Source organism: Frateuria sp. GZRe14, assembly GCF_051900395.1.
In the GTDB taxonomy this organism is placed as follows: domain Bacteria; phylum Pseudomonadota; class Gammaproteobacteria; order Xanthomonadales; family Rhodanobacteraceae; genus Frateuria_A; species Frateuria_A edaphi.
The window spans coordinates 2,921,222-2,976,375 of sequence record NZ_JBHZGJ010000001.1 but is presented as its reverse complement, the minus strand read 5'-3'; the positions used below and the strand labels follow the sequence as shown (position 1 = coordinate 2,976,375).

Sequence of the window (55,154 nt, the reverse complement as noted above, 5' to 3'; positions counted from 1 at the left end):
ATTCCGGGTGTGACATCGGTGGCGCTGGTCAACCAGGTGCCGTTCACCAACAGCTCCTGGAACACCAGCGTCAAGCTCGATCCCAAGCAGAAGCAGGCCACCCTCAACGCGACCCAGTACTTCGGCGAGAACCTGCTTAAGACCTTCGGCGCGCAGCTCGTGGCCGGGCGCGATTTCGAGCCGGGCGAGTACCTGGAAATGCGCCTGGTCGCCCGCGACGAAAAGCTCGCCAAGAAGATCACCACCGTGATCATCACCCGCGGTCTCGGCGAGAAGCTCTGGCCCGGCCAGTCCGCGCTCGGCAAGACGATCTACCTCGGTGGCGATCCGGTGCGGGTGGTCGGCGTGGTGGCCGGGCTGATCCGTCCGGCGCTGTTCGGCGGCGACGATACGGCGCAGTGGTCGATGGTGTTCCCGCTGCGGATGGACTCGGACAACGCCAGCCGCTACGTGATCCGCACCGCGCCGCAGGAGCGCGACCGCGTGCTGGCCGCGGCCGTGGCCACGCTGCGCAAGACCGACCCGCACCGCATCATCCTGGAGAAGAAGACGCTGGACGACATCCGCGCCGAATTCTTCCAGGACGACCGCGCCATGGCGGGCCTGCTCGCCGGCGTCTGCATTGCGCTGCTGGTGGTGACCGCGCTGGGCATCGTCGGCCTGGGCAGCTTCTGGGTCGCGCAGCGGCGGCGGACCATCGGCGTGCGTCGCGCGCTGGGCGCCACCCGCCGCAACATCCTCACCTACTTCCAGACCGAGAACTTCCTGCTGGCGACCATCGGCATCGCGCTGGGCATGGTGCTGGCCTACGGCATCAACCTGTTCCTGATGCTGCATTACGAGCTGCCACGGCTGCCCGCCTATTACTTCCCCGTGGGCGCGATCGCGCTGTGGCTGATCGGGCAGATGGCGGTGCTCGGCCCGGCCATCCGCGCCGCCGCGGTGCCACCGGTGGTCGCCACCCGCTCGGTCTGACCTCGAGGAGACACGACCATGAACATGCAGCACATCGCCCGATCGGGTACGCCAGCTTCCGTGTTGCCTCGCCGGAGCGTCCGGCGCCTGCCTCTTTCGATGGCATGCGCACTGGCCGCGGCCTGCGTCGGCGCGTGCGCTTTGCCGGCAACGGCGTCCGCGGCCGTGTCGCCGCCGGGCACCCGAGCCGGCCATGCCGGGGAAGCGGCGGCGCTGGTCGAAGCGGTCCGGCACGGCCGCACCGACCTCGTGCGGCAGCAGGTCCACGCGGGCGTGAGCGTGGATGCCTGCGCGCCGGGCGACGGCAGCCCGCTGATCGTGGCCGCGCAGGGCGCCGACCGGACGATGGTCGATGCGCTGCTTCACCTGGGCGCGGACGTCAACGGCGCCTGCCAGGGTGACGGCAATCCGCTGATCGCGGCGGCCGCGGCGGGCGACGTCGGCACCCTGGCGCAACTGCTGGACGCCGGCGCGCGGCTGGACGCCGTCGTCCCCGGCGACGAGACCGCGCTGATCACGGCCGTCCGCGGCAATCACCTGGCGGCCGTGCAGTACCTGGCCTCGCACGGTGCCGACGTCAACCTTGGCGCCATGGCGGACAACGGCCAGTGGCGCACGCCCCTCAACCAGGCCCGCGGCGATGCCGTCGCGGGCTTCCTGCGCGGCAAGGGCGCGACGGCAAGCGGTACGCCACGCCGATGAGGCCGATGGCGGGCCCCGACAAACCATGGAGTGAGTGAATGTTCGGCTACTACTTCGATCTCGCCCTGCGCAGCCTCAAGCGCAACAAGACGCTCACCGCGCTGATGGTGCTCGCCATCGCCGTGGGCATCGGCGCGAGCATGACCACGCTTACCGTGATGCGGCTGCTTTCCGGCGATCCCCTGCCGGGCCGCAGCCAGCACATCTTCTATCCGCAGGTGGACCCGGATCCGGCCAACAAGGATTCGGACGAGCCCTACGACGAGCTCGACTACCACTCGGCCGTGGACCTGTGGAGCGCGAAGCGTGCCGACCGCCAGGCGCTGGTCGTGTCCAGTCCCATCAAGGTCGCGGCGCCCGGTTCGGACGTGCCCGCTTCCAAGCTCGACATGCTCTCGGCCACTGCCGATTTCTTCCCGATGTTCGGCGTTCCTTTCCAGTACGGCGGCAGCTGGTCGGCCGAGGACGACGCCCGGCACAGCCGTGTGGCGGTGATCTCGGCGGACCTCAACAACAAGCTGTTCGGCGGCAGGGACAGCGTCGGTCGCACGCTGCGGCTGCGCGACAAGGACGTGCGCATCGTCGGCGTGCTGGCGCCCTGGCGCCCGTCGCCGCTGTTCTACGAAGTGGCCGGCGGCCGTTTCGCGCACGGCCATACGGATGGCTTCTATGGCAAGCCCGAGGACGTGATGACGCCGTTCTTCACCGGCATGGATCTGAACGACGGCAATTTCTACCAGTTCACCTGCTGGCAGGTGCCCGAACGGCCCGGTTACCTCAAGGACTCGCCTTGCGTGTGGGTGCGGCTGTGGGTGGAACTGGCCGACGCGGGCAAGGCGGACGACTACCGCCGCTTCGTCGCTTCCTATGCGGCCCAGCAGATGGCGCTGGGCCGCTTCAGCCATGCCGGCAACACGCGCATGCGCAACCTCACCGAATGGCTGGACTACAACGGCGTGGTGCCGAGCGACGTGCGGCTGCAGACCTGGCTGGCGTTCGCCTTCCTGGCGATCTGCCTGTTCAACACGGTGGGCCTGCTGCTGGCCAAGTTCCTGCGCCGCAGCGGCGAGATCGGCGTGCGTCGCGCGCTCGGAGCCACGCGTGGCGCCGTGTTCGCACAATGCCTGGTGGAGGCCGGCATGATCGGGTTGCTGGGCGGCATCGCCGGATGGCTGCTGTCGCTGGTGGGGCTGTGGCTGGTCAGGCACCAGCCGGTGGCGTATGCGGACATGGCGCACCTGGACGTTTCGATGTTCGCGGTGACCTTCGTGCTGGCCGTGGCCACCAGCGTGGCGGCCGGCCTGTTGCCTGCCGCGCGTGCGAGCCGCGTGGCGCCGGCGCTGCAGCTGAAGACCTTGTAAGGAAGCATCATGGATATCCGACCGATACTCGCCGCGCTGCGCCGCCACCGGCTTGCCACCTTGCTGATCGCGCTCGAAATCGCGCTTGCCTGCGCGGTGCTGTGCAATGCCTGCTTCCTGATCGTCTCGCGGCTGGACCTGATGAAGGTGCCCAGCGGCGTGGACGAGTCCTCGCTCGCGCAGTTGCGGCTCGATTGCGACGGCTGCAACGAATCGGACCTCAATGCGCGCGCCTTGTCCGCGTTGCGCACGGTGCCGGGCACGCAGGCGGCCGCGGTCGTCAGTTCGCTGCCGTTCGGCGCGCCCAGCGGGTATGCAGGCATCACGCTGGACCCGCCCGGGCAGGCCGAGCGCCACTACGGCACCGTGCCGCACTTCTACGCCGGCGGTCCCGCGGCCGCCGAAGCGATCGGGATACGTCCGGTGCAGGGGCGGCGCTTCTCGAGCGCCGACTTCCAGCCCTCCGATGGCGCCTGGCTGCCGCTGGATGCGCCGGTGTGGATCACTCGCCCGCTGGCCGAGCACCTGTGGCCGGGCAAGAACCCGCTCGGCAAGGACTTCTGGAGCGACAAGTACCATTTCCGCGTCGCCGGCATCCTCGACCACCTGGCGCAGCCGGAGCCTGGCGCGCGCGGCGTGGCCACGGCGCAATGGTCGATATTCCTGCCGATGGCGCCGGGCAGGCAGCTGGCCGGCAACTACGTCATCAAGGCCGCGCCCGCCGACCTGCCGCGCGTGCTGCGCGACGCACGCGCCGCGCTGATCCGCGCCGTTCCGGAGGGCGTGCTCGACCTGGACCAGAGCCAGACCCTGGGCGACCTGCGCCACCGCTACTTCCGCAACGACCGCGCCATGGCCGGCATGCTGGTCGGCGTGATCGCCGCGCTGCTGCTGGTCACCGCGCTGGGCATCGTCGGCCTGGCCAGCTTCTGGGTCGCGCAGCGGCGCAAGCAGATCGGCGTGCGCCGCGCACTGGGCGCGACGCGCAGCGACATCCTGCGCTACTTCCAGACTGAGAACTTCCTGATCGTCAGCTTCGGCATCGGACTGGGCATGGTGCTGGCCTTCGGCCTGAACCTCGCGCTGATGAGCCACTACGAACTGCCGCGCCTGCCGCTGTACTACCTGCCGATCGGTGCGCTCTCGCTGTGGGTGCTGGGCCAGCTGGCCGTGCTCGCCCCGGCGCTGCGCGCTGCCGCGGTCCCGCCGGTGGTGGCGACACGGAGCGTCTGATCGCCACCGCAAAGGCCCCCGGGCAGGGGAGCGCACGCTTGAGCGACCGGCCCGCGGAGCCGGCCGGCACTTCGGCCGCTTCCCCTTTGGCGGACCTGTGGCAACCTTTTGGCGTGGAGATGCATCCATGCCGGCATGTGCAGGAAAAAAATGCGAACCGTCCTGATCATTGATGACAACCCCGCGGTGGGCGAGGCGCTGTCGCTGCTGCTCTCGCTGCACGACATCCGCCCGCTGATCGCGGTCACGCCGCAGGAGGGCCTGGCGGCGCTGGACCGCGAGCTCGTCGACGTGGTGATCCAGGACATGAACTTCACCGCCGACACCACCTCGGGCGAGGAAGGCGTGGCGCTGTTCCGCGCGATCCGCCAGCGCCACACCGACCTGCCGGTAATCCTGCTGACCGCCTGGACCCACCTGGAAACCGCGGTGGAGCTGGTCAAGGCCGGCGCCGCCGACTACGTGGCCAAGCCCTGGGACGACACCAAGCTGCTGGCCACGGTGGAGAACCTGCTGGAGCTCTCCGAGTCCACCCGCGAGGTCAACCGCACCCGTCGCGAGCGCCGCCGTCGTCGCGACGTGTTGCGCCAGACCTACGAGCTGGACGGGCTGGTGTTCGCTTCCGACGCGATGGCGCAGACGCTGGAGCTCGCCTGCCAGGTGGCCCGCTCGCACGTGCCGGTGCTGATCACCGGCCCCAACGGCGCGGGCAAGGAGCGCATCGCCTGCATCGTGCATGCGAACTCGCCGGTCCGGAACGGGCCGTTCGTGGCGGTCAACTGCGGCGCGCTTCCGGGCGAGCTGATCGAGGCGGAACTGTTCGGCGCCGATGCCGGCGCCTACACCGGCGCCAACAAGGCGCGCGAGGGCCGCTTCGAGCTGGCCGACGGCGGCACGCTGTTCCTGGACGAGATCGGCAATCTGCCGCTGCCGGGCCAGGTGAAGCTGCTGCGCGTGCTGGAAACCGGGCAGTTCGAACGGCTGGGCTCGGGCCGCACGCGGCAGGTCAAGGTGCGCGTGCTCTCGGCGACCAATGCCGACCTCAAGGCGATGGTGCGCGCCGGCACCTTCCGCGAAGACCTTTATTACCGACTCAACGTCATCGAGGTGAACCTGCCGCCGCTGGCGGAGCGCACCGACGACATCGTCCCGCTGGCCGAATACTTCCTCGACGGGCGCGCCGAGCTCGGCGACGCCGCGCGCGAGGCGCTGGCGACCTATCCCTGGCCTGGCAACGTGCGCGAACTGAAGAACGCGATCGAACGCGCCGCGCTGCTGGCGACCGACGGGGTGGTGACGCCGCAACTGCTCAACCTGCCGCAGCACACGCCTGCGGTTGCGCGCAACCTGGACGAACCCAGCCGCGAGGCGGTAGAGACCGCGCTGCACCGCGCCGACGGCGTGGTCAGCCGGGCCGCCCAATCGCTGGGGCTGTCGCGCCAGGCGCTGTACCGGCGCATGGAGCGCTACGGGCTGGCGACGAGCTGACGGCGCCTGGCGCAGGGTGGGCTGGGGCCCTGCGCAAGGCTGGTGGGCTGAAGCCCACCCTGCAGTCCACAACGGCGGTTGCCGGTACGACGGGGGCGCGGGATGATCGACGCCAGTCCCCAAGGAGCAGGAACCATGCGTATCCGGATCATCGTGCTTGCCTCGCTGCTGGCGGCTGCCGGGGCCCACGCCCAGGCGGTGCCACCCTCCACCCAGCCCAGCGACAGCTGGAGCACCCCGGCGCCGGCTTCCACGGCGAGCTATCGGGCCGATGCCATTCCCGGAGTGAAGGAGAAGAAGTCCGCATCGCACTTCAAGTTCAAGGAGCGCGACAGCTATACCCAACCCCCGGGCAACGCGGCGCAGCAGCATTCGGGTCATGCCGCGGTCGGCACCATGGGCACCATGGATCGCAATGGCCGTCCGGCAGTCAACTGCCCGCAGACTCCGATGGATCCTGCGTGCCACTGACGCAACCGTCCCGGGGCCGGAGCGTCGCATGCAACTGAGATCGCTGCAGGTCCGACTGACCGGGCTGCTCTTGCTGGCGAGCCTCAGCGGCGCGCTGGTCTATGCCGGCCTCACCCAGTGGCCCATGCCCCAGGTGCTGGCGTGGCTGCGCCACGACCCGCGCCTGGGCGTCCATCTGCCGACCTGGCCGGGCATCTCCGGGAGCCTGCTCGCCACCATGCTGGTGTTGCTGCCGCTGGCGTTCTGGCTGGGTGGGCAGGTGATGTCGCCGATCCGCCGCCTGCTGCGTGCGCTGGAAGGCGCGGTGGCGAGTTTCCGCGACGGCGACTTCAGCTTCTCGATCGCGGCCGACCGGCGCGACGAACTCGGCGCGCTGATCCGCATGCACAACACGCTGGGCCAGACCCTGCGCGAGCAGCGCCAGCACCTGGTACAGCGCGAGTTGTTGCTGGACACGGTGGTGCAGCACACGCCCGTGTCGCTGGTGCTGGCCAACGCCCAGGGACGCATCGCCTACGCCAACATCGCCGCGCGGCACCTGTTCAATGAGGGGCGCAGCCTCAACGGCCTCGATTTCGGCGAGTTGCTGCTCAACGTGCCCGAGGCGCTGCGCCGCGCAGTGGAGAGCGGCGAGGATGCGCTGCTCAGCGTACCCATGGACGGCGCCGAGGAAACGTTCCACCTGTCCCAGCGGCTGTTCCGGCTGCAGGGACGGCCGCATAAGCTGTATTCGCTGCGCCGCATGACGCGCGAGCTGTCGCGCCAGGAAGTGGCGACGTGGAAGCGGGTGATCCGCGTGATCAGCCACGAGCTCAACAACTCATTGGCGCCGATTTCCTCGCTGGCGCATTCGGGCGCGGAACTGGCTCGCCGCGGCGACCTGGCGCGGCTGCCCGGCGTGTTCGCCACTATCGGCGAGCGCGCGCGCCACCTGCACGGCTTCATCGCCGGCTATGCCAGCTTCGCCAAGCTGCCGGCGCCGCAGCCTCAGGCGATCGACTGGCAGGCGTTCCTTGACAGCCTTGCGCTGCACTGCCGGTTCCAGTTGGCCGGGCCGGTGCCGACCGAGCCGGGCTGGTTCGACAAGGCGCAGATCGAGCAGGTGCTGATCAACCTGATCAAGAACGCGCACGAAGCCGGCGGCGCCGAGGACGGCGTGACGATCGCGCTGGCACAGGTCGGCCACGACTGGCGCATCGAGGTGGCCGATCGCGGTCCGGGCATGAGCGAGACTGTGCTGGCGCAGGCGCTGCTGCCGTTCTATTCGACCAAGCGCGCGGGCACCGGCCTCGGGCTGGCGCTTGCGCGCGAGATCACCGAGGCGCACGGCGGGCGCATCACGCTGGCCAACCGCGAGGATGGCGGCCTGCGGGTCAGCCTGCTGCTGCCGGCAAGAAACCAGTAGGAGCGCGCCGGTGCTGGACCGGCCCGTGGGCGCGCACAGGCGCGCCTTGCAGGCATCGCGCGCCTATACTGGTCGCTCAACCACAGGAGGGGGCCATGGGCAGCTGGATAATCGGCGTGGTGCTGGTGTTGCTGGTGATCATCGTGATCGCCAAGCTGGTGCGGATCGTGCCGCAGGGCTACGAATGGACCGTGGAGACCTTCGGTCGCTACACCCGCACGCTGAGCCCGGGCCTGCATTTCCTGGTGCCGTTCTACCAGGCCGTCGGCGCCAGGATGAACATGATGGAGCAGGTGCTGGACGTCCCCTCGCAGGACGTCATCACCAAGGACAACGCAGTCGTGCGCGTGGACGGCGTGGTGTTCTACCAGGTGCTGGACGCGGCCAAGGCCGCCTACGAGGTGGCCAATCTGGAGCAGGCGTCGCTGGCGCTGGTGATGACCAACATCCGCACGGTGCTGGGCTCGATGGACCTGGACGAGTCCCTGAGCAAGCGCGATGCGATCAATGCGCAGTTGCTGCGCGTGGTGGACGAGGCCACCCACCCGTGGGGCGTCAAGGTCAACCGCATCGAGATCAAGGACATCGCGCCACCGCGCGACCTGATCGATTCGATGGCGCGGCAGATGAAAGCCGAGCGAGAGAAGCGTGCCAACATCCTGGAGGCCGAGGGCTTCAAGCAGGCGGCGATCCTCAAGGCCGACGGCGAGAAGCAAAGCGCGATCCTGGCCGCCGAAGGCAAGAAGGAAGCGGCCTTCCGCGAAGCCGAGGCGCGCATCCGGCTGGCCGAGGCCGAGGCCGAGGCGACCCGGATGGTGTCCGACGCGATCGCCAGCGGCAACATCAACGCGCTCAACTACTTCGTTGCCAACAAGTACGTCGAGGCGCTGAAGGAAATCGCGCACTCGCCCAACCAGAAGATGCTGCTGCTGCCGATGGAAGCGACCGGCGTGATCGGTTCGCTGGCGGGCATCGCCGAGCTGGCCAAGGAGGCGATGTCGCAGCAGGGCTCGGCCAAGATCGTCCCGCCGCCGCGGTAGATTCCCGGTCGTTCCATTCCGGCGTAACGCTGCGGAGTCGACGGCCCGCGCGACGGCTCATCCCGAGGACCTGGCAGGAGCTCCATCGATGTCACTACTTTCCGCGCATCACCTGTGGTGGTTGCTGGCCTTGCTGCTGATCGGGCTGGAGGTCGCCCTGCCGGGCTACTTCCTGCTGTGGATCGGCATCGGCGCCGCGGCCACCGGCGTGCTGGCCTGGCTGGTGCCGGATCTTTCGCTGCTGGGGCAGGCGATCGCCTTCGCGGTGCTGGCCTTCCTCGCCTGCGCGGTCTACGCGTGGATGCTGCGACCGAAGCTCCGGCGCACCGAGTCCACCGGCGAGCGGCTCAACCGCCGCGGTGCGCAGATGGTCGGCCGGCGCTACGTGCTGATCGAGCCGATCGTCAACGGCCGCGGCAAGGCGCGCGTGGGCGATGGCGAATGGCTGGTCAACGGTCCGGACCTGCCGCTTGGCGCCACCGTCGAGGTAGTCGGCGTCGATGGCAATACGCTACAGGTGCGGCCCGCCGCATGAGTGGTTTGATCGCAGGCGCGGCGCAGGCGCCAGTCGATACGCGGATCGCCTTCCTGGTCGAGCTGGCGCGCCGGCTGCATCAATACGGCACCTCCGCGGCGCGCCTGGAGATAGCCATCGCCGCCGCCGCGCAGCGGCTGGCGCTCGTCGCGGACGTATGGTCCAGTCCGACCGCGATCATCATTTCCTTTGCCGACCCCAGCCAGAGCGAGGAAGGGCTGGCCCAGGTCACCCAGGTGATGCGGCTGCCACCGGGCGACGTGCACCTGGCGCGCCTTTGCGAGGCCGACGCGATCGCCGACCGCGCCATCGCCGGCGAGCTCGGCCTCCGCGAAGGCTTCCGCCTGTTGCGCGACCTGGGCCGGCCGGAGACGCGGCGTGCCCAGGCCGCCGTGGTCGGCAGCTACGGGCTGTCGGCCGCCAGTGTCGCGGCGCTGTTCCTGCACAGTTCCTGGGCCGACCTGGTGGTGGCCGGTGCGATCGGCCTGGTGATCGGCCTGATCACGGTGCTCTCGGGCACGCGGCCGCGGCTGGCCGCCGCCAGCGAGGCGATCAGCGCCCTGGTGGCGACCGCCGGCGCGATCCTGGTCAGCGCCTTCATCGTGCCGCTGGCGATCAAGTCGGTGGTGCTCGCGGCGTTGATCGTGCTGATCCCGGGCATGTCGCTGACCACGGCGGTGCGGGAGATTTCCAGCCAGCATCTGACTTCGGGCACGGCGCGCATGGGCGGGGCCATCGCCACCCTGCTCAAACTCACCTTCGGCACCGTGGCGGCCAGTCAGGTGTGCGCCGCGTTCGGCATCTACCCCGGCACCTTCGTGTTGTCGCCTCTGCCGCGATGGATGGATTGGCCGTCGTTGCTGATCGGTGCGCTGGGCTTTGCGATCCTGTTCCGCGCGGCGCGGCGCGACTGGCTGATCGTGATGGCGGCGGTGGTCGTGGGCTATCTGGCCACCCGCTGGGGCGGGTTGCTGTCGGGGGCGATTCCGGGGGCGCCGTTTGGCGTGTTCCTCGGCGGGTTGTTGCTGGGGGCGCTGGCGAATCTCTATGCGCGGTACATGCATCGGCCGGGGGCGGTGATACGCGAGCCGGGGATCATCCTGCTGGTGCCGGGCAGTGTGGGATTTCGCAGCGTGTCCTATCTGTTCGAGCGGGATACGACGCTCGGGATGGACAGTTTCATCCTGTTGATCACTTTGCTGATTTCGCTGGTGGCGGGGTTGTTGTTCGGTGACTTGCTGGTTTCACCCCGGCGGTCGCTCTAGAGCGAAGAGTTTTTCGCCCAGCGAATAGCTTTCGGACGCCCGTCGGCGCCCGAGTCACTTTCTCTTGCTTGCCCAAGAGAAAGTAACCAAAGAGAAGGGCACCCCGATGGCGCGCCTTAGGGCCTTCGGCCCCCCGGGTGCACGTGCGGGTGGCGGGGTTTTTCGACGGGGCTTCCTGCCCCGGCGAAAAACTGGCCGGCGTCCTGCCGGCCACCCTTCGGGCTGATCCACCACCCGCCCGCCGCGCCATAGGGGACCCGGGAAGCAAAGGCGCGGAGCTAGAGCGCCGAGCTGGCCTGCGCGCGCGCGGCGAAAGCAGATGGCTGGAAAGTTGGCGCTTGCCAAAGAGATGCGCCCTCTCCCTCCGGGGAGAGGGTTGGGGTGAGGGGTCGGGCTCGCCTTGGCGATCAGCGAAGGCGACGGGTCTTTCAGTCCTCGGCGTCCTCACCCCCATCGCCGCCATCTTCCTGCTGCAGATCCTTCAGCAACTGGAATATCTCCCGGTACGCCCGCGGCGGCTTGTTCGCCGCGCGCTCGCTGCGCGCCTGGCGGATCAGCGAGCGCAGGTGCTGGCGGTCGACGGAAGGGTGCTCGGCGATCAGCGTGGCAGCGGCTTCGTCGTCATCGAGAAGCCGTTCGCGCAGCGCTTCCAGGCGATGCATGGCGGCGGTTTCCTGGCGCTGGCGCTCGCGGTTCTCGCCGAGCTCGGCGCGCACGCTGTCGAACACCGCGTCCTCGTGCCGGCGCATCTTCTTGGCCAGGAACGCCAGCTGGCGCTTGCGCGCGATGTGCGAGCTGATCCGCCGCACGTTGGCGATCTCGTCGCGCACGTCTTCGGGCAGGTCGAGCTTGGCCAGGCGGCTGGGCTGCAGCTCGACCAGCTGGTTGGCGAGCGCCAGCACGGCGAGTGCCTCGCGGCGCTGCTGGGTGCGGCTAGGACCATAGTCCTGCTCGTCGAGTTCGGTCTGGTTGCGGCTGCGGCTCGGGCTCACTGGCTTTCCATGGAATCGAGTTGGCTGGGCGTTTCCAGCGCGAAGCGGGGCACGGGTTCGCCGTCGATCGTGACGGTTTCACTGAACATGGCCATCGGGCGCACCCACAGGCCGTGTTCGCCATACAGTGCGCGATACACGACCAGTTCCTCCAGCGTTTCGCTGTGGCGGGCGATGCCGAGCACTTCGTAGCGCTGGCCCTTGTAGTGTCGGTAGATGCCGGGGACCGGTGCCATGCGCGCTCCTTTTGATCGGGCAGGGGCGACCCCATCTCCGGAAGTCGTGCGTTTGTCGCCGCCCATTCTACCTGCCTGAAGGAACGCCCCGTGAGTGCAGCCGCCTTGACCGACGACACCAGCCATCAGGAACTCGACCGCCTGGCCGAGCTCGCCGAGGACGTGATCCGCCGCTCGCGCGCGGCGGGCGCCAGTGCGGCCGAGGTGGCGGCAAGCATCGACAGCGGTCTCAGCGTGAACGTCCGCCTGGGCGAGGTGGAGACGGTGGAGCATACGCGCGACCGCGGGTTCGGCCTGACCGTGTACTTCGGCCAGCGCAAGGGCACGGCCAGCACCGCCGACCTCAACCCGGCTTCGATCCAGGCCACGATCGACCAGGCCTGCGCGATCGCGCGCTACACCGAAGCCGACCCCGCCGCGGGCCTTGCCGATCCGGCGCGCATGGCGACGAGCTTCCCGGACCTGGACCTGTGGCATCCCTGGCAGGTCGACACGGCCGAGGCGATCGCGCTGGGCCAGCAGATCGAGGCGGCCGGCCGTGCGCACGCGGGCATCACCAATTCCGACGGGGCGGCGGTACAGGCGGGCCAGACCGTGTCGGTATATGCCAACTCGCACGGTTTCGTCGGGCGCGAGCGCGCCACGCGGCATGCGCTCTCGCTTTCGCTGATCGCCGGCGAGGGCGACGGCATGCAGCGCGATTACTGGTACGACTCGGTGCGCGACGCGAGCGACTTCATGAGCGCGCAGGCGCTCGGCGACAAGGCGGCCGAACGCACGCTGGCGCGGCTGAACTCGCGCAGCCTGGGCACGCGCCAGTGCCCGGTGTTGTTCGTGCCTGAACTCGCGCGCGGGCTGATCGGTCACCTGGTCAGCGCGGTGAGCGGCGGCGCGCTCTACCGGCAGGCCAGCTTCCTGCTCGACCACGCCGGCAAGCGGGTGATGCCCGAATGGATGAACATCGTCGAACGGCCATTCCTGCCGCGCGGCATGGGTTCGGGCGCGTTCGACGCCGAGGGCGTGGCCACCGCCGACAGCGCGCTCGTGGAGAATGGCGTGCTGGCGCGCTACATCCTCGGCAGCTACTCGGCGCGCAAGCTGGGACTGGAGTCGACCGGCAACGCCGGTGGCATCCACAACCTGCTGGTCGAGTCCGGCCCGGACGACTTCACCGCGCTGCTCCGGCGCATGGGCACCGGCCTGGTGGTGACCGAAGTGATGGGACAGGGCGTGAGCACGCTGACCGGCGATTACTCTCGCGGCGCGGCGGGCTTCTGGGTCGAGAACGGGCAGGTCGCTTTCCCGGTGGAAGAGATCACCATCGCCGCCAACCTGCGCGACATGTTCGCGGGCATCGTGGCGGTGGGCAGCGACGTGGACCGGCGGGCGCAGATCCTGACCGGCTCGATCCTGCTCGACCGGATGACGGTCGGCGGCCAATAGCCTTTGGCCTATGGCGTCGCCGCGTGGCTTTGCTAGCATCGCGGCACCGGCGACAGGCCGGCGTCATCGAAGGAAAGAGGAGCCTGGCATGAGCGTTCCACCCGATTCCGTCGTCCCGCCCCCGCCGCCTTCGGGCGAGCCGGTCCCGCCGCCCGAGCCGATCGATTCGGTCGGCATGCCCAGCCACGAGGAGCGCCAGTGGGCGCTGTTCGCGCATCTGTCCGCGCTGGTGGGCGGGTTGCTCACCGGCGCGTTCGCCGGCCTGGGCTGCTTCATCGGCCCGCTGGTGATCTGGCTGATCAAGAAGGACACCATGCCCTTCGTCGATGACCAGGCGAAGGAAGCGCTGAACTTCAACATCACCCTGGCCATCGTCGGCGTGGCGCTGTTGCTGCTGACCCTGGTCACCTTCGGCTTCGGCGCGCTGCTGACGGTGCCGGTCGGCATCCTGGTCGGCATCGCCTGGCTGGTGTTCACGATCATCGCCGCGATCAAGGCGAACGAGGGCGAGCGTTACCGTTATCCGTTCACGCTGCGACTGATCAAGTAAGTAACCCCACGCGCGGGCTCCGGCCCGCCGGATTGCCTGAGGGAGCGCAGCGATGCGCTCCCTTAGTCTTTCTAGTGGGAGCGATTGGCTGCGTAGTGCGCCAGTTCCCGGAGCAGCACGGCCTGATCGCCGAACGGGGCGATGGCCTGCAGCGCGGTGGTGGTGAGTTCGGCCAGGCGCGCGCGCGAAGCCTCCAGGCCGATGATCGAAGAGAAGGTCGGCTTGTCGGCCGCCGCGTCCTTGCCGGCCGTCTTGCCGATCACCGCCGATTCGCCTTCCACGTCGAGGATGTCGTCGCGTACCTGGAACGCAAGGCCGACAGCGCCCGCGTAGCGGTCCAGCGCATCGAGCGCGTTCGCGTCCGCGCCGGCGGCGAGGGCGCCCAGCCGCACGGCCGTACGGATCAGCGCGCCGGTCTTGCAGGCGTGCATGTGTTCGAGTTCGTCCAGCGTGAGCTTGCGGCCCACGGCCGCCAGATCCAGCGCCTGGCCACCCGCCATGCCTTCCGCGCCGCAGGCGCGGCCGAGCACGCGCAGCATCTCCAGCGTGCGCGCGGCGTCGGCGCCGGTGTGCGGATCGTGGGCAAGGATTTCGAAGGCCAGCGCCTGCAGCGCGTCGCCGGCCAGGATCGCCATCGCCTCGCCGTAGACGATATGGCAGGTTGGCCGCCCGCGGCGCAGGGCGTCATCGTCCATCGCCGGGAGATCGTCATGTACCAGCGAGTAGGCGTGGATGAGCTCCACCGCACAGGCGGGTGCGTCCAGTTCGATCCCGTCCATGCGCAGCGCATGGCCGGCGGCGTAGACCAGCAGCGGGCGCAGCCGCTTGCCGCCACCCAGCACGGCGTAGCGCATGGCCCGGTGCAATTCCAGTGGCGGCTGTTGCTCGGAGGGCAGCACGCGCGCCAGCGCGGCGTCGGCGCGCGCGGTCAGCGCGAGCAGCCGGGGGCCGAGTTGGAGCGGCGCGTCAGAGGTCGGATTCGAAGGGTTCGGCGTCGTCGGGCGCATCGGGATCGAGCAGCAGGCGTACGCGCAGTTCGGCCTTGTCCAGGGCCTGCTGGCAGTGACGGTAGAGGCCGATGCCGCGCTCGAACGAGGCCAGCGATTCGTCCAGGCTCAACTCGCCGCCTTCCATGCGCGCCACCAGCTGCTCGAGTTCGTCCAGCGAATGCTCGAAGTCGGCGACGGATGGGGTTTCCGCGGAGGCGGGAGCGGGTTTGGCCATGGGCCGCAACGCTAGCGCAGCAGGGGGTTGGAATCAATGTCCGGCGCGGAGCCGAAGCTTGGAACTCCCTTGCGGAAGCCCACTTGTGGGCGTGGCGGCTCGATATGAAAAGCATCGCCCAGGCGCGGGCTTCCGCGCGGGCGGGCGGCGCTCAGTCGGCCCGGATCCAGCGCGGCCAGGCGCCCAGCGCCTCGAACAACTCCGCGCCCGGAGCCGTACGCCACAGGTCGGCCACCGCAACCAGCTCGTCTCCGTCATAGAGCAGCGGACAGGCTTCGCGCTGCCATGGCGGAAGCGCCACCTGCTGGAACAGGTCGCGCAGCTCGCGCGTGTGGCGGTCGCCGACGGGCTTGATCCGTTCGCCACCCTGGCGCAGCCGCACGGTGAGAGGCGTAGGCAGGCGGCGGGCCGGAGCAAGCGAGAGATGGCCGCCGTCGGGCAGGGTCAACGCCTCGCCGTGCCAGCGGGCCTCCCAGCGCGGATCGAATGATGGCCGCGGCGCATGCGCCCATAGCCTCTCTTTCCAGATATGCAGCGCGGCCCCTGGCCAGCGCACGCACGGCTGTTGGCCTGCGCGGGCGTGGCACTGGCGCTCGATCTGCCGACGCTGCGCAGCGGTCGGTGCGGGCAGGCCCCGAGCGTGCAGCCAATGGTCGAGCAGCGGCTCGCGCAGTGCAGCGTCGAGGGCGAGCCAGCCTTGGGCATCGAGGCTGCCGCTGGCGGGGTCGTGCAGCGCGGCGAAAGCGTCCCGCCAACGCGCTCGCAAACTTTCATCCGCGGCGCGGCAGAGCGCGGCGCTGTGCAGGATGGAATCGGCGGCGTGCGGCCAGTGCCGGCGCAGGCGCGGCAGGATCTCGTGGCGCAGGTGGTTGCGCGCCAGGGTGGTGTCGCGATTGGACGGGTCATCGACGCAGGCCAGCGCGTGGGCTTCGACGTAGGCACGCAACACCTCGCGAGGCAGGTCCAGCAGCGGGCGCCAGAGGCAGCCACGACCCAGCGGGCGGATCACGCGCATGCCGCCGAGCCCCTGCGGACCGGCACCGCGAAGCAGCTTGAGCAGCACCGTCTCGACCTGGTCGTCGCGGTGATGTCCCAGCAACAGCCATTCGCCCGAACGCAGTGCGCCGGCAAAGGCGGCGTAGCGCGCGTGCCGTGCGGCCGCTTCCAGGCCTTCGCCACCGGCGCGTGCGACTTCGACCCTGCGCACCTCGCAGTCGATACCCAGCGTTGCGCAGAACGCCGCCGCCTGCGTGGCCCAGTCGCCGCTTTGCGGATGCAATCCGTGGTCCACGTGCAACGCGCGCAGGCCGCGCGCGCGCGCCTGAGGCAGCGCGGCCAGCGCATGCAACAGGGCGGTCGAGTCAGGCCCGCCGCTGAAGGCAACGCACAGCGGCCCGTCCGGGTGGCGGTCGAGGGCGTGGCCGAGCGTGTCGGCCAGCGTGCGCGGACTACTCACGGCCGGACGGTTTCTTCTTCTTGTTGCGCACGTAGATGTGCTTGCCGTTGCCGAGCTGGCGGTCTTCGGTCTCGAACAGCCCGATCGCGCCGATGAGGCCGCTCAACTTGCCGTAGCCCCAGTTGCGCGAGTCGAACTCCGGCGCGCGCTTGCTGACCATGCTGCCGACGGCGCCGAGACCCGCCCAGCCCGTATCGTCGGCGGCGTCCTCGATCGCATTGCGCAGCAGATTGACCAGCCGCGCGTCCTGGCGCAGCTCCTGCGTGTTCATGCGCTGCGCGGGCTCGGCGGGCTTCTCGTTGTCGCTGTCGGGTTCGCCGAGCACGTCGGTGTAGATGAACTTGTCGCAGGCGGCGACGAACGGCCCGGGTGTCTTGCGTTCGCCGAAGCCGTAGACGGTCAGGCCCGATTCCCGGATGCGGCGCGCGAGCGTCGTGAAGTCGCTGTCGCTGGAGACGATGCAGAAGCCGTCGAAGCGGCCGGTGTAGAGCAGATCCATCGCATCGATGATCATCGCCGAGTCGGTGGCGTTCTTGCCCTTGGTGTAGCCGAACTGCTGGATCGGCTGGATCGACAGGTCCAGCAGCCGGTCCTTCCAGCCACGCAGGTGGTTGTCCGTCCAGTCGCCGTAGGCGCGCTTGACGTGGGCGGTGCCGTAGCGGGCCACTTCGGCGAGGAGGCCCTCGGCCAGGCCGGGCTGGGCGTTGTCGGCGTCGATCAATACGGCGAGCTTGGCGTGGTCGGCCATGGCGATGCCCTTCGGGACGGACCCCGATAGTAACCGTGGGCGGGCGTGGCTCGTGTAGGAGCAACCGCGCGACCGCAGGCATCCCGGTCGCGCAGACGTACGCTCCCTGGGATCAGCGGCTGAAGTTGAGTTCGATGTTCAGGCCGCTGGGATCGGTGAGGAAAAGTTGCACCTGGCCGAGTTCGTCCACCCCGTCGACCTCGTATGCCAGCCCGCTCGCGTCCAGGCGCGCGCGGGTGACGTCGAGGTCGGTACAGGCGAAGGCAAGATGGTTGAGGTGGCCGGTTCGCGTGGGAACTGCATCACCCGGCCCTGCGACGGTCAGGTGCAGCACGTCGGTCTCGCCGGCGTAGAGCCAATGGCCGCGCGAGCCGGAGCGGAACGCCGGCCGCGGGCCTTCGCGCAGGCCCACCACGTCGATGTAGAAGCGGCGCAGGCGCTCGATCATCGCCTCGGGTGCGCGGATGTTGGCATGGGCGAGGCCGCGCACGCCGGTCATGGACTTATTCCGCGTAGGCGCCGTAGCTGCGCAGGCGCTGGTAACGCTGCTCCAGCAGGTCCGGCGCGGCGATCGCTTCGAGTTCGTCGAGCTGGTTCATCAGCACGGCCTTGAGGCGCACCGCCATCGAGCGCGCGTTGCGGTGGGCGCCGCCCAGCGGCTCGCGGATCACCTTGTCGACCAGGCCGAGCTCGTGCAGGCGCGGCGCGGTCATGCCCAGCGCCTCGGCGGCGTCGCGCGCCTTGTCCTGGCTCTTCCACAGGATCGAGGCGCAGCCTTCGGGCGAGATCACCGAATAGGTCGAGTACTGGAGCATGTTGACGCGGTCGCCCACGCCGATCGCCAGCGCGCCGCCGGAGCCGCCTTCGCCGATCACCGTGCACACGATCGGGGTCTTCAGGTCGGCCATTTCCAGCAGGTTGCGGGCGATCGCCTCGCTCTGGCCACGCTCCTCGGCGCCCACGCCGGGGTAGGCGCCGGGGGTGTCGATGAAGGTCAGCAGCGGCAGGCCGAAGCGCTCGGCCATCTTCATCAGGCGCAGCGCCTTGCGGTAACCCTCAGGGCGGGGCATGCCGAAGTTGCGGCGCACCTTGGTCTTGGTGTCGCGGCCCTTCTGGTGGCCGATGATCATCACCGGCCGGCCGTTGATGCGACCCAGGCCGCCGACGATGGCGGCGTCATCGGAAAACGCGCGGTCACCGGCCAGTTCCTGGAACTCTTCGCAGATCACGCCGATGTAGTCGAGCGTGTAGGGCCGCGCCGGATGGCGCGAAAGCTGGGTGATCTGCCAGGAGTTGAGGTTGCGGAAGATCTCGGCGGTCTTGACCTTGAGCTTCTCGCGCAGGCGCGCGACTTCCTCGTCGATGTTGAACGCCTGGCCATGGCTGGCATGGCGCAGTTCTTCGATCTTCGCTTCCAGTTCGGCGAGCGGTTGTTCGAAATCGAGGAAGTTGGGGTTCATTCGCAGGCGATTCGTGACGCTGAGCGGGCCAGTATAGCCGGGGTGGGTGCAAAGGCGGGAACGGGCGCGTATGGGGCGGCTCGCCCTGGGCGTGGCGGCGCGCACCCCGGCGCCGCGTCCGCACAGAGGCCGCCTTCGATTTCGGCACCGCGGCCTGCGCTTAGGGTGGACGGCGTTTTCTGGGGTAGGGGAGGGTTTGGGATCAGGCTTCGGACTTGACGATCCGGAGCTTCGCCGCTTCCACCCACGACAGCCCGCGCAGCGCACGGAGCAGGTCGGGGATGGCGTCCACGCGCCACTGCTCGCCCAGCTCCAGATCGGCCTGGGCGCTGCGGTTGTGGTAGCCGTGCAGGATCACCGTGGCGCGACCGCCACGGTAGCCGGCCAGCGTCTGCTTGAGTTCCTGCTCGAAACCGGGGCCGATGCCGTTGAGCTTGACCCTGAGCGCCCGGGCGTGGCGGCGGCAGGCGTCGGCCAGGGTCATGGCGCCGCGGGCGCGCAGCTGGAAGCCGCCGCCGGAGAAGTCATCGATGCGCAGGCCGCCCTCGACGATGAGCATCTCGTCGCGGGTGAGCAATGGCGCGACCTGTTGGTAGACCTCGCCGAAGAAGCTCACCTCGATGATGCCGGTGCCGTCTTCGAGCCGCACGAAGGCGTCGCTGTCGCCGCGCTTGCGTACCGCGGTGACCATGCCCGCGACGGTCCAGGGCGTGTCCGGCCCGCGGCGGAAGCGGTTTTCCTCGCCGTCGTTCTTGCGCGGCCGCGGCGGCTGGTAGCGGTCGGCGATCTCGCCCAGCGGGCAGGTGGACAGCTGGGCCAGCTCCTCGCGCCACGGGTCGGTCGGGTGGCCGGAAAGGTAGTGGCCAAGCGTCTCGCGCTCGCCCTGCAGCTTCTGCTCAAGCGGCCATTCGGGTGCGGTCGGCAGCTCGATCTGCACTGCCGGCGTGCTGGTGCCCATCAGCGCGCCGAACATGTCGTTCTGGCCGGACTGCTTGTCGCGCAGGTGCTGCTCGGCGGCCTTGATCGCGTCGGGCAGCTGCAGCATCAGGCTGGCGCGGTTGGGTGCGAGCGCATCCAGGCTGCCGGACAGGATCAGCGCTTCGAGCACGCGGCGGTTGAGCTTGGCCGAATCGACGCGCCGGCAGAAGTCGGCAAGATCCGTGTAGGGGCCGCCGCGCCGCCGCTCCTCGACGATGGACTCGCAGGCGCCCTGGCCGACGCCCTTGATGGCACCCAGGCCGTAGCGGATCACCTTCGGCTCGACGGCGACGAACATGAAGTCCGAGGCATTCACGTCCGGCGGCAGGATGGTCAGGCCGATCGCGCGCGACTCGTCCAGGAACGTCACCGCCTTGTCGGTGTTGTCCATGTCCGAGGAGATGGTCGCGGCCATGAACTCGGCCGGGTAGTGCGCCTTCAACCACGCGGTCTGATAGGAGACCAGCGCGTAAGCGGCCGCGTGCGACTTGTTGAAGCCGTAGCCGGCGAACTTCTCCATCAGGTCGAAGATGGCGTCGGCCTTGTCGCCCGGCAGCCCGTCCTTCGCGGCACCCTCGCGGAAGGTCGCGCGGTGCTTGACCATCTCCTCGACTTTCTTCTTGCCCATCGCGCGGCGCAGCAGGTCGGCGCCGCCGAGCGTATAGCCGCCGACGATCTGCGCCATCTGCATCACCTGCTCCTGGTAGACCATGATGCCGTAGGTCTCTTTCAGGATCGGTTCGACGCGCGGATCGGGATATTCCACGTCCTCGCGGCCATGCTTGCGCGCCACGAAGCTGGGAATCAGGTCCATCGGGCCGGGGCGGTACAGCGCCACCAGCGCCACGATGTCGCCGAAGCGGTCGGGCTTGGCGTCCTTGAGCATGCGCTGCATGCCGGAGGATTCAAGCTGGAATACCGCGACCGTTTGCGCCTTCTTGAGCAGCTCGTACGGCGCCGGGTCGTCCAGCGGCAATGCGCTGATGTCCAGTGGCGGCTCGCCGGCTTGGGCGCGGCGCACGTTGATCGCCTTGACTGCCCAGTCGATGATGGTGAGCGTGCGCAGACCCAGGAAGTCGAACTTGACCAGGCCGACGGCTTCCACGTCGTCCTTGTCGTACTGGGTCACCATGCCGCCGCCGCCCGGCTCGCAGTACATCGGCGCGAATTCGGTGAGCGGCCGGGGACCGATCACCACGCCGCCGGCATGCTTGCCGACGTTGCGGGTGAGGTTCTCCAGCTTGAGCGCAAGGTCGACCAGCGTGCGCGCTTCTTCGTCCTGCTCGTACAGCTCGCAGAATTCCCTGACGACGCGGTCGGGTTCCTTCCTGGACTTCTCCGAGCGGCCGAGCGCATCGGACAGCGTCAGGTCCAGCGGGCGCGGCGGGATCAGCTTGGCGATCTTGTCGACCGCGTTGTAGCCCATGCCCAGCACGCGGCCCGAATCGCGCAGCACCGCCTTGGCCGCCATCGAGCCGTAGGTGATGATTTGGCTGACGTGCTCGCGGCCGTACTTGCGCGCGACGTAGTCGATCACCTCGTCGCGCCGGTCCATGCAGAAGTCGATGTCGAAGTCGGGCATCGACACGCGTTCGGGGTTCAAGAAGCGCTCGAACAGCAGGTCGAACTGCAACGGGTCGAGGTCGGTGATCTTGAGCACCCAGGCGACCAGCGAACCGGCGCCCGAGCCGCGGCCCGGGCCGACCGGAATCCCGTTCTGCTTACCCCAGTTGATGAAGTCGGCCACGATCAGGAAGTAGCCGGGGAAGCCCATCTCGATGATGACGTCGAGCTCGCGCTCCAATCGCGCTTCGTAATCGGCCAGCGTGTAGCCGGCGGCGAGCGGATTGGCGGCGAGGCGCTCCTTCAGGCCGGCGCGCGCGGTCTCGCGGATGTAGCTGTCGAGATCGTAGCCCTGCGGCACCGGGAAGTCGGGCAGGTAATACGTGCCGAACTTCAGTTCCAGGTTGCAGCGCCTGGCGAGCTCGACCGTGTTCTCAAGCGCCTCGGGCAGATCGGCGAAGAGTTCCGCCATCTGCGTCGGGGACTTCAGGTATTGCTGGTCGGAGTAGTCGCGCGGACGCTTCGGGTCGGCCAGCACGCGCCCCTGGTTGATGCATACGCGCGCCTCGTGCGCCTCGAAGTCGTCCTGCTTGAGGAAGCGCACGTCGTTGCTGGCCAGCAGCGGCAGCTCGAGCGCATCGCCCAGCGCCAGCGCGGCGGTATTCCAGGCTTCCTCGCCTTCGCGGCCGCAGCGGGTCAGCTCCAGGTACAGGCGGTCGGGGAACAGTCGCGCCAGGGGTTGCAGCCGCGCGACGCCCGGATCCACGCCATGGCTCACCGCAATGCGGCCGACTTCGCTCTCGCGCCCGAGCAGGGCGATCAGCCCGGCAGTGGCGTCCGGGGTCAGCCAGCTCGCCTCGATCAGCGCTTTGCCGCCGTGCTGGCCGTCGCGCCAGGCCCGCGACACCAGGCGCGACAGGTTGAGATAGCCCTCGCGGTTCTGGCAGACCAGGGTCAGTCGCCACGGGCGCGGATCGTCTGGCGAGCCGACCCACAGGTCGCAACCGCCGATCGGCTTGATGCCCGCACCGCTGCACGCCTTGTAGAACTTCACCAGCGCGAACATGTTGCTGTCGTCGGTGAGCGCCACCGCCGGCATGCCTTCGCGCACGCATGCATCGACCAGCGCCTTGATGCGGATGGTCGAGTCGACCAGCGAGTACTCGCTGTGCAGGTGGAAGTGGACGAAGCGTGCGGACATCAAGGACTCGGGAGCATTCCCCGGCTTAGTCCGTGAAGGCTACGCTGCGGTGCCCGCTTCCCACAAGCTTGACAGCGGAGACGGCCTCGCGGCCGTGCTCAATGGACGAAAAACCGCTCGTCGTCCTCGTTCCACTCGACATAGTGGTCGAAGCCGCTGGTCTCCAGCGAATGCCGGTCGTAGTCGACGTGGTGGTAGTAGGGATCGCTGGCGGGACGAGCCTTGTCGGCTTCGACGGTGGGACTGGCCGATGGCGCGGCGAAGGGCTTGAGTGCAGAGCGCACGTGGAAGAAGCGCGACAACATGGCACGACTCCTGCGGAGGGGTTCCGCGGTGGAGGACACGGCGTCCGTGCGAACGCTGGAAGAGGCCGCTTGGCCGTCTTCCCACGTGGATAGGATGCTCCACTTTCGCGAAAAGTTGCATAGACCTATGGCCTATTTTCCCCCGGGTGCAGCGCGTTGTCGCGCCCGGTCGCGAGGACGATCGGCCCGCCGGGCAGCGCGGTCAGGAGCCCTTTGCCGCGGCCTGCGGTTCCTGCAGCAACGCGTTGATCTCGGCGAGCAGGCTGTCGAGCATGTCCTCTCCGTAGCCGACGTGCACGTGCGCTACCGTGCCATCCCGCCGCAGCATTACCATCACGGGAATGCTGCGGTCGGCGCCGTAGGGCTTGCCGATCTCGCCGTGGCGGTCCCAGGTGGCGAGCACGCCCGGCGCCTGCCTGCGCAGCACGCCGCTGGTGTGGCGGAAGACGTCGCGGTCTTCCTGGGAGTTGATCAGCACGACCTGCAGCGGGAGGTGCTTTTCGTCCGCGACGTTCTGAAGGCTGGCCAGTACCGGCATCTCCTTCATGCAGTAGCCACACCAGGTGGCCCAGAAGCTGAGCACCACGACCTTGCCGTGCAGTGCCGGCACGTCGAGCGCGTGCCCGTGCAGGTCCGAGCCGAGCGCGGAAGGCGCGGGTTCGCCCGGTTTGACGTCCGCGCGGGCGCCAAAGCCCAACGCCAGACCCAGCAGGGCCAATGCGATCTTGCGAAGCATGCGTTTCTCCCCCGACGAACAGGTGGCCACCGAAGGTGGCGGCGTCACGCCTCCCGGCGTGGCGCGTCATCGTATGTCAGAACAGGGTGCCCTGGTCGAACAGCAGCTTCACGGGCGCAAAGCTGCGCCGGTGCAGCGCACAGGGCCCGAGCTGCCGGAGCGCGGCCAGGTGTTCGGGGGTGGAATAACCCTTGTGGCTGGCGAAACCGTAGCCGGGATGGTGCGCGTCCAGCGTGCACATCAGCCGATCGCGGGTGACCTTGGCGATGATCGAGGCGGCACTGATCGCAGGCTTCAACGCGTCGCCGCCGACGATGGCCTTGCCGGGACAGGGCAAGGCCTTGGGAAGCTGGTTGCCGTCGACCCAGGCCTCGTGCGCGGCAACCTTCAGGCCGGCGACGGCGCGACACATCCCGGCCATGGTCGCCTGGAAGATGTTGATGCGATCGATCTCATCCACCTCGACCAGCACCACGTGCCAGGCCAGCGCGCGCTGGACGATCTGCGCGTAGAGCGCTTCGCGGCGGGCCTCGGTGAGTTTCTTGGAGTCGTCCAGGCCTTCGATCTTGTGCCGCGGGTTGAGGATCACGGCCGCGACCGCCAGCGGGCCGGCCAGTGGGCCGCGACCGGCTTCATCCACGCCGGCGATGAGACGCCTGGTTCTTGGCGCGGCCTTGGCTGGAGGTACCGGTGAACCGGTTTCTTCTCCACTCGGGGCGCGCTCCGCGGCCAATGCGTCGCGAAGGCCGCTCCCCACCGTGCTCTCCACCGGGGATCGAGGAAGCAGAGCGGTGGCTTCGTCGAGATCGTCAGGACGCACGCGGAGTCTCCAGCAACTCGGCCACGGCAGCGGCCGCGCGTTCGCCCGCGCCCCCTTCCTCGGAGCCGCGCAGCGCCCGGTGCAAGTGCTCGAACGCGGCGACTACCTGGCCGCGCCGTTCGCTGTCGGCAAACAGCGCCAGCGTCGCCCGGGCGAGGTTCTCCGCCGTGCACTCGTCCTGCATCAGCTCGGGAACCACTTTGTCCTGGCCCAGGCCGCAGGCGCGCGCCAGGATGTTCGGCAGCGCGTAGACGTCGGTCTTGAGCATGTTGAAAGCGCGGGCGATGCGATAGCTCCACGGCGACACGCGGTAGCCGACCACCATCGGCCGCTTGGCCAGCATCGCTTCGAGCGTGGCCGTGCCGGAGGCGAGCAACACCACGTCGGCGGCCTGCATGGCTTCGTGCGCATGCCCTTCGATCAGCAGCGGTGCGCTCTCGTCGCGCGGGCCACTGGCCAGCGAAGCCTTCAGGCGCGCGTGCACTTGTGGGTTGGCCGCGGGGACCACGATGCGAAGGCCGGGCAGGGCCGCGCCGACGCGACGGGCCGCGTCGATGAAGATCGCGCCCAGCCTGTCGATTTCGGAAGGCCGGCTACCTGGGAGTACGGCGAGCACCGGCGCGTCCTGCGGCAGTTGCAGCACGTCGCGCGCGCCCACGCGGTCGGAAACCAGCGCGAAGCGGTCGGCCAGCGGGTGGCCGACGAAGCGGGCATCGACGCCGTGGCGTTGGTAGATCGGTGGCTCCATCGGGAACAGGCACAGCACTTGATCGGCGCTCAGGCCGATCTTCTCCGCACGTTTTTCGCGCCAGGCCCATACCGAGGGGCTGACGTAGTGAACGGTGCGCAGTCCCGCCTCGCGCAGGCGACGTTCCACGCCGAGGTTGAAGTCCGGCGCGTCGATACCGACCACCACGTCCGGGCGCGCCTCGCGCAGGCGACCGAGCAGCGCCTTGCGCAGCCGCAGCAGCCGCGGCAGGTGCCGGACCACTTCGGCGAAACCCATCACCGACAGCTCGCGGATGTCGTACCAGGACTCGAAACCCTCGCGCTGCATGCGCGCGCCGCCGATACCGACGAAGCGGGCCTGCGGATAGCGCTTGCGCAGCGCGGCGATCAGCTCGGCGCCGAGCTGGTCGCCGGAGTCTTCGCCGGCGATGAGGGCGATGAGGGGGGAGGAACTCATGGAGCGGCAGTGTAGCGGCGAAGGCGGCGGGGGTCACCGCAACAGCGGCCCGGGCCGCCCGGCACCGTAGCGAGGAGAGGCGGACGCGATCGCGCTTGATTACCGCGCCAGCGAGCGCTCGCTGCGCTCCAGGAATGCGAGCATCTCGCGCACGTCGTCGCTGTCCTGCGCCTGGGTGGCGAGCTGCACGCGCGCCTCCGGCAGCGACAGCCCGGCCATGTACAGCGTGCGGTAGGCGCGCTTGATCGCCGAAATGCGCGGCGCATCGAAGCCGCGGCGCTTGAGGCCCTCGCTGTTGATGCCGCGCGGGCGGCCGTGCTGCTCGTTGGCCATCATCACGAACGGCGGCACGTCGGAGCCGACCAGGCAGCCCATGCCAATGAAGGCGTGCGCGCCGACCTTGCAGAACTGATGCACGCCGGCGTAACCGGAAACGATCACCCAGTCGCCGATTTCCACGTGCCCGGCCAGGGCCGAGTAGTTGGAGAACACCACGCGGTTGCCGACCTGGCAGTCGTGCGCGATATGCACGTAGGCGAGCAGCCAGTTGTCGTCGCCGATGCGGGTGATGCCGCCGCCCTCGCCGGTACCGCGGTTGATGGTGACGAACTCGCGGATCAGGTTGCGGTCGCCGATCACCAGTTCGGTGCGCTCGCCGGAAAACTTCTTGTCCTGCGCCGCGCCGCCGATCGAGGCAAACTGGCTGATCCGGTTTTCGCGCCCGATCCGCGTCGGGCCCTCGATCACCACGTGCGGGCCGATCACCGTCCCCTCGCCGATCTCCACCTCCGCACCGATCACGCTGTAGGCGCCAATGGCGACATTCCTGCCGATGACGGCACTGGGATCGATCTGCGCGGTGGGATGGATCATTTGTCGGCCCTCGCGGCGCACATCAGCTCGCAGCTGGCCACTTCCTTGCCTTCGACCAGCGAGCGTGCGACGAACAGGCCCATGCCGCGCATCAGGCGCTTGAGCGAGACTTCCAGGCGCAACTGGTCGCCGGGCACGACCGGGGCGTTGAAGCGGGCGTTGTCGACCTTGGCCAGGTAGAACAGCGGGCTGCCCTGATCGCCCTTCATGCGGCTGGAGATCTGCGTCAGCAGGCCGGCGGCCTGGGCCATCGCCTCGACGATCAGCACGCCGGGCATGACCGGATGGCCGGGGAAATGGCCGAGGAAGAAGTGTTCGTTGATGGTCACGTTCTTCAGTGCCACCACGCTCTTGTCCGGCACCAGTTCGATCACGCGGTCGACCAGCAGGAACGGATAGCGGTGCGGCAGCAGTTGCTGGATCTGCTCCACGTTGACCGGCAGGGCCAAGGTCGCGGGGTTGTCACTCATCGTTACTGTCCTTCTCCAGCGCCGACAGGCGGCGCGCGTACTGATCCAGGTGCTTGAAGCGGGCAGCGTTCTTGCGCCACTGGCGGTTGTCCTGCAGCGGCACGCCCGAGGAATATTCGCCCGGCTCGCGAATCGAATGCGTGACCAGGCTCTTGGCGGTAATGGTAACCCGGTCGGCCAGCTCCAGATGGCCAAGCACGCCGGCGTTGCCACCGATCTGGCAGTAGCGGCCGATCCGGGCGCTGCCCGCGACTGCGGCGCAGCCGGCCATGGCCGTGTGCGCGCCGATGTGGACGTTGTGGGCGATCTGGATCTGGTTGTCCAGCCGCACATCCTCTTCCAGCACGGTGTCTTCCAGCGCGCCGCGGTCGATCGTGGTGTTGGCGCCGACCTCGCAATCGTCGCCGATGCGCACGCCGCCCAGCTGCGGGATCTTCACCCAGTGGTCGCGCTCGAAGGCCAGGCCGAAGCCGTCCGAACCGATCACCGCGCCCGGGTGCACCAGCACCCGCCTGCCCAGCGTCACCCGCGTCACAAGTGTCACGCGCGCGACCAGCCGCGATTGCGCGCCTACCGTGCAGTCCGGACCGATGATGCAGTGCGGGCCGAGCACCGCACCATCCTCGACCACCGCGCCATCCTCGATCACGCAGTGTGGCCCGATGCTTGCGCTGGCGCTCACTTTCGCGCTGGTGGCGACGACCGCGCTGGGGTGGATGCCGCGGGGGGCGGCTGGCAGACGCTCGAACAGCGCGGCGATCTTCGCGTAGGCGACATACGGGTCGGCGGCGATGAGCGCGGCAGTGGGGCAATCGCCCACGTTCTCTTCGCGCAGTACCACCACGCCCGCCCGGGTAGCCCTCAGCTGGGCGGTGTATTTGCTGTTGGAGAGGAAGCTGAGCTGGTCCGGCTGCGCCGCGGCGAGCGTGCCCACGCCACCGATCCGTCGCTTGCCGTCGCCGTGGAAGGCGAAGCCGAACCGCTCGGCGAGTTCGGCCACGGTGTAGATGTGCTCGCTCATGCGCGCTCCTTTGGGGCAGGGCATTGTAGGCGAGGGCGAGGCTGGGAACGACTCCCGCAGTCCTGCAGGGATCATCCGGTCCAAAACAAAACGCGGCCGTCGGGCCGCGTTTTGGTCGGATCATGTCCTGCGGTCAGAACTGGCTGCCGAAGGTGAACTGGATGCGCTCCTCGTAGTGGCGATCCTCCGGCTTGGACCGGATCGGCACCGCGAAATTGATGATCAGCGGGCCGATCGGCGCCTGCCACTGCAGCGCGATACCGGCCGAGGCGCGCAGCTCGCTGGCATCGAAGGCCTGGTAGTTGCGGAACGCGTTGCCGACGTCGACGAAGGCGGACACACGCGCCGTGTTGATGTCCTTGAGGAACGGCAGGGGGATGAACACCTGCGCCGTGCCCAGCACCTTGAAGGCGCCGCCGATCGGCTGCGCATACTGGTAGTAGCCGCCAGTGCAGGTGCCGTTGGCATTGGGCGTACTGGAGGTGCCGGATGCACCAATGCACACCTTCGGGCCCAGCGTGTTGTCCTGGAAACCGCGCACGTCGCGCACGCCACCGGAGTAGAAGTTTTCCCAGAACGGGAAATCGTAGGGTTGGCCGGCCACGAAGTCGCCGAAGGTGCGGCTGTAGGTCTGGTTGCCATAGCTGTCGCCGTAGCCGACCTGGCCGTCCAGGTACAGCACGAAACCGCCGCCGACCGGCCAGTAGTGGTTGGCCTCGCCCATGAACTTCCAGTACTGCACGGTGGAACCGGGTAGCGCCACCTCGGTGCTGGCCGAGAGCAGGCCGCCGCGGGTGGGAGCCCAGTAGCCATTGCGGGTGTCATGGGTCCAGCCCAGCGTCCCGGTCCAGGAGTGCACGGTCCGGTTGCCGATGGCGTTCTGGTAGTCCACCAGCACCTGCGGGGTGATGTTCTGGTAGGTGTTGATCTTGTTGCTGGACAGCCCCATGCCGACGCGCAAGCCGTCGGTCTCGCTGATCGGGATGCCGAGGTAGGTCGAAAACGCCTTGGTGCTGTTTTCGTAGTTCGCGAAGTCGGTGTTGCCGTAATCGGTCTTGGAGTAGCTCGCGCTGTAGCCGATGCCGATGTTGTTGTCGGTCAGGTACGGGTTGTAGTAGCTGGCGGTGACGCGCGAGTAGTACGAACTGTGTTCGGCGCCCACGCTGAAGCTGTCGCCGGTGCCCAGGAAGTTGTTCTGCGATACCGAGGCGTTGAGGATCACGCCCGAGTACTGCGAGTAACCCACGCCGAACATCAGGCTGCCGGCGGACTGCTCTTCCACCTTCACGGTGACGTCGACCGCATCCTGCGAGCCCGGCACGCGTTGCTTGTCGATGTCGACCTTCTTGAAGTAGCCCAGGCGCTGCAGGCGAATCTTGGAGCGGTCGACCGCCGCCTGCGAGTACACCGTGCCTTCGAGCTGGCGCATCTCGCGGCGCAGCACGTCATCCTCGGTGCGGGTATTGCCCTGGAAAACGACCCGGCGCACGTACACGCGCTGGCCCGGCTCGATGAAGAAGGTCATGTCGACCGTGCGCTTGTCCTTGTCCAGCTTGGGCACCGGCGTGACCTTGGCATAGGCGTAGCCGATGTTGGCCAGGATGCCCTTGATCGCGTCCGAGGTGCCTTCGACCGCGGCGCGGTTGAAGGTGTCGCCCTTCTTGACGAACACCAGCTTGCGCAGCGTGTCCTCGGGCAGGATCAGCTCGCCGAGCAGGTGCACGTCCGAGACGGTGTAGATCTCGCCTTCCTTGATGCTGGCGGCGATGTACATCGCGCGCTTGTCCGGCGCGATGGTGACCTGGGTGGAGTCCACGCCGAAGTCGGCGTAGCCGCGGTTCATGTAGAACGACTGCAGCTTCTCCAGGTCGCCGGAGAGTTTTTCGCGCGAGTACTGGTCGTCCTTGGAATACCAGGACATCCAGTTGGTGGTGTCGGACTCGAAGTCCTCGCGGATGTCCTTGTCCAGGAACGCGGTGTTGCCGACGATGTTCAGCTGCTTGATGCGCGCGGCCTTGCCCTCGCGGATCTCGATGTCGATCGCCACGCGGTTGCGGTCCAGCCGGGTCACGTGCGGCTCGACCGAGACGTTGTACTTGCCGCGGTTGTAGTACTGGCGGATCAGTTCCTGCTGCACGCGGTCCAGCGACAGCCGGTCGAAGGTCTCGCCCTCGGACAGGCCGATCTCCTTCAGGCCCTTGCGCAGGTCCTCTTCCTTGATGTCCTTGTTGCCGCGCAGGGTGAGCTTGGCGATGGACGGGCGCTCGACCACCTTGATCACCAGGATGTTGCCCTCGCGCGAAAGCTCCACGTCGCTGAAGAACTTGGTGTCGTACAGGGCGCGGATCGCGCGGGCCGCCTCCTCGTCGGTCAGGCGGTCGCCCTTGTTGACCGGCAGGTAGTTGTAGACCGTGCCGGCGGAGATGCGGTTGAGGCCATCGATACGGATATCGGAGACGACGAACGGCTCGAACGCCAGGACATTGGCGGAGAGGGAGGCAAGCAGTAGCAGGGCGGCGATACGCTTCATCGTCGATTCCGGTGGGTTATTCCGACGGCCGGCCGCGAGGCCGTTCCAGCATGTTCTGAAGGGAAGGGGCCGAGCCCCGTCCCGGAATGCACCCGCGCGCCGTGGCGGGCGTTACTGCCACGACAAGGCCGATGGCCGCGGGGAAGAGCGCTCGCGTCACGAAAGCAGGGTGCGGTGTATGTCGTTGTAGAACGCCAGCCCCATCAGCGTGAACAGCAGGACCAGGCCAATGTACTGGCCGATCATCTGGGTCCGCTCGCTTACCGGGCTGCCTTTGACCAACTCGATAAGGTAATACAGCAGGTGACCGCCGTCCAAGACGGGGATCGGAAGCAGGTTGAGGATCGCCAGGCTGAGCGAGACCAGCGCCAGGAAACGGAGGAAATACGGGAGGCCCGCCTGGGCGGACTGGTTGGCGACCTGGGCAATGCCGATCACGCCGGACAGGTTCTTCGTCGACGCGTCGCCGGTGACCATCTTGCCGATCATGGTGAACGTCTGGCGCGTGGTGTCCCAGGTGGAGCCCAGCGCTGCGCCCAACGCCTTGACCGGGCCGTACCGCCTCGTCACGTTCTCCGGGGGGATCGCGCCCACGCCGACGGACCATCGGGCCGGTTGCCCCTGCAGGGACTCGTAGCGGGCGACGACCGGCAGGTGCAGGGTCTGTTGGCCGCGGCGCACGGCCACGTCCAGCTTCGGCGACTGCGCGGCTGCGTCGCGGACCGCCTTGGCGAAGTCGTCGAAATCGGCCACGGCTTTGCCGTTGACCGCCAGCAGGACGTCACCCGACTGCATGCCCGCCTGCGCGGCCGGCTGGCCGGGCATCACCGTGGCGACGACCGCCGGCGGCGGGGCCAGCTTGAGTCCCAGCTTGTCGAAGTACTTGTCGATGCTGCGACCGGCCGGCAGCTCCTGCAGCGGCAGGACCACGTCGCGCTGGTTGCCGTCGCGCCCGCGCACGACCACCGGCAGCGGCTCCCGCCCGAGCAGGGCGGTGGCGATGCCGTCCATCGCGTCGCTCAGGGTGGCCACCGGTTCGCCGTCCACGCGCAGCAGGCGATCGCCCGACTGAATGCCGGCGATGGCGGCCATGCTGCCGGGCGTTGCGGTGACCACCGGCGCGGCATCCGGACGGCCAAGCATGAACATCAGCCACAACGCGGCCACGGCGAAGACCAGGTTGAAGCCTGGGCCGGCAATGACGATGGCGATGCGCTTCCATACGCTCTTGCTGGTGAACTCGACATCGCGCAAGGCGGGGTCGACGTCACCTTCGCGCGCGTCGAGCATCTTCACGTAGCCGCCCAGCGGGATCATCGCGACCTGGTATTCGGTGCCGTCGCGTCCGATGCGGTTCCACACGGCGCGGCCGAAGCCGACCGAGAAGCGCAGCACCTTGACCCCGCAGCGGCGCGCGACCCAGTAATGGCCGAACTCATGGAAAGTCACCAGCACGCCCAGCGTGACCAGCAACCAGAACACCGAGCCGAAGAAGGGATTCATCAAAAAAACCTGGGGTTACTTCTCTGTCCGAGCTTATCAGCAAGCCGTTCGCAACTTCCGGCGCGCCACCATGCGCGCCTGCGCATCGCGCTCGCGCAGCGCCTGGACATCGACCACGGGCTGGGCCGGCAGTTCCGCAAGCACGCCCTCGACCAGCTCGGGGATGGACAGGAAGGGCAGCGCGCCGCCCAGGAACGCCTCGACCGCGACCTCGTTGGCCGCGTTGAGGATGGCCGGCGCGTCGCCGCCCTCGCGCAGGGCGGCGAAGGCCAGCGCCAGGCAGCGGAAGGTCTGCAGGTCCGGCTTCTCGAAGGCCAGCGGGGCGCAGGAAGCCAGGTCCAGCGGCGCGACCCCCGCCTCGATGCGGTCGGGCCAGGCCAGCGCATGGGCGATCGCCGTTCGCATGTCCGGGTTGCCCAGCTGGGCGAGCACGGAACCGTCGGCATACTCGACCATCGAGTGGATCATGCTCTGCGGATGCACCACCACCTCGATGCGCTCGGGCGCGGCGCCGAACAGGTGGTGCGCCTCGATCACTTCCAGGCCCTTGTTCATCAGCGTGGCCGAGTCCACGGAAATCTTGCGGCCCATCACCCAGTTGGGATGCTTGCAGGCCTGCTCGGGCGTGACGGCGGCGAGTTCGGCGCGGCTCCTGCCGCGGAACGGGCCACCCGAGGCGGTCAGGATCAGTCGCCGCACGCCATGCGCATCGAGTTCCGGCCGACCGCCGGGAAGGCACTGGAAGATCGCGTTGTGCTCGGAGTCGACCGGCACCAGCTCGCCGCCGCCCTCGCGCAGCGCGGCCAGCAACAGCGGCCCGGCCATCACGATCGATTCCTTGTTGGCCAGCAGCAGGCGCTTGCCGGTGCGGGCCGCGGCCAGGGTCGACTCCAGCCCGGCGGCACCGACGATGGCGGCGACCACGGTGTCGCACAACGGACCGGATGCGGCGAGCGTGATGGCCTCGGCACCGCTGGCGACGTCGCACTGCACGCCGGCGGCGGCAAGCTGGCGGACCAGGGTGCCCTCCATGGCCGGGTCGGCGACGATCGCCAGGTCCGGCCGATGCGTCGCGCACAGCGCGACCAGTGCCTCGACGTTGCGATGGGCCACCAGCACGCTCGCTCGGAAGCGTTCGGGGTGGCGGGAGATCACATCGAGCGTGCTGCCGCCGATCGAGCCGGTGGCGCCCAGTACCGCGACCCGGCGGAGCGTAGAGGTACTCATAAACCCAGCAGCAGCTTGCCCAGCGCGAACACCGGCACGGCCGCGAACACGCTGTCCATGCGATCGAGCAGGCCACCGTGGCCAGGGAACATGCGGCCGGAATCCTTCACCTGGGCGTGCCGCTTCATCAGGCTTTCGATCAGGTCGCCGACGACCGATGCGGCCACCGTGAGCACAGCCAGCAAGGCCAGCGCCAGCAGGCGCCAGCTTTCCACCCCGAGCAGCACGCCGCCGGCCACGGCCACCAGCGCGCCCGCGACGAAGGCCCCGCCTACGCCGGCCCACGTCTTGCCCGGGCTGATGTTGGGCGCGAGCTTGCGCTTGCCCAGGAAGCGGCCGCTGAAATACGCCCCGATGTCGGCGGCCCACACGATCAGCAGCGTCAGCAGCGTCCACCAATGGCCGTAAGGCTCGCTCGCGTGGATCGCCAGCAGGCCCACGAACGCCGGAAAGATCACCAGCGCGCCGGCGGCGAGCTTGAGGTTGCGGTTTTCCGTCGTGGGTGCGGCAGCGAACGCGAAGTGTTTGAGCCACACGCAGGCCAACGCCCACCAGGCGGCACCCGCGACGAGGGCCGCCCACTGGATCGTATCGCGCAGCCACCAAAGCAGCGCAAACACCACCAGCGCTCCTCCCAGGAGCAACGCCCGCACCGGCCGGTTGCGCAGGCCGGAGAGGCGTGTCCACTCCCACAGCCCGGCGAGGAATGCGGCCACTGTCACCAGCGCGAACAGCCATGTCCAGCCAGGCGGCAGCAGGATTACCAGGATCGCGAAGGGCGCGAGCAGCAGGGCGGTGAGGGTGCGTTGGAGCAGCATCGAGGATCCTTGGGGTTACCGATCGATCATACGGATCGGGCGACCTGCTCGCCGGTCTTGCCATAACGGCGTTCGCGGTGGGCAAAGTCCTCGATGGCGCGGGCCAGGCAAGCCTGGTCGAAATCCGGCCACAAGGTGTCGGTGAAGTAGAGCTCGGCGTAAGCCAGCTGCCAGAGCAGGAAGTTGCTGACGCGCACTTCGCCGCCGGTACGGATGAACAGATCCAGCGGGGGCAGTTCGGCCAGGGACGTATAGCCGCCCAGACACGCTTCGTCGATGTCTTCCACGCGCAGTTCGCCTTGCACCACCGCGATCGCCGCCTGCCGGGCGGCATGCACGATGTCCCAACGGCCGCCGTAGTTGACCGCGATGTTGAGCGCGAGCTTGAGGTTGTCCGCAGTGCGCGCCATCGCCAGCTCCATGCGCTGGCGCAGCTCGGCGTGAAACGCGCTGAGGTCGCCGATGAAACGCAGCCGCACGCCTTGCTCGTGCAACTCGTCGACCTCCTTGTCCAGCGCGCGCAGGAACAGTTCCATCAGCGCGCCGACCTCCTCGTCCGGGCGGCGCCAGTTCTCGCTGGAGAAGGCGAACAATGTCAACGCCTCCACGCCCTGGCGCAGGCAGCCCTCGACCACCTCGCGCACGGCCTTGCGGCCGGCGTTGTGGCCGAAACTGCGCGGGCGCAGGCGAGCCTTGGCCCAGCGGCCGTTGCCGTCCATCACGATGGCGATGTGGCGGGGAATGGTCATGGATGCGCGCGACTGAATCCTTCTCCCTCCCGGGGAGAAGGTGGCCCGAAGGGTCGGATGAGGGGTTGTGGCTCGCCGAGGCGGCGTGTGCGAGCTTCGGAGCGAGCTTCCCGCAAGAGCGTCCCCTCACCCCAGTCCTTTCCCCGGAGAGGAGAGGGGGCAGGGCAGGGGCGCACCGGGGTGTTCATGGCAATGAGCGCAGGACCGCTCAAATCGCCATCAGCTCGTCTTCCTTGGCCTTGACCACGGCATCGACTTCCTTGACGAAGCGGTCGGTCAGCTTCTGGATCTCGTCGTCGGCGCGGCGCTCGTCGTCCTCGCTGATCTGCTTGTCCTTGATCAGGTCCTTGACCTTCTGCATGGCGTCGCGACGGATGTTGCGGATCGCGATCTTGGCGTTCTCGCCCTCGTGCGACACGTGCTTGGCCAGCTCCTTGCGGCGCTCCTCGGTCAGCGGCGGCATGTTCAGGCGGATCACGGTGCCGGCGGTGGTCGGCGTGACGCCGATGTCCGAGGCCATGATCGCCTTCTCGATCGGCGCGACCATGCTCTTCTCGAACGGCGAGATCTGGATCGAGCGGGCGTCGGCCAGCGACACCGAGGCGACCTGGTTCAACGGCATGTCCGAGCCGTAGTAGGGCACCTTGATATGGTCGACCAGCGCGGTGCTGGCGCGGCCGGTGCGCAGGCGGGTCAGGTCGTGCTTGAGCGCGTCGATGCTCTTGCCCATGCGGGTTTGGGCATCGGTTTTGATGTCGTTGAGCATGGGAGTCATCCGGCGTTGCGTGAAGCAGCCAAGTATAGCAGCGCACAGGTGGCGGCGGCCCGGCACACCGCATCCCGGGCTGGAGCACTTGGCGCGACCGGAAGAGCCGGGCGGCTCGGCACGGCCCGGATGGTAGTCGCGCCCAGGGGCGCTCCTACATCAGATCAGCTGGCGGTGACCAGCGTGCCTACCTGCGCGCCCTGCATGATCCGCATCAGGTTGCCCGGCACGGTCATGTCGTAGATGCGCAGTGGCATCCCATGGTCGCGGCACAGCGCGATGGCCGCCGTGTCCATCACTTGCAGGTTGCGCTGGATGACGTCGTCGTAGCTCAGCTGGTCGTAGCGCGTCGCGCTGGCATCGCGCGCCGGGTCGGCGGTGTACACGCCGTCGACCTTGGTGGCCTTGAGCAGCAGGTCGGCGCCGATCTCCACCGCGCGCAGGGCAGCGGCCGAATCGGTGGTGAAGAACGGATTGCCGGTGCCGGCCGCGAACAGCGCGATGCGGCCCTTCTCGATGTGGCGGATGGCGCGGCGGCGGATGAAGTCCTCGGCCACATCGTGGATCTGGATGGCGCTCATCACGCGCGCATAGCCGCCGCGCTTCTCGATCGCGTCGGCCATCGCCAGCGCGTTCATCACGGTGGCGAGCATGCCCATGTGGTCGCCGGTCACCCGGTCCATGCCGGCGGCCGCCAGCCCCGCGCCCCGGAAGATGTTGCCGCCGCCGATCACCACGCCCACTTCCACGCCAGCCTTGCGCACTTCGATGATCTCGTTGGCCAGCCGGCCGATCACCTTCGGATCGATGCCGTAGTCCGCCTCGCCCATCAACGCTTCACCGGAGAGCTTGAGCAGGATGCGGCGGTACTTGGGCTGGTCGCTCATGGGGTCTCCGGATTGTGGGTAAACCGGCATATTGTAGCGATGCGGCGGTGCCCCGTCAGGCGCACGGCCGCGCGAGCCGGCCTGATCGTTCATCCTGCGCGGCAGCCAACCACCGGAGGTAACCATGCATCTCGGCGCCATTGCCCTGCTGGTGCGCGATTACGACGAAGCCATCGCGTACTTCACCGATTGCCTCGGTTTCACGCTGATCGAGGACGTGCCCCAGGGCGGGGGCAAGCGCTGGGTCATCGTGGCGCCGCCCGGATCCAGCGAGACACGACTGTTGCTGGCGAAGGCGGTCGACGCGCGGCAATCGCAGGCGGTGGGCAACCAGTCGGGTGGGCGGGCTTTCCTGTTCCTGGAGACTCGGGATTTCCAGGCGACCTACGAGGCGATGCGCACCAAGGGCGTGCGTTTCTGCGAAGCGCCCCGCGAGGAGGCCTACGCCACCGTCGTGGTGTTCGAGGATCTGTACGGCAATCGCTGGGATCTATTGCAACCCCGTCGCTGAGGCCGCGGTCGTCCATGAGCGGGCAAAAAAAAGCCGCGGTTTCCCGCGGCCTTTTTCAAGCGATGCGACTGGCGCTTACGCCAGACCTGCCTGCTTCATCACTTCGGCGTGGAAATCCTCTTCCACCTTCTCGATGCCTTCGCCGACGGCCAGACGCACGACCTGCTGCACGTCCGCGCCTTCCTTCTTCAGCGCGTCGCCCACGGTCATGTTGGTGTCCAGCACGTAGGCCTGACCCAGCAGGGTGACTTCCGAGACGATCTTGTTGATCTTGCCGGAGATGATCTTCTCCAGGATCTCGGCCGGCTTGGCCTTGTCCTTGTCGGACATCTGGCTCAGCGCGATTTCCTTTTCCTTGGCGATGAAGTCGGCCGGAACGTCGTCGGCGCGCACGTACGGCGGGTTCATCGCCGCCACGTGCATCGCCACGCCCTTGGCCAGCTCCTCGGAGCCGCCCTTGATCGCCACCAGCACGCCGATGCGGCCGCCGTGGACGTAGCTGCCGATCTTGCCGTCGGTGGTCTCGACGCGCGCCATGCGGCGCACTTCGATCTTCTCGCCGATGGTGGCGACCAGGCCCTTGGCGGCCTCCTCGACGCTGCCGGCACCCGGGTAGGCGGCGGCATTGAGCGCGGCGACGTCAGCGGCGCCGGACTTCAGCGCGACGTCGGCGACGGTGTCGCTGAACTTCACGAAGTCGGGGTTCTTGGTGACGAAGTCGGTCTCGCAATTGACCTCGACCAGCACGGCCTTGCCACCGGCCTGGGCGGTGACCACGCGGCCTTCCGCGGCGACGCGGCTGGCCTTCTTGTCGGCCTTGGCCAGGCCCGACTTGCGCAGCCATTCCATGGCGACGTCGATGTCACCATTGTTTTCCACCAGCGCCTTCTTGCATTCCATCATGCCGGCGCCGGAGCGCTCGCGCAGCTCCTTGACCAGTTGTGCGGAGATATTGCTCATCTTGAATCCTCGGATCTTGATGTGCCGTGGCGGCCGGGCCGCCACGGCAGCGTGAAAGGCTTACTCGGCGGTTTCGGTCGACTCGCGACCGCCACGGCCGCGGCCGCCGTCACGACGCGGCGCGCCGGCGCCCTTCTTGGCCGGGCCACGGCTGTCGCGCTCGCGGCGCGGCGGGGCGGCCTTGCGCTCGTCCTTGGCGATCGGGTTGCCTTCCTCGTCCAGCTCGACGAACTCGTTGGCGTCGCCGTGGGCGGCGTCCGGGGCGGCAGCCTTGCCTTCCAGGATCGCGTCGGCGGCGGCGCGGGCGTACAGCTGGATCGCGCGGATGGCGTCGTCGTTGCCCGGGATGGCGTAGTCGACCAGCTCCGGGTTGTAGTTGGTGTCGACGACCGCGATCACCGGGATGCCGAGCTTCTTGGCTTCCTGCACGGCGATGTCCTCATGGCCGATGTCGACCACGAACAGCGCGTCGGGCAGGCGGTTCATGTTCTTGATGCCGCCGAGCGAATTCTCGAGCTTGTCGCGCTCGCGACGCAGCGACAGCACTTCGTGCTTGACCAGCTTCTCGAAGGTGCCGTCGGTCTCGGCCGCTTCCAGCTCCTTCAGGCGCGCGACCGACTGCTTGACGGTGCGGAAGTTGGTCAGCATGCCGCCGAGCCAGCGGGCGGTGACGAACGGCATGCCGGCGCGGGCGGCCTCTTCGGCCAACGGCTCGCGGGCCGAACGCTTGGTGCCGACGAAAAGGATGGTGCCGCGCTTCTGCGCCAGGCCCGACAGGAAGTTCATCGCGTCGGTGAACAGCGGCAGGGTCTTCTCGAGGTTGATGATGTGGATCTTGCCGCGCGCGCCGAAGATGTACGGGGCCATCTTCGGGTTCCAGTAGCGGGTCTGGTGACCGAAATGCACGCCAGCTTCAAGCATCTGGCGCATGGTGACTTGTGTCATGGTGGTGTTCTCGATTGTTGGGCCACAAGCAGTGACCCGGGGGTTGGGACCTCCACGCATCCCCGGCCTCGACCGCGGTCGCCTTCAAAGCAGACCGCGGCACCCCGAAGACGGTGCCGATGCGTGTGTGGCGTTGATTGGGCTTGCTGCCGCAGGGCGGTTACAATCCCGTTTCGTCTTGCGCCGCATGCCTTCAAAGGCCTGACGCGGCTTGCAAAACCGTGCAATTGTAGCCGGTGCGCCGGCTCCGCGGCAAGTTGCCGGCCCAGCCGGCGCTGCCGCTCCCTTCGAAAGCGGACTCCATGGCCATCACCCTCAAATCTCCCCAGGACCTCGAAGGCATGCGCGTCGCCGGCAAGCTGGCGGCCGAAGTGCTGGCGCTGCTCAAGGAGCACGTCAAGCCCGGCGTGACCACCGAGGAGCTGGACCGCATTGCCTATGAGCACATCGTCAACGTGCAGAAGGCGGTACCCGCCAACGTGGGCTACAACGGGTTCCCCAAGACGCTGTGCACCTCGGTCAACCACGTGATCTGCCACGGCATCCCGACGCCGGGCAAGGTGCTCAAGGACGGCGACATCATCAATCTGGACGTCACCGTCATCAAGGACGGCTGGCACGGCGATACCAGTCGCATGTATTTCGTGGGCACGCCATCGGTGCTGGCCAGGCGGCTGGTGGAAACCACCCACGAGGCGATGATGCGCGGCATCGAGCAGGTGCGCCCGGGCGCCCATCTGGGCGACATCGGCCACGCCATCCAGAAGCATGCCGAGGCGGCCGGTTTCTCGGTGGTGCGCGAGTATTGCGGCCACGGCATCGGCAAGGTCTACCACGACGAGCCGCAGGTGCTGCATTACGGCAAGCCCGACACCGGCGTGGAATTGAAGAAGGGCATGACCTTCACCGTCGAGCCGATGATCAACGCAGGCAAGCCGCAAACCCGGCAGCTGCCGGACGGCTGGACCGTGGTCACCAAGGACCACTCGCTCTCCGCACAGTGGGAGCACACCGTGGCGGTGACCGACGACGGCTTCGAGATCCTGACGCCCTGGCCGGATGCGTGAGGTTTTGAGCCCCTCTCCCGCCGGGAGAGGGGTGAGGGTCCGGTATCGCCAGCAGCACGCTCCGCCCGGACTTCATCCGCCTTCGTCCTATCGGCGCGCGTGTAAGCTCGACATTCCCGCGTAGATGGCTGCCGTGACCGTCGAACTTGCCCGCCCCGCGCTCCCTCCGCTGCCGCGCCTGCCGCCGGCCGTCCCGCGCTCGGGCGTTTCGGTGGAAGCCCGCCGCGCCCTGCGCCAGCTGCTGGAGGATGTCGATCGTTCCCTGACGGCCGCCTTCCGCGACGGCGCCGACGCCGGCGCGCTCGCCAGCCGCCGCGGCGAAGCGGTCGCGCGCGTGGTTGCCCACGTCTGGACTGCCTGCCTGGGTGAAGTCGAGGGCGCCGCATTGTTCGCCGTCGGCGGCTTCGGCCGCGGGCTGCTGTTTCCCCATTCGGACGTCGATTTGCTGGCGCTGGTACGGGAGGCGCAGCCGGCGCGCCTGCGCGCGCTGGAACAATGCTTCGCCACGCTGTGGGACATAGGCCTGAAAGTCGGCCACGCCGTGCGCGATCCGCTGCAGTGCCGCGCGCTGGCCGCGCAGGAAGCCAGCGTGTTCACCAGCCTGCTCGACGCACGGCGGCTGGTCGGCGACCCGGCCATGGACGCCGAATTGCAGGCCATCGTGGACGACCCGGCGCTGTGGCCGCCAGTCGCCTATCTCGCTGTGCGCCTGGCCGAACGCGATGCACGCCACGCGCGCTACGACGACACCGCCTACAACCTCGAACCGAACATCAAGGAAGGTCCGGGCGGCTTGCGCACGCTCGACGCGCTGCGCTGGCTCGGCCACAGGCTGGCGCATGCGGACGGCTTCGAGGCGATGGTCGGCGAGGGTCTGCTCGACCCGGCCGAGTGCGTCACGCTCGAACAGTCCGAGGCGACTCTCCGCCGTTACCGCTACGCGCTGCACCTGGAGGCCGGCCGGGCCGAGGAGCGGTTGCTGTTCGACTACCAGCGCGCGCTTGCCGCGGCGCTGGGATTCGTCGACGAGCACGCCACCAACCTGGGCGTCGAGCAGTTCATGCAGGGTTACTACCGCGCCGCCAGCCAGATCGAGCGGCTGGGCGTGCAGATCGTCGAGCGCTTCGAGGAGATGCTCGAGCCGGCGCAGATCGCGGTACCGGTCGGCGAGGAATTCCTGCGCTACGGCACGCGGCTGGCCGCGCGGGATCCGGACGTGTTCATGCGACGGCCCGCCGCTCTGGTGGAGGCCTTCATCGCGCGCCTTGACGAGCCCGGCATCCTCGGTTTCACCGCCGACACGATGCGCCGCATCCACCAGGCCACCGCGCAGCTCGACGGTGCGCTGGCCGACAACCGCGAGGTGCTTGCCTCGTTCCTGCGCCTGCTGCGCCAGGGCGCCCGTTCGGTCGATGCGCTGTGGCGGATGAACCGGCACGGCCTGCTGGCGGCGATCCTGCCCGCGTTCGGCCGCGTGTTCGGGCGCATGCAATACGACCTGTTCCACGTCTACACGGTCGACGAACACACGCTGCGCGTGCTGCACAACGTGGCGCGCTTCGCCGACCCGGCGGCGCAGGCCGAATTCCCGCTCGCCCGCGAGATATGGCCCACGCTGCCCACGCCCGAAGTGCTGCTGCTGGCCGCGCTGTTCCACGACATCGCCAAGGGCCGCGGCGGCGACCATTCGGTGCTGGGCGAAGAAGAGGCGCGCACGTTCTGCGCGAAGCTCGGCCTGCCGCCCAACGACGTCGAGCGGGTCGCCTGGCTGGTGCGCCACCACCTGCTGATGAGCGTCACCGCGCAACGCCAGGACATCACCGACCCGGACGTGGTCGCGCGCTTCGCGCAAGTAGTGGAGAACCGCGAGCAGTTGGGTCAGCTTTACCTGCTCACCATCGCCGACATCATCGGCACCAGCCCCAAGCTGTGGAACGGCTGGAAGGACCGCCTGCTGGCCGATCTCTACAGCGCCACCCGCTACGCCCTGCGCAGCGACGTGGAGTTGCCGCGCGATGCCGCCACCCGCGTGCGCGAATGCCAGGACTACGCGCTGCCGCTGCTGGAAGCCGACGGCTTCGAGGCGGCAACGGTCGAGCGTGTCTGGGCCGGCTTCCCGCAAGCGAGCTTCTTGCGCCACCGGCCCGAGCAGATCGTCTGGCAGACCGCCGCGATCCTGCGTGCCGATGGCGCGCTGCCGCTGATCGCGGTGCATCCGCTGTCGGTGCGCGGTACCACCGAACTGTTCGTCTATACCCCCGACCGCGACGGCCTGTTCGCCACCGTCACCGCGATGCTGGACCGCTTGCGCCTGTCGGTGCTGGAAGCGCGCGTGCTGGTTTCGCCCCATGGCATGGCGCAGGACACCTTCCTGTTGCTGGACACCGAGACGCAGCAGCCGGCCACCCCGGCGCGGGCGGAAGAGCTGCAGCAGCGGCTGGCCCGCGCGCTGGCGCAGACGGTGCCGGTGCACCCCGCGCGACGGAGTGCCTCGCGGCAACTCAAGCATTTCCAGATGACCCCGCGGATCGCCTTCCACGCCGCCGGCGGCCGCACCCAGCTGGCGCTGGTGTGCACCGACCGTCCCGGCCTGCTCGCCGCCGTGGCCCAGGCGATGGTCGAGGCGCAGGTGCGCGTGCACGACGCGCGCATCGCCACCTTCGGCGAGCGGGTGGAGGATTTCTTCCAGCTCACCGATCGCCATGACGCCCCGCTGGGCGATGCCCAGCAGGAGCGTTTGCGGCAGGCGCTGCTGGCACGGCTGGGGCAGAGCGGCTGAGCAAATGCTGTTGGAACGCGTCCCGGTCGCGCAGCGTCTGCAGCAGATCGGTGTTTACGCCACCGCGTCGGCGCCCCAGAGCGCTTCCATGTCCACGTCGATGTCCAGCGCGGTCAAATCGACCACCTCGCTGACGGCGTGCGCCTCCACGTCGCCGCGGCGGCGGATCGGCGCGCCCGTGCGCAATCCGTCGTGGGTGGTGAGCGAGGCGACCACCGGCTGGTGGCCGACCGGGCCACGCTGGGTGACCACCGCGATCGAACCGTTGCGCAGGCGCACCCCGGTGCCGGGCGGATAGATGCCCAGCGTCTTGATGAACGTGCGGGCCAGCCGTTCGTCCAGCGCTGCCCCTTCGTTGAGGAACAGCCAGCGCAACGCAAGCGTCGGCTGCAGCGGCGGCCGGTAGTCGCGGCCGGAAACCCGCGCGCAATAGACGTCGGCCAGTGCCAGCAGCCGCGCCGGCCGACCGATCTCCTCGCCGATCTTGCCGCCGGGATAGCCGCTGCCGTCGGCCCGCTCGTGATGATCGCGCACGGCATTGAGCCAGGCGGCGCTGGCGATGCCGTGATCGCGCAGCCGCACGACGCCCAGCCGGCAGTGCGCCCGTACCGCCAGGTGATGTTCGTCCGACAGCGGCCCTTCCAGCGCGACCAGCTGGTCGTGCAGTTCGAACATGCCGATGTTCATGGTCAGCGCGGCGGACACGATCGCCGCCAGTTCGGCCGGTTCCAGCGCCATCGCGGTGCCGGTGAGCTGGCAGGCGATCGCGGCGTTGACCGCATGGCGCGTGCCGTAAGGTCCCTCGCGGCGCAGCAGGATGCTGGCCAGCGCTACGTCCGGACTGCGCCGGCAGGCCTCGCGGACCTGCTCGGCGATCCCGGCCAGCGCGCCGGGGAAGTCCGCCGGCGCCGGATCGGCAAGCAGCGCCTGCAGCCGTTCACGCGCCTCCAGCACCAGCGCCAGCGGCGAGGGCGGCGAGGGCGCCGGGGGCAGGAAAGGTCCACGGCACTCCTCTTCGGAGCCGTAGAACACGCCGTGTTCGAGCAGTTTCTCCAGTTGCGCCGCGGTGCCGATCACCTGGCCCAGGCGCATCAGCAGCTTGCCCCTGGCGTCGTAGGCGTTGAATCGCAAAGGTTGGCCGACCGTGATCTCGGCCGGGTCGATCGGACGCCGTGGCATGGCTCTGCTTCTCCGTCTCCACCGGTCGCACGCGCCGCGGGGAGCGAAGGGGAATCGGCCGCTCGGGTCTGAACTTGAGTTTCCGGGCGTAGGCACCCGTTCCCCTCCGTATACTTGGCCGCTTCCCGAGCTTCTTTCCGCGAGCTGCCCATGCCCTCCATCGACACCCTGATCGACGACGCTTTCGAGCGGCGCAACGAACTCAGCCAGAGCGAGATCGAAACGCACCTGCGCCCGGCGCTCGCGCAGGTGATGGAGTTGCTCGAACAGGGCGAGCAGCGCGTGGCCGAGCCGGACGGGCAGGGCGGCTGGAAGGTCAACGCGTGGCTGAAGAAGGCCGTGCTGCTGTATTTCCGCATCAACGGCAACCGCGTGGTCGACGGTGGCGCGGCGCTGGCTTTCGACAAGGTGCCGCTGCGCTTCGGCCACGGCAACGACGCGGAGCTGGAAATGCTCGGCGCGCGCGTCGTGCCCGGCGCGCTGGTGCGCCGTGGTGCCCACATTGCCAAGGACGCGGTGCTGATGCCCAGCTACGTCAACATCGGCGCCTACGTCGGGCCCGGCACTATGGTCGACACCTGGGCGACGGTCGGCTCCTGCGCGCAGATCGGCGCGCGCGTGCATCTTTCCGGCGGCGTCGGCATCGGCGGCGTGCTGGAGCCGCTGCAGGCCAATCCGACCATCATCGAGGACGACTGCTTCATCGGTGCGCGCTCGGAAGTGGTCGAGGGCGTGGTCGTGGAGAAGGGCAGCGTGATCGGCATGGGCGTGTTCCTGGGCCAGTCCACGCGCATCTACAACCGCGCGACCGGCGAGGTCAGCTACGGCCGCATTCCGGCGGGAAGCGTGGTGGTCGCCGGCAGCCTGCCGGCGAAGGACGGCAGCCACAGCCTGTACGCCGCGGTGATCGTCAAGCAGGTGGACGAGAAGACCCGCGCCAAGACCGGCATCAACGAATTGCTCAGGGGTGCCGAATGACCACCGTGTACGGACTGGCCAACTGCGACACGTGCAAGAAGGCGCGCAACTGGCTGGCGCGCTTCGAGGTGCCCCACACGTTCGTCGACTACCGCGCCGACCCCGTGCCGGCGGCCACGCTCAAGGCCTGGGCGCAGCAGCTGGGCGGCTGGGAGAAGCTGGTCAACAAGTCATCCACCACCTGGCGCAACCTGTTGCCGCAGCGCAAGGATCCGGGCAGCGACCCGGAGTGGACGCTGCTGCTGAAGGAGTACCCGGCGCTGGTGCGCCGGCCGGTAGTGGTGCAGGACGACGGTGCGGTAAGCGTGGGTTTCAGCGACAACGGCTTCAAGAAGCTGTTCGGCAAATAGAGGTCCCGCGCCGGGAGTTGTCCTGCAGGAATTTCGTAAGCAGCGGGGGGTTCGCTTGAGCGACGTACTGGACTTTGCTTGTGACCTGATCGGCCGCCGCTCGGTGACGCCCGAGGATGCCGGTTGCCAGGCGCAGATCGCCGAGCGGCTCGTGCGGGCGGGCTTCGCCATCGAGCACTTCCGCCACGGCGCGGTCGACAACCTGTGGGCGACGCACGGCGAGGGCGCCACGCTGGTGTTCCTTGGCCATACCGACGTGGTGCCTACCGGTCCGGAGGACGCGTGGCAGAGCCCGCCGTTCGAACCGGTCGTGCGTGATGGCCATCTTTACGGCCGAGGCGCGGCGGACATGAAGGGTTCGGTCGCCGCGATGGTGTTGGCGCTCGAACGTTTCGTGGCGGCGCACCCCCGTCACGCCGGTCGCGTCGCGTTGCTGCTGACCAGCGACGAGGAAGGCCCGACGAATCTGGACGGCGTGCGCCGCGTGACCGAGACCTTCCGCGCGCGCGGCGAGCGGCTGGACTGGTGCGTGGTCGGCGAGCCGTCCTCCAAAGCCCGGCTGGGCGACCTGATCCGCGTCGGTCGTCGCGGCTCGCTTTCCGGCACGCTCACCGTGCGTGGCATGCAGGGCCACGTGGCCTACCCGGAAAAGGCGAAGAACCCGATCCACGCCTTCGCCCCCGCGCTGGCGGAGCTGGCGGCCACGCGCTGGGACGAGGGCAACGCGGACTTCCCGCCGACCTCCTTCCAGGTGTCCAACCTCAACGCCGGCACGGGCGCCACCAACGTGATCCCGGGATCGCTGGTGGCACACATCAATTTCCGTTACTCGACCGCCAGCGCGGCCGCTGACCTGCGTGCGCGCACCGAGGCCATCCTCACCCGCCACGGCCTGGACTGGCAGCTGGACTGGAACCTTTCCGGCGAGCCGTTCCTCTGTTCCGCGGGCGGTCGGCTGCGCGAAACCGTGCTGGGCGTCTGCCGTGAGCTGTGCGGCGTGGACCCGGAGCAGAGCACCGGCGGCGGTACCTCCGATGGCCGCTTCATCGCGCCGCTCGGTGCCGAGGTGGTGGAGCTGGGGCCGGTCAACGCGACCATCCACAAGGTGGACGAGTGCGTGTCAGTCGCGGATCTGGAACGGTTGCCGGGGCTCTATCGGGCCATCTGTGAGAGGTTGCTCGGCTAGCGGGCTCTCGCGGCAAGCAGAGCCGAAGCCAGCTCTGCTCCCTCTCCCCGCCGGGAAGAGGAAGCAGAGCTGGCAGCGAGGCATTGCCTATCCCGCGGCGCATCCCGCCGCCCGCTCCAGCATCACCATCCGCTCCTGTGCGTTCTGCGTCAGTCCCGCGGCACGCTCGAATTCGGCGCGGGCCTCCTCGCTCCGCCCCAACCTCGCCAACAGGTCGCCCCGCACCGCCGGAAGCAGGTGATAGCCGGCCAGTGCCGCCACGTCGCGCAAGGCATCGACCAGCGCCAGCCCCGCGGCGGGCCCCTCGGCCATCGCCACTGCCACGGCGCGGTTGAGTTCCACCACCGGGGAGGGCGCCACGCTCGCCAACCGGGCGTACAGCGCGGCGATGCGCGTCCAGTCGGTCGCGTCGGCGCTAGTCGCGCGGGCATGGCAGGCGGCGATGGCAGCCTGCAGCGCGTACGGACCGTCGGCACCGCCGAGCCGGCCGGCGCGTTCCAGCGCCTCCAGGCCCCGGTGGATCAGCAACTGGTCCCACAACGCGCGGTTCTGCTCCAGGAGCAGCACCGGACGGCCGTCGGCGCCCACGCGCGCATGGCTGCGCGAGGCCTGGATCTCCATCAGCGCCAGCAGCCCCAGCACTTCCGTCTCGCGCGGCATCAGCCCGGCCAGCGTGCGGCCCAGGCGCAACGCTTCCTCGCACAGCGCCGGACGCATCCAGCCGTCGCCGGCGGTGGCGGCGTAGCCCTCGTTGAAGACCAGGTAGATCACTCCCAGCACCGCGGCAAGGCGTTCCGCCAGCTGCTCGCCGCGCGGTACCTCGAACGGCACGCGCTTGTCGGCCAGTGTGCGCTTGGCGCGCACGATGCGCTGGGCAATGGTCGGCTCGGCGGTGAGGAACGCGCGGGCGATCTCGGCGGTGGTCAGGCCGCCGAGCAGGCGCAGGGTGAGCGCCACCTGCGCCTCGGTCGAGAGCGCGGGGTGGCAGGCGGTGAAGATCAACCGCAGCAGGTCGTCGCCGATGTCGTCGTCGAGCGCTTCCAGGTTGGGCATGGTGAACGCCTCGTGCTCCGGATCGCCATCCAGCGCCGCATGCTTGCGCTCGACCAACTGGCGGTGCCGCAGCAGGTCGATGCCGCGCCGCTTGGCCGCCGTCATCAGCCAGGCGCCGGGATTGTCCGGCACGCCCGCGGTCGGCCAGCGCTCCAGCGCCGCGACCAGCGCGTCCTGCGCCAGTTCCTCGGCCAGGTCGATGTCGCGCACGACGCGGATCAGCGCGGCGACCAGCTTGGGCGCTTCCAGGCGCCAGACGGTTTCGATCGCGCGGTGGGTATCGGCTTGGCTCATGCGGCCGATCAGACCACCGCAAGCGCCAATCCAGCAAGCCTCGGGCTCCCGAAAAAAGCGGAACTTTAGGCCTTGCCAGCCACCTCGCTGCGAAGACGTTCTTCGGTCGCGCGCAGTTCGGGCGTCAGCGCCTCGCCAAAGTCGTCCGCCTCAAGCAGAGGCCGGATCTCGATCGAACACTCGCCCTCGAACGGCGGCGGGCAGCGGCGCACCCATTCGAGCGATTCGTCCATCGAACGTACCTGCCACAGCCAGAAGCCGGCCACGAGCTCGCGGGCTTCGGCGAACGGGCCGTCGACCACGCTGCGGCCGTTGCCGGCGAAGTACACCCGCTTGCCCTCGGCGCTGGGTTTGAGCCCCTCGCCGGCCAGCATGACGCCCGCCTTCACCAGTTCCTCGTTGAACGCCATCATCTCGCGCAGAAGCTTTTCGCTCGGCGGCACGCCGGCTTCCGACTCGGCCGTGGCGCGGACCATCACCATGCATCGCATACGTCTCTCCCGGTCGACGCCGGCGGCTGCCGGCTCCCGTGGTACGACGCGCGAGCGCCGGGTGATTCGACATCGTTCGACCTGCCATGGAAGTAGGGCAAGCTGCGCCATCATTGCCGCGACCGACCCGATCAGGAGAGACCATGCACGCCCGCGGAACCTTCGACGTGAAACTCAGCCCCCAACCGGCCGCTCCGGGGACCGAGGGAGCGCAACTCGGTCGACTGTCGATCGACAAGCGCTTCCAGGGCGATCTGGAAGCCACCAGCCTGGGCGACATGCTCTCGGCCGGCACCGAGGTGCCCGGTTCGGCCGGCTACGTGGCGATCGAGCGGGTGAACGGGGCGCTGCATGGCCGGCAGGGCAGTTTCGTGCTGATGCACTACGGTCTGATGGAACGGGGCACGCCGAGCCTGCGGGTATCGGTGGTGCCGGATTCGGGGACGGCGGAGCTGGTGGGGCTCAAGGGCGAGCTGGCGATCCGCATCGAGCAGGGGCGGCACGAGTACGCGTTCGAGTACGAGTTGCCGTAACGCCCGGCGCCCCCTTCCCGTCCTTGCGGGGGCCGCTTGTGGGCGATGCGCCGATGCCGGCTCTGCGCGCAGGTCCGGCGGACAGGTGCAGCTTTTTGGTTTTCCCACGGCAGGCCGCTCGATCGGACGGCCGCTCGAACCCGGCTCCTTCCAGCCCTCACTCCCAAGGAGAGGGCTCAGGTCATGGCCGTCCGGGACTGAGCGTCAAAGTCCACTTCGCAGGACCGGGCAACAGCGGCGTGGGGCGGCCTTCGACCCACTCGGCGTGTCCCGCGCCGTAGTAGGGCGAGAGCGGGTTGTCGCTCTGGCCGCCGGGCATTTCCAGGATGCCGTTGGCCTCGTGGCCGGGCGACACCGCCAGCCGTTCGGAGGCGCCGAAACCGGGCGCGGCCACGCGCGGCATGTTGGCGTCGCCCGGCAACGGGGAATCGGGCATGTCCAGGAAACGGGACAGGAAGTGCGGCAGTGCGGGCGAGAACGCGTGACGGATCTCGGCGGGATTGACCTCGCCCCAGTTGCGCGCGGCCAGACCACCGGGCTGTTTGCCCAGCCGGATCGCCACCTGGCGGGCGGCATCCTGCAACAGCGCGTTCCAGTTCCGGTAGCCCGGATCGAGCAGCCACGCGGGCTGATCGCGCAGTAGTGACCACACGGCCGCCTCGGCGTTGCCGGCGCCGGAGGGCCAGGCGAAATCCGGGTAACGCGCCTTCACCCGCGCCAGGAACGGGGCCAGCGCCAGCCGGTGCACTTCCTGGCGGAAGGCGCGTACCAGCCGGTAGTCCACACTGTCGGGCGCGGCGCGGTTGCGCCAATTGGCGGTGAGCTTGCGCAAGGACTGGAGCGCCGGATCGGACGTGTCCGCCAGCGTGTCCTGCAGCAGGCGTTGCCAGGGCGTGAGGAAGATCGCGCGGTCGTCCAGCTGGATGTCGAGCAGGTTGCCGGTGGTGAACACGCTGTGCCCCGCCAGGTCGTCGCGGATCTGCTGTGCGCGTGCGCCCAGGTCGTGGCCGCCGTTGCCGAGCAGGTCCAGGGCAACACCGTCGACAGTGCGGTTGTTGGCGGTCCACAGCCGGCCCCCGGGCGGGTCGACCACGCGCGGGTACTGCCCCGGCGTGGCCCAGCCTTGCCAACCGCTGCCCGCCTCTGACCAGTCCGCCGGTTGCTGCGGATCGCTGTCGAACGGACGCAGCGGAATCGCATTCCCGGCGAGCGTCCAGCCGATGTGGCCCTCGCGGTCGGCGACCAGCAGGTTCTGTGGCGGCATGCCCAGGGTCGGCGCCAGGTCCAGCGCGGCGCCAACGCTGGACGCGCGTTCGAGCTGCATCAGGCCCAGGTTGTAGGCGTGCGGATCGTGCGCGATCCAGGCCAGGGCCAGGGGCGTGCCGTCGGCGTCCTCGGCGAGGATCGGGCCCCAGCGCGTGTCATCCACGTCCAGCACGCGGTCGGGTGCGCCCTTGACGTGGATGCGCTCGGCGTGGCGTTCGATCGTGGCCCAGCCGCCCGGCACCTTGTAGCGCGAGGGGTCGGCCGGATCGCGCGTGACCCGCACCCAGTCCAGCCAGTCGCCGTAGCTGTTGGTGAAGCCCCAGGCGATCTGCCCGTTGGAACCGATGATGAGCGCCGGGGTGCCAGGCAGGGTCACGCCCACCGCGTCGCGGATGCCGTCCGGCGCGGTGGCGTCGGGGTAGCGCAGACGCGCGCGGAACCAGATGTCCGGCACGCGCAGGCCCAGGTGCATGTCGTTGGCGAGCATTGCCGCGCCGGTGTCGGTCAGTGTCCCGCCGACGGCGAAGTTGTTGCTGCCCGGATGGCGCGTTTCGAGCGCAGGTGCGAGCGCAGGTGCGAGCGCCGCGGCGACCGAGGCCGTCGTGGTCGCCGGCGCGGGGCCCTTGCGCAGATCGAACACGGCCGCGCCGGGAAGCACCGGCGGGCGCGAGAGCGTGCCGGTCAGCGGTGCCTCCCAGTCCGGGTCGGGCGCGAGCAGGAAGTCCACCAACGGCGTGGGCAACACCGCGCGCATGCGCGCGATGTCCAGCTCGCGGGTGTTGTGCCCGTGGCCGTGGAGATCCAGGTACATCGCGCCGATCACCAGCAGGCAGTCCTCCGAGCGCCAGGGTTTGGGCTCGCTGCCCAGCAGGAAGTATTCCCACGGCTTCTCGCGCAGATCGGCCAGGCCCGCGTTCACGCCGTCGCGGTAGCGGTCCAGCACCTGCCTCTGTTCGGGCGTCATCGCGACATAGGCCGCCTCGGCCACCGCGCGCAGGCGGTGGCGGCGGATGTCCAGGTCGGAGTCCAGCGCCGCCGGGCCCACCAGCTCGGCCAGTTCGCCGGCGGCGACGCGGCGCATCAGGTCCATCTCGAACCAGCGCTCCTGCGCGTGCACGAAACCCAGCGCGAAGGTGGCGTCGGCGCGGCTGCGCGCGTCGATGACGACGCTGCCATTGGCATCGCGCGCGACCGTCACCGGCGCGCCAAGGCCCGCCACCTGGAGTCCGCCCTCCAGTCGCGCGCGGCTGCCGGCCAGCAGGTACCAGCCGGTGGCCAACGTCGCCGCAAGCACCACCAGCACCGCCAGCGCCAGGGCGCGCCACCACGGAAAGCGGCGGCGGTTCATTCGGGCGCAAACACCGCGAACATTCCGGCGTAGGGCTTGACCATGAAGGCCGGCGCGCCGGCGTAGCCCTCGTCGCCGACGTAGAACTGCGAGATGGTGCCGTCGAGGAACAACGCGTCGCGGCAGCCCAGCTCATCGCGGAACAGACGCGCGAAGGTATGGAAGTTGACCGGCGCCTCGCTCACCGCGAACACCACGTTGCGTGGCGTGCGCGCGCACACGCCGCTGCGCCACTTGAGGCTGTCCGAATCGTGCACGAAGGCCGGGTTGATCTGGCCGTCGATGACCAGCATCGGCCCCGACTGCGTGGCCCACTGCGCCTTGCGCCCGTCCGCCTTGAACGCGGCGCTGGTTTCGACGGCCGCCTTGCCGTCCGGATAGATCGCGAACACGCCGTTGGGCAGCAGCGAGAAGTTGCCCGAGGCGGGGTTCCCGTGCGCCATGTTCAGCGGCACCAGCGCCTTGCCGTCCTCCACGTACAGCCCCAGCGGTTTGAACGCCGCGTCGTAGATGCCGGCGTTGGCGGCGAACAGCAGTTGGCGTCCATGCTGCTCGCCCCACTGGCGCAGGCCGTCGATGCTGCCGAACGGCTCGCCGCTCTCGGGCGCACGCCAGTGCAGGGTGAGCGGCTCGCGCTTGAGGTCGATGCTGACCACGCGGTAGTTCTGACCCTCGAACGCGCGCTCCTCGCTGTCCAGTGCGCGGGCTTGCGGCGCGCAGCCGGCCAGGGCGGCCAGCAGCAGGGACACGATCGGGGCGAGGGGCAAGCGGGGGACGGAGCGGATCATGTCCCGATGGTCGCCGCCCTGACGCGACAGGCGCAAGTGTGCGAGCGGGCGCATGTTCAGCCCCGGCGCTACACTTGCCGCTTTGCCGCAACGTCCCCGCCGATGTCGAACACCTATTGCCCGATCGTCGCCACGCTCGGCTACGTGCTCTCTCCCGATCGCGGGCATGTGCTGATGATCCACCGCAACGCGCGGCCGGACGACCAGCACCTGGGCAAGTACAACGGCCTGGGAGGCAAGATGGAGGCGGGCGAGGACATCGCCGCCTGCATGCGCCGCGAGATCCGCGAAGAGGCCGGCATCGAATGCACGTCGATGAGCCTGCGCGGCACGCTCAACTGGCCCGGCTTCGGCAAGCAGGGCGAGGACTGGCTGGGCTTCATCTTCCTGATCGACGGCTTCGAGGGCAGCTGCCACGCTGGCAACCACGAGGGCACGCTGGAATGGGTGCCGCGTGCGCGGCTGATGGATCTGCCGATGTGGGAAGGCGACCGGCACTTCCTGCCGCTGGTGTTCGATGGAGACCCGCGGCCGTTCCACGGCGTGATGCCGTACAAGGACGGGCGGATGCAATCGTGGTCGTACAGCCGGCTTTGATTCGGCAGCCGCCCGCCGGAGATCACTGCATGGAGTGCAGGCCGATCATGTTGCCTTCGGTATCGGTCACCAGCGCGATGAAGCCGTAGGGCCCGATCGCGAACTTGTCCTTCTCGACCTTGCCGCCGTGTGCGCCGACGCGGCCGGCTTCCACGGCGCAGTCCTGGCAGGAGAAATAGACCAGCGTGCTGTTGCCGCCCGAGGGCATGCCTTCCATCTTCACCAGCGCGCCGGCTGCGCCCGTGCCGCCTTGCTGCATGGGGAAGGCCCACATGTCCACGGGGCTGGAACCGGGTGCTTCCAGCTTTTCCAGCTTCACGGCGAGCACGGCTTCGTAGAAGGCTTTCGCGCGCTGCAGGTCCTGCACGTAGATCTCGAACCAGCCGACGGGGTTTTGCATGGCCTTTGCCTCTGCCGGAGTCGGGGTTCCGGATTTGGGTCGCGCATCCGTCGAGCGGGCGTGAACGCGATGGGTCCCCGGCGAGCGGCCGCCGGCAGGTGCCGGCGGCCGCTGCAGGCTCAAGGCTTGAACACCTCGAATTTCCCGAACGGCTTCAGCTGCGCGTCGATCGCCTTCGGATCGCCCACCACCACGATGCTCTGGTCTTTGGCGGCGAAGTACTTGCGCCCCATGGCCTGCACCTGCTCGGCGGTGACCTTGTTGGCATCGGCGACATAGCGACCCAGGAAGTCCGCCGGCAGGCCGTCGATCCAGTAGCCGGCCACGGTCGCGGTGAGCGCCATCTGGATTTGGTTGCGCAGCAGATAGATGCCGCCGACCAGTCGCTTGGCGCCGGTCAGTTCCTCCTCGCTGGGCGCCTGCGTGGCCATGCTGTCGTACAGCTTGGCCAGCTCCGCCAGGGTGGCGCCGGTGACTTCGTTGCGCACGTCGACGCGGGCGAACGCGCTGCCGCCGGCACGCTGGGCATCGAACTGCGAGAACGGGCTGTACGAGTAGCCCTTGTCCTCGCGGATGTCCTGCGTGATGCGGCTGGTGAAGCCGCCGCCCAGGATGGTGTCGGCCACGGTCAGCGGGATGAAGTCCGGGTTGCTCGCGGCGACCACCGGGCGGCCGTAGCGGATGTTGCTCTGCACCGCGCCCGCGCGCGGCACGATCAGGCGCTCCGGCGATGCTTCGTGGGGCGCGGACGCGGTGCTGGCCAGCGCCTTGCCGTGGGACTTCCAGCCGCCGAACTGCTCGCCGGCCAGTTTGAACGCCTGGTTCGCATCGATGCGGCCAACGATCACCAGCAGGGCACGGTCCGGCTGGAAGCGGGCGTCATGCAACGCACGCAGCGCGCCTGGGTTGCTCGCCTGCACGCTGGCTTCGGTGAGGGCATCGCGTGCATACGGATGCGCGCCGAAGGCGGCATGGTCGAAGGCGCGTTGCGCCTGCCAGTCGGGGTCCGCTTCCTGCACCTTCAGCTCCTGCATGGCGTTGGCCTGGGCCAGCGCCACCTCCTTGTCCGGGAAGCTCGGATGCAGGGCGGTATCGGCCACCAGCGCCAGCAATTCCGGCGCGTGCGAGGCGAGCGCGCTGGCGCGGACGGTGACCGCGTCGGCGTACGCGCCGGAGCGGTAGTCGCCACCGATCGATTGCAGTTGCTCGGCGATCTGCCGCGAACTGCGCGTGGCGGTGCCCTCGTCGAGCAGGCGCGCCATCATGGACGAGATGGCCGGCGTCTTCGGATCGTCGGCCGCGGTGCCACCCAGCACGGCCAGCTCCACGTTGACCTTGGGCAACCCTTCGCGCGGCACGACCCACACGGTCAGGCCGTTGGGCAGCGTGCGCTGCTGGATCTGCGGGGTGGGCAGCGGCTTTTCGGGGCCGTAGGCGGGCAGGTCCTTCGGCAGCGGCTGGGTAGAGGCCTGCGCGAAGCCGGCCAGCGAAAGGCCCACGGCCAGCGCGAGCTTGAACGTCGTGTTCGTCTTCATGGCGGTCCTCACTTGGCAGGGGCTTTCGCGGCGGCGACGGGACGGCGCACGACCACGCTGCGGTTGGCGTCGGTGAGATAGGTGCGCGCCACGCGCCGGATGTCCTCGGCAGTCACCGCCTCGATCCAGCCAGGCATCTTGTTGGCGACGTTGGCATCACCCCACAGGGTCTGCAGCTTGGCCAGCGTGTCGGCGCGGTTGATGAATGCCTCCAGGCCGCCGTACCAGTCGGACAGCATCTTGGTCTTCACGCTGGCCAGCGTGGCGTCGTCCACGCCATCGGCGGCGACCTTGGCGATTTCCTGGTCGAGCGCGGAGAGCACCTGGTCGGGCGTGGCGTTGGGCTTGTAGATGGCGAACAGGCCGAGCAGCGCGGGACCGGCATAGTCGCTGCCGTCGCCCAGCGGGAAGTTCATGCCGCCTTCGATGTTGAGCAGCAGCTCGCGGCCCTTGACCAGCCCCTGGTAGAAGCGCGATGCGCTGTCGCCGACCAGCAGTTGCGAGAGCACCATCATCGGCACCTGGTCTGCGCTTCCGCGTGGCGGCATCTTCCAGCCGACCGCCAGTGCCGGCACCTTGGCCAGCGCGTCGGTTTCCTCGGCGTGGCGCGGCTTGGTGTTGAGCGTCTCGGACACGTCCGGGCGCTTGGGCAGCGCGCGGGCCGGAACGTTGCCGAA

General features: G+C 68.8%; 53 protein-coding genes (2 of these 53 running past the window's edge). 20 read left to right on the top strand and 33 right to left on the bottom strand.

From position 1 onward, the window contains the following. The 10 genes from ACFWZ1_RS13635 to ACFWZ1_RS13590 all read left to right on the top strand — a co-directional run. Positions 1-975: the 3' portion of an ABC transporter permease gene (locus tag ACFWZ1_RS13635; RefSeq protein WP_439666789.1), read on the top strand. It extends 249 nt beyond the left edge of the window; 975 of the gene's 1,224 nt are visible here — the last part of the coding sequence; its start codon lies beyond the left edge, outside the window; it ends in the stop codon at positions 973-975. Between the two features lie 165 nt (positions 976-1,140). Continuing rightward, positions 1,141-1,677 carry an ankyrin repeat domain-containing protein gene (locus ACFWZ1_RS13630; RefSeq protein ID WP_439666788.1) on the top strand — a complete coding sequence of 179 codons (537 nt, stop codon included), beginning with the start codon at positions 1,141-1,143 and terminating at the stop codon, positions 1,675-1,677. 38 nt (positions 1,678-1,715) lie between these two features. Continuing rightward, positions 1,716-3,038, top strand: a complete 1,323-nt coding sequence (locus tag ACFWZ1_RS13625) for an ABC transporter permease (protein WP_439666787.1) — start codon at positions 1,716-1,718, stop codon at positions 3,036-3,038. A gap of 9 nt (positions 3,039-3,047) precedes the next feature. Beyond that, positions 3,048-4,271, top strand: coding sequence for an ABC transporter permease (locus ACFWZ1_RS13620; RefSeq protein WP_231321287.1), 1,224 nt, complete (start codon positions 3,048-3,050; stop codon positions 4,269-4,271). 150 nt (positions 4,272-4,421) lie between these two features. After that, positions 4,422-5,759, top strand: coding sequence for a sigma-54-dependent transcriptional regulator (locus tag ACFWZ1_RS13615; RefSeq protein ID WP_231321282.1), 1,338 nt, complete (start codon positions 4,422-4,424; stop codon positions 5,757-5,759). A 135-nt stretch (positions 5,760-5,894) separates the two neighbouring features. Further along, positions 5,895-6,230, top strand: coding sequence for a hypothetical protein (locus ACFWZ1_RS13610; RefSeq protein ID WP_231321280.1), 336 nt, complete (start codon positions 5,895-5,897; stop codon positions 6,228-6,230). Positions 6,231-6,258: 28 nt separating this feature from the next. After that, complete coding sequence (locus ACFWZ1_RS13605) at positions 6,259-7,635, top strand: sensor histidine kinase (protein WP_231321279.1); 1,377 nt, start codon at positions 6,259-6,261, stop codon at positions 7,633-7,635. 95 nt (positions 7,636-7,730) lie between these two features. Then, positions 7,731-8,675 carry an SPFH domain-containing protein gene (locus ACFWZ1_RS13600; protein WP_231321278.1) on the top strand — a complete coding sequence of 315 codons (945 nt, stop codon included), beginning with the start codon at positions 7,731-7,733 and terminating at the stop codon, positions 8,673-8,675. A gap of 88 nt (positions 8,676-8,763) precedes the next feature. Beyond that, positions 8,764-9,210, top strand: a complete 447-nt coding sequence (locus ACFWZ1_RS13595; protein WP_439666786.1) for an NfeD family protein — start codon at positions 8,764-8,766, stop codon at positions 9,208-9,210. Beyond that, on the top strand, positions 9,207-10,475 hold the full coding sequence (locus ACFWZ1_RS13590; protein WP_439666785.1) for a threonine/serine ThrE exporter family protein: 1,269 nt from the start codon (positions 9,207-9,209) through the stop codon (positions 10,473-10,475). Before ACFWZ1_RS13595 ends, ACFWZ1_RS13590 begins: the two co-directional genes overlap by 4 nt. 428 nt (positions 10,476-10,903) lie before the next feature. On the opposite strand, the gene yjgA is transcribed toward ACFWZ1_RS13590, so the two are convergent. Together yjgA and ACFWZ1_RS13580 are read right to left on the bottom strand one after the other, a co-directional pair. Next, complete coding sequence (yjgA, locus tag ACFWZ1_RS13585) at positions 10,904-11,467, bottom strand: ribosome biogenesis factor YjgA (protein WP_439666784.1); 564 nt, start codon at positions 11,465-11,467, stop codon at positions 10,904-10,906. Next, on the bottom strand, positions 11,464-11,703 hold the full coding sequence (locus tag ACFWZ1_RS13580) for a DUF1653 domain-containing protein (protein ID WP_439666783.1): 240 nt from the start codon (positions 11,701-11,703) through the stop codon (positions 11,464-11,466). Before ACFWZ1_RS13580 ends, yjgA begins: the two co-directional genes overlap by 4 nt. A 90-nt stretch (positions 11,704-11,793) precedes the next feature. On the opposite strand from ACFWZ1_RS13580, the gene pmbA reads away from it, so the two are divergent. Continuing rightward, positions 11,794-13,146, top strand: a complete 1,353-nt coding sequence (pmbA, locus tag ACFWZ1_RS13575) for a metalloprotease PmbA (protein ID WP_439666782.1) — start codon at positions 11,794-11,796, stop codon at positions 13,144-13,146. An 88-nt stretch (positions 13,147-13,234) separates the two neighbouring features. Continuing rightward, positions 13,235-13,696: a DUF4870 domain-containing protein gene (locus tag ACFWZ1_RS13570; RefSeq protein ID WP_231321272.1), complete on the top strand. Its 462-nt coding sequence runs from the start codon at positions 13,235-13,237 to the stop codon at positions 13,694-13,696. Between the two features lie 71 nt (positions 13,697-13,767). Here the strand turns inward: ACFWZ1_RS13570 and ACFWZ1_RS13565 are convergent, their stop codons facing one another. The 21 genes from ACFWZ1_RS13565 to pyrH all read right to left on the bottom strand — a co-directional run bounded on the left by ACFWZ1_RS13565 (position 13,768) and on the right by pyrH (position 36,217). Then, positions 13,768-14,703, bottom strand: coding sequence for a polyprenyl synthetase family protein (locus ACFWZ1_RS13565; RefSeq protein ID WP_439666781.1), 936 nt, complete (start codon positions 14,701-14,703; stop codon positions 13,768-13,770). Next, entirely contained in the window at positions 14,663-14,920 is a 258-nt protein-coding gene (locus ACFWZ1_RS13560) for an exodeoxyribonuclease VII small subunit (protein ID WP_231321270.1), read from the bottom strand. Before ACFWZ1_RS13560 ends, ACFWZ1_RS13565 begins: the two co-directional genes overlap by 41 nt. A 151-nt stretch (positions 14,921-15,071) precedes the next feature. Then, on the bottom strand, positions 15,072-16,376 hold the full coding sequence (tilS, locus tag ACFWZ1_RS13555) for a tRNA lysidine(34) synthetase TilS (protein ID WP_439666780.1): 1,305 nt from the start codon (positions 16,374-16,376) through the stop codon (positions 15,072-15,074). Continuing rightward, positions 16,369-17,124, bottom strand: a complete 756-nt coding sequence (locus ACFWZ1_RS13550) for an NYN domain-containing protein (RefSeq protein ID WP_231321269.1) — start codon at positions 17,122-17,124, stop codon at positions 16,369-16,371. Before ACFWZ1_RS13550 ends, tilS begins: the two co-directional genes overlap by 8 nt. Before the next feature lie 112 nt (positions 17,125-17,236). After that, on the bottom strand, positions 17,237-17,623 hold the full coding sequence (locus tag ACFWZ1_RS13545) for a VOC family protein (RefSeq protein WP_439666779.1): 387 nt from the start codon (positions 17,621-17,623) through the stop codon (positions 17,237-17,239). A gap of 4 nt (positions 17,624-17,627) precedes the next feature. Then, positions 17,628-18,584 carry an acetyl-CoA carboxylase carboxyltransferase subunit alpha gene (locus ACFWZ1_RS13540; RefSeq protein ID WP_231321266.1) on the bottom strand — a complete coding sequence of 319 codons (957 nt, stop codon included), beginning with the start codon at positions 18,582-18,584 and terminating at the stop codon, positions 17,628-17,630. Between the two features lie 202 nt (positions 18,585-18,786). After that, positions 18,787-22,329 carry a DNA polymerase III subunit alpha gene (gene dnaE, locus ACFWZ1_RS13535; RefSeq protein ID WP_231321265.1) on the bottom strand — a complete coding sequence of 1,181 codons (3,543 nt, stop codon included), beginning with the start codon at positions 22,327-22,329 and terminating at the stop codon, positions 18,787-18,789. A 95-nt stretch (positions 22,330-22,424) separates the two neighbouring features. Beyond that, a complete protein-coding gene (locus ACFWZ1_RS13530; protein ID WP_439666778.1) occupies positions 22,425-22,631 on the bottom strand; it encodes a hypothetical protein in 207 nt (68 codons plus the stop codon). 202 nt (positions 22,632-22,833) lie between these two features. After that, the gene (locus ACFWZ1_RS13525; protein WP_231321263.1) at positions 22,834-23,367 is read right to left on the bottom strand and encodes a TlpA family protein disulfide reductase; all 534 of its coding nucleotides are present in this window, start codon (positions 23,365-23,367) and stop codon (positions 22,834-22,836) included. A gap of 76 nt (positions 23,368-23,443) precedes the next feature. Then, positions 23,444-24,100 carry a ribonuclease HII gene (gene rnhB, locus ACFWZ1_RS13520; RefSeq protein ID WP_439666903.1) on the bottom strand — a complete coding sequence of 219 codons (657 nt, stop codon included), beginning with the start codon at positions 24,098-24,100 and terminating at the stop codon, positions 23,444-23,446. A gap of 76 nt (positions 24,101-24,176) precedes the next feature. Next, positions 24,177-25,373, bottom strand: a complete 1,197-nt coding sequence (lpxB, locus tag ACFWZ1_RS13515) for a lipid-A-disaccharide synthase (RefSeq protein WP_439666777.1) — start codon at positions 25,371-25,373, stop codon at positions 24,177-24,179. Between the two features lie 99 nt (positions 25,374-25,472). Continuing rightward, positions 25,473-26,246 (bottom strand): acyl-ACP--UDP-N-acetylglucosamine O-acyltransferase, encoded by a 774-nt coding sequence (gene lpxA / locus ACFWZ1_RS13510; protein WP_231321261.1) that lies wholly within the window; start codon positions 26,244-26,246, stop codon positions 25,473-25,475. Beyond that, positions 26,243-26,716: a 3-hydroxyacyl-ACP dehydratase FabZ gene (fabZ, locus tag ACFWZ1_RS13505; RefSeq protein ID WP_231321260.1), complete on the bottom strand. Its 474-nt coding sequence runs from the start codon at positions 26,714-26,716 to the stop codon at positions 26,243-26,245. Before fabZ ends, lpxA begins: the two co-directional genes overlap by 4 nt. Further along, a complete protein-coding gene (gene lpxD, locus ACFWZ1_RS13500) occupies positions 26,709-27,737 on the bottom strand; it encodes a UDP-3-O-(3-hydroxymyristoyl)glucosamine N-acyltransferase (RefSeq protein ID WP_439666776.1) in 1,029 nt (342 codons plus the stop codon). The genes fabZ and lpxD overlap by 8 nt, the downstream gene beginning before the upstream one ends. 133 nt (positions 27,738-27,870) lie before the next feature. Further along, on the bottom strand, positions 27,871-30,267 hold the full coding sequence (gene bamA / locus ACFWZ1_RS13495; protein ID WP_231321257.1) for an outer membrane protein assembly factor BamA: 2,397 nt from the start codon (positions 30,265-30,267) through the stop codon (positions 27,871-27,873). A gap of 156 nt (positions 30,268-30,423) precedes the next feature. Beyond that, a complete protein-coding gene (rseP, locus tag ACFWZ1_RS13490; protein ID WP_439666775.1) occupies positions 30,424-31,770 on the bottom strand; it encodes an RIP metalloprotease RseP in 1,347 nt (448 codons plus the stop codon). Positions 31,771-31,806: 36 nt separating this feature from the next. Then, a complete protein-coding gene (locus ACFWZ1_RS13485; protein WP_439666774.1) occupies positions 31,807-32,997 on the bottom strand; it encodes a 1-deoxy-D-xylulose-5-phosphate reductoisomerase in 1,191 nt (396 codons plus the stop codon). Continuing rightward, complete coding sequence (locus ACFWZ1_RS13480; protein ID WP_231321252.1) at positions 32,994-33,815, bottom strand: phosphatidate cytidylyltransferase; 822 nt, start codon at positions 33,813-33,815, stop codon at positions 32,994-32,996. The genes ACFWZ1_RS13485 and ACFWZ1_RS13480 overlap by 4 nt, the downstream gene beginning before the upstream one ends. 26 nt (positions 33,816-33,841) lie before the next feature. Further along, a complete protein-coding gene (gene uppS, locus ACFWZ1_RS13475) occupies positions 33,842-34,564 on the bottom strand; it encodes a polyprenyl diphosphate synthase (RefSeq protein ID WP_439666773.1) in 723 nt (240 codons plus the stop codon). 208 nt (positions 34,565-34,772) lie between these two features. Then, on the bottom strand, positions 34,773-35,330 hold the full coding sequence (frr, locus tag ACFWZ1_RS13470) for a ribosome recycling factor (RefSeq protein ID WP_231321249.1): 558 nt from the start codon (positions 35,328-35,330) through the stop codon (positions 34,773-34,775). Positions 35,331-35,494: 164 nt separating this feature from the next. Next, positions 35,495-36,217 (bottom strand): UMP kinase, encoded by a 723-nt coding sequence (gene pyrH, locus ACFWZ1_RS13465; protein WP_231321248.1) that lies wholly within the window; start codon positions 36,215-36,217, stop codon positions 35,495-35,497. A 124-nt stretch (positions 36,218-36,341) separates the two neighbouring features. Here pyrH and ACFWZ1_RS13460 point away from each other — a divergent pair, with 124 nt between their 5' ends. Continuing rightward, complete coding sequence (locus tag ACFWZ1_RS13460) at positions 36,342-36,728, top strand: VOC family protein (protein ID WP_439666772.1); 387 nt, start codon at positions 36,342-36,344, stop codon at positions 36,726-36,728. Positions 36,729-36,803: 75 nt separating this feature from the next. Here ACFWZ1_RS13460 and tsf read toward each other — a convergent pair whose 3' ends face one another. Both tsf and rpsB read right to left on the bottom strand, forming a co-directional pair. Beyond that, on the bottom strand, positions 36,804-37,688 hold the full coding sequence (gene tsf / locus ACFWZ1_RS13455) for a translation elongation factor Ts (RefSeq protein WP_439666771.1): 885 nt from the start codon (positions 37,686-37,688) through the stop codon (positions 36,804-36,806). A 60-nt stretch (positions 37,689-37,748) separates the two neighbouring features. Continuing rightward, entirely contained in the window at positions 37,749-38,633 is an 885-nt protein-coding gene (gene rpsB, locus ACFWZ1_RS13450; protein WP_439666770.1) for a 30S ribosomal protein S2, read from the bottom strand. 302 nt (positions 38,634-38,935) lie between these two features. Between rpsB and map the strand changes: the two genes are divergently transcribed. Both map and glnD read left to right on the top strand, forming a co-directional pair. Continuing rightward, the gene (map, locus tag ACFWZ1_RS13445) at positions 38,936-39,700 is read left to right on the top strand and encodes a type I methionyl aminopeptidase (protein ID WP_231321244.1); all 765 of its coding nucleotides are present in this window, start codon (positions 38,936-38,938) and stop codon (positions 39,698-39,700) included. Positions 39,701-39,833: 133 nt separating this feature from the next. Next, positions 39,834-42,479 (top strand): [protein-PII] uridylyltransferase, encoded by a 2,646-nt coding sequence (glnD, locus tag ACFWZ1_RS13440; protein WP_439666769.1) that lies wholly within the window; start codon positions 39,834-39,836, stop codon positions 42,477-42,479. A gap of 54 nt (positions 42,480-42,533) precedes the next feature. Here the strand turns inward: glnD and ACFWZ1_RS13435 are convergent, their stop codons facing one another. Continuing rightward, positions 42,534-43,658, bottom strand: a complete 1,125-nt coding sequence (locus ACFWZ1_RS13435) for an HD-GYP domain-containing protein (protein WP_231321240.1) — start codon at positions 43,656-43,658, stop codon at positions 42,534-42,536. Between the two features lie 150 nt (positions 43,659-43,808). Between ACFWZ1_RS13435 and dapD the strand changes: the two genes are divergently transcribed. The 3 genes from dapD to dapE are packed head-to-tail and all read left to right on the top strand — an operon-like array spanning position 43,809 to position 46,172. After that, positions 43,809-44,636, top strand: coding sequence for a 2,3,4,5-tetrahydropyridine-2,6-dicarboxylate N-succinyltransferase (gene dapD, locus ACFWZ1_RS13430; RefSeq protein ID WP_439666768.1), 828 nt, complete (start codon positions 43,809-43,811; stop codon positions 44,634-44,636). After that, positions 44,633-44,986, top strand: coding sequence for a Spx/MgsR family RNA polymerase-binding regulatory protein (locus ACFWZ1_RS13425; protein ID WP_231321238.1), 354 nt, complete (start codon positions 44,633-44,635; stop codon positions 44,984-44,986). Before dapD ends, ACFWZ1_RS13425 begins: the two co-directional genes overlap by 4 nt. A 55-nt stretch (positions 44,987-45,041) precedes the next feature. Continuing rightward, positions 45,042-46,172, top strand: coding sequence for a succinyl-diaminopimelate desuccinylase (gene dapE, locus ACFWZ1_RS13420; RefSeq protein ID WP_439666767.1), 1,131 nt, complete (start codon positions 45,042-45,044; stop codon positions 46,170-46,172). Between the two features lie 87 nt (positions 46,173-46,259). Here the strand turns inward: dapE and ACFWZ1_RS13415 are convergent, their stop codons facing one another. Further along, positions 46,260-47,519 carry an RNA polymerase sigma factor gene (locus ACFWZ1_RS13415; protein ID WP_439666766.1) on the bottom strand — a complete coding sequence of 420 codons (1,260 nt, stop codon included), beginning with the start codon at positions 47,517-47,519 and terminating at the stop codon, positions 46,260-46,262. Between the two features lie 65 nt (positions 47,520-47,584). Next, positions 47,585-48,010 carry a YciI family protein gene (locus ACFWZ1_RS13410; protein ID WP_439666765.1) on the bottom strand — a complete coding sequence of 142 codons (426 nt, stop codon included), beginning with the start codon at positions 48,008-48,010 and terminating at the stop codon, positions 47,585-47,587. 143 nt (positions 48,011-48,153) lie between these two features. Here ACFWZ1_RS13410 and ACFWZ1_RS13405 point away from each other — a divergent pair, with 143 nt between their 5' ends. Then, entirely contained in the window at positions 48,154-48,543 is a 390-nt protein-coding gene (locus tag ACFWZ1_RS13405; protein WP_439666764.1) for a DUF3224 domain-containing protein, read from the top strand. A 181-nt stretch (positions 48,544-48,724) separates the two neighbouring features. On the opposite strand, the gene ACFWZ1_RS13400 is transcribed toward ACFWZ1_RS13405, so the two are convergent. Continuing rightward, on the bottom strand, positions 48,725-51,157 hold the full coding sequence (locus ACFWZ1_RS13400) for a penicillin acylase family protein (RefSeq protein WP_439666763.1): 2,433 nt from the start codon (positions 51,155-51,157) through the stop codon (positions 48,725-48,727). After that, on the bottom strand, positions 51,154-51,945 hold the full coding sequence (locus ACFWZ1_RS13395; RefSeq protein WP_439666762.1) for a phosphodiester glycosidase family protein: 792 nt from the start codon (positions 51,943-51,945) through the stop codon (positions 51,154-51,156). The genes ACFWZ1_RS13400 and ACFWZ1_RS13395 overlap by 4 nt, the downstream gene beginning before the upstream one ends. Before the next feature lie 102 nt (positions 51,946-52,047). Between ACFWZ1_RS13395 and ACFWZ1_RS13390 the strand changes: the two genes are divergently transcribed. Further along, positions 52,048-52,542: an NUDIX hydrolase gene (locus ACFWZ1_RS13390; protein WP_231321231.1), complete on the top strand. Its 495-nt coding sequence runs from the start codon at positions 52,048-52,050 to the stop codon at positions 52,540-52,542. Between the two features lie 22 nt (positions 52,543-52,564). On the opposite strand, the gene ACFWZ1_RS13385 is transcribed toward ACFWZ1_RS13390, so the two are convergent. From ACFWZ1_RS13385 to ACFWZ1_RS13375, 3 genes are all read right to left on the bottom strand, one after another. Then, complete coding sequence (locus ACFWZ1_RS13385) at positions 52,565-52,942, bottom strand: VOC family protein (protein WP_439666761.1); 378 nt, start codon at positions 52,940-52,942, stop codon at positions 52,565-52,567. A gap of 119 nt (positions 52,943-53,061) precedes the next feature. Further along, positions 53,062-54,477, bottom strand: coding sequence for a M16 family metallopeptidase (locus ACFWZ1_RS13380; RefSeq protein WP_439666760.1), 1,416 nt, complete (start codon positions 54,475-54,477; stop codon positions 53,062-53,064). Between the two features lie 8 nt (positions 54,478-54,485). Further along, positions 54,486-55,154, bottom strand: partial view of a M16 family metallopeptidase gene (locus ACFWZ1_RS13375; protein ID WP_231321228.1) — the end only. 705 nt of this gene lie beyond the right edge of the window; 669 of the gene's 1,374 nt are visible here — the last part of the coding sequence; its start codon lies off the right edge, out of view; it ends in the stop codon at positions 54,486-54,488.

Excerpts from the sequence above, each read along its gene's own strand:
- ACFWZ1_RS13625 (WP_439666787.1), top strand. The coding sequence starts at position 1,716 with ATGTTCGGCTACTACTTCGATCTCGCCCTGCGCAGCCTCAAGCGCAAC.
- ACFWZ1_RS13620 (WP_231321287.1), top strand. The coding sequence starts at position 3,048 with ATGGATATCCGACCGATACTCGCCGCGCTGCGCCGCCACCGGCTTGCC.
- ACFWZ1_RS13615 (WP_231321282.1), top strand. The coding sequence starts at position 4,422 with ATGCGAACCGTCCTGATCATTGATGACAACCCCGCGGTGGGCGAGGCG.
- ACFWZ1_RS13610 (WP_231321280.1), top strand. The coding sequence starts at position 5,895 with ATGCGTATCCGGATCATCGTGCTTGCCTCGCTGCTGGCGGCTGCCGGG.
- ACFWZ1_RS13605 (WP_231321279.1), top strand. The coding sequence starts at position 6,259 with ATGCAACTGAGATCGCTGCAGGTCCGACTGACCGGGCTGCTCTTGCTG.
- ACFWZ1_RS13600 (WP_231321278.1), top strand. The coding sequence starts at position 7,731 with ATGGGCAGCTGGATAATCGGCGTGGTGCTGGTGTTGCTGGTGATCATC.
- ACFWZ1_RS13595 (WP_439666786.1), top strand. The coding sequence starts at position 8,764 with ATGTCACTACTTTCCGCGCATCACCTGTGGTGGTTGCTGGCCTTGCTG.
- ACFWZ1_RS13590 (WP_439666785.1), top strand. The coding sequence starts at position 9,207 with ATGAGTGGTTTGATCGCAGGCGCGGCGCAGGCGCCAGTCGATACGCGG.
- ACFWZ1_RS13580 (WP_439666783.1), bottom strand. The coding sequence starts at position 11,703 with ATGGCACCGGTCCCCGGCATCTACCGACACTACAAGGGCCAGCGCTAC.
- ACFWZ1_RS13570 (WP_231321272.1), top strand. The coding sequence starts at position 13,235 with ATGAGCGTTCCACCCGATTCCGTCGTCCCGCCCCCGCCGCCTTCGGGC.
- ACFWZ1_RS13565 (WP_439666781.1), bottom strand. The coding sequence starts at position 14,703 with ATGCGCCCGACGACGCCGAACCCTTCGAATCCGACCTCTGACGCGCCG.
- ACFWZ1_RS13560 (WP_231321270.1), bottom strand. The coding sequence starts at position 14,920 with ATGGCCAAACCCGCTCCCGCCTCCGCGGAAACCCCATCCGTCGCCGAC.
- ACFWZ1_RS13550 (WP_231321269.1), bottom strand. The coding sequence starts at position 17,124 with ATGGCCGACCACGCCAAGCTCGCCGTATTGATCGACGCCGACAACGCC.
- ACFWZ1_RS13545 (WP_439666779.1), bottom strand. The coding sequence starts at position 17,623 with ATGACCGGCGTGCGCGGCCTCGCCCATGCCAACATCCGCGCACCCGAG.
- ACFWZ1_RS13540 (WP_231321266.1), bottom strand. The coding sequence starts at position 18,584 with ATGAACCCCAACTTCCTCGATTTCGAACAACCGCTCGCCGAACTGGAA.
- ACFWZ1_RS13530 (WP_439666778.1), bottom strand. The coding sequence starts at position 22,631 with ATGTTGTCGCGCTTCTTCCACGTGCGCTCTGCACTCAAGCCCTTCGCC.
- ACFWZ1_RS13525 (WP_231321263.1), bottom strand. The coding sequence starts at position 23,367 with ATGCTTCGCAAGATCGCATTGGCCCTGCTGGGTCTGGCGTTGGGCTTT.
- lpxB (WP_439666777.1), bottom strand. The coding sequence starts at position 25,373 with ATGAGTTCCTCCCCCCTCATCGCCCTCATCGCCGGCGAAGACTCCGGC.
- lpxA (WP_231321261.1), bottom strand. The coding sequence starts at position 26,246 with ATGATCCATCCCACCGCGCAGATCGATCCCAGTGCCGTCATCGGCAGG.
- fabZ (WP_231321260.1), bottom strand. The coding sequence starts at position 26,716 with ATGAGTGACAACCCCGCGACCTTGGCCCTGCCGGTCAACGTGGAGCAG.
- lpxD (WP_439666776.1), bottom strand. The coding sequence starts at position 27,737 with ATGAGCGAGCACATCTACACCGTGGCCGAACTCGCCGAGCGGTTCGGC.
- bamA (WP_231321257.1), bottom strand. The coding sequence starts at position 30,267 with ATGAAGCGTATCGCCGCCCTGCTACTGCTTGCCTCCCTCTCCGCCAAT.
- rseP (WP_439666775.1), bottom strand. The coding sequence starts at position 31,770 with ATGAATCCCTTCTTCGGCTCGGTGTTCTGGTTGCTGGTCACGCTGGGC.
- ACFWZ1_RS13485 (WP_439666774.1), bottom strand. The coding sequence starts at position 32,997 with ATGAGTACCTCTACGCTCCGCCGGGTCGCGGTACTGGGCGCCACCGGC.
- ACFWZ1_RS13480 (WP_231321252.1), bottom strand. The coding sequence starts at position 33,815 with ATGCTGCTCCAACGCACCCTCACCGCCCTGCTGCTCGCGCCCTTCGCG.
- uppS (WP_439666773.1), bottom strand. The coding sequence starts at position 34,564 with ATGACCATTCCCCGCCACATCGCCATCGTGATGGACGGCAACGGCCGC.
- frr (WP_231321249.1), bottom strand. The coding sequence starts at position 35,330 with ATGCTCAACGACATCAAAACCGATGCCCAAACCCGCATGGGCAAGAGC.
- pyrH (WP_231321248.1), bottom strand. The coding sequence starts at position 36,217 with ATGAGCGACCAGCCCAAGTACCGCCGCATCCTGCTCAAGCTCTCCGGT.
- ACFWZ1_RS13460 (WP_439666772.1), top strand. The coding sequence starts at position 36,342 with ATGCATCTCGGCGCCATTGCCCTGCTGGTGCGCGATTACGACGAAGCC.
- tsf (WP_439666771.1), bottom strand. The coding sequence starts at position 37,688 with ATGAGCAATATCTCCGCACAACTGGTCAAGGAGCTGCGCGAGCGCTCC.
- rpsB (WP_439666770.1), bottom strand. The coding sequence starts at position 38,633 with ATGACACAAGTCACCATGCGCCAGATGCTTGAAGCTGGCGTGCATTTC.
- map (WP_231321244.1), top strand. The coding sequence starts at position 38,936 with ATGGCCATCACCCTCAAATCTCCCCAGGACCTCGAAGGCATGCGCGTC.
- ACFWZ1_RS13435 (WP_231321240.1), bottom strand. The coding sequence starts at position 43,658 with ATGCCACGGCGTCCGATCGACCCGGCCGAGATCACGGTCGGCCAACCT.
- dapD (WP_439666768.1), top strand. The coding sequence starts at position 43,809 with ATGCCCTCCATCGACACCCTGATCGACGACGCTTTCGAGCGGCGCAAC.
- ACFWZ1_RS13425 (WP_231321238.1), top strand. The coding sequence starts at position 44,633 with ATGACCACCGTGTACGGACTGGCCAACTGCGACACGTGCAAGAAGGCG.
- ACFWZ1_RS13415 (WP_439666766.1), bottom strand. The coding sequence starts at position 47,519 with ATGAGCCAAGCCGATACCCACCGCGCGATCGAAACCGTCTGGCGCCTG.
- ACFWZ1_RS13410 (WP_439666765.1), bottom strand. The coding sequence starts at position 48,010 with ATGCGATGCATGGTGATGGTCCGCGCCACGGCCGAGTCGGAAGCCGGC.
- ACFWZ1_RS13405 (WP_439666764.1), top strand. The coding sequence starts at position 48,154 with ATGCACGCCCGCGGAACCTTCGACGTGAAACTCAGCCCCCAACCGGCC.
- ACFWZ1_RS13400 (WP_439666763.1), bottom strand. The coding sequence starts at position 51,157 with ATGAACCGCCGCCGCTTTCCGTGGTGGCGCGCCCTGGCGCTGGCGGTG.
- ACFWZ1_RS13395 (WP_439666762.1), bottom strand. The coding sequence starts at position 51,945 with ATGATCCGCTCCGTCCCCCGCTTGCCCCTCGCCCCGATCGTGTCCCTG.
- ACFWZ1_RS13390 (WP_231321231.1), top strand. The coding sequence starts at position 52,048 with ATGTCGAACACCTATTGCCCGATCGTCGCCACGCTCGGCTACGTGCTC.
- ACFWZ1_RS13385 (WP_439666761.1), bottom strand. The coding sequence starts at position 52,942 with ATGCAAAACCCCGTCGGCTGGTTCGAGATCTACGTGCAGGACCTGCAG.
- ACFWZ1_RS13380 (WP_439666760.1), bottom strand. The coding sequence starts at position 54,477 with ATGAAGACGAACACGACGTTCAAGCTCGCGCTGGCCGTGGGCCTTTCG.